The sequence below is a fragment of the Ruegeria sp. CDSA077 genome (assembly GCF_059612265.1).
In genome coordinates, this window is sequence record NZ_JBXWQG010000008.1 from 110,743 (window position 1) to 167,325 (window position 56,583).

Annotated in this window: 58 protein-coding genes and 2 tRNA genes (2 of these 60 cut by a window edge); 38 read left to right on the forward strand and 22 right to left on the reverse strand. The window is 53.4% G+C overall.

What is annotated here, in order from left to right:
- A protein-coding gene (locus AC2FLE_RS15410; RefSeq protein ID WP_496698101.1) for a FliM/FliN family flagellar motor C-terminal domain-containing protein crosses the window boundary here: on the forward strand, positions 1-406 show its end. 686 nt of this gene lie to the left of the window's left edge; the window shows 406 of its 1,092 coding nt (coding positions 687-1,092); the start codon falls outside the window, past its left edge; it ends in the stop codon at positions 404-406.
- 8 nt (positions 407-414) lie between these two features.
- On the opposite strand, the gene AC2FLE_RS15415 is transcribed toward AC2FLE_RS15410, so the two are convergent.
- The 4 genes from AC2FLE_RS15415 to AC2FLE_RS15430 are packed head-to-tail and all read right to left on the reverse strand — an operon-like array spanning position 415 to position 2,608.
- Positions 415-846 carry a protein tyrosine phosphatase family protein gene (locus AC2FLE_RS15415; protein WP_281973226.1) on the reverse strand — a complete coding sequence of 144 codons (432 nt, stop codon included), beginning with the start codon at positions 844-846 and terminating at the stop codon, positions 415-417.
- Positions 847-855: 9 nt separating this feature from the next.
- Positions 856-1,287, reverse strand: coding sequence for a DUF6691 family protein (locus AC2FLE_RS15420; protein WP_496698102.1), 432 nt, complete (start codon positions 1,285-1,287; stop codon positions 856-858).
- Complete coding sequence (locus AC2FLE_RS15425) at positions 1,287-1,709, reverse strand: YeeE/YedE family protein (RefSeq protein WP_142638151.1); 423 nt, start codon at positions 1,707-1,709, stop codon at positions 1,287-1,289. Before AC2FLE_RS15425 ends, AC2FLE_RS15420 begins: the two co-directional genes overlap by 1 nt.
- Before the next feature lie 35 nt (positions 1,710-1,744).
- Positions 1,745-2,608 (reverse strand): MBL fold metallo-hydrolase, encoded by an 864-nt coding sequence (locus tag AC2FLE_RS15430; protein WP_282022110.1) that lies wholly within the window; start codon positions 2,606-2,608, stop codon positions 1,745-1,747.
- 246 nt (positions 2,609-2,854) lie between these two features.
- Between AC2FLE_RS15430 and AC2FLE_RS15435 the strand changes: the two genes are divergently transcribed.
- Entirely contained in the window at positions 2,855-3,070 is a 216-nt protein-coding gene (locus AC2FLE_RS15435) for a hypothetical protein (RefSeq protein WP_142638155.1), read from the forward strand.
- A 9-nt stretch (positions 3,071-3,079) separates the two neighbouring features.
- Here the strand turns inward: AC2FLE_RS15435 and AC2FLE_RS15440 are convergent, their stop codons facing one another.
- The gene (locus tag AC2FLE_RS15440; protein ID WP_142638212.1) at positions 3,080-3,298 is read right to left on the reverse strand and encodes a carboxymuconolactone decarboxylase family protein; all 219 of its coding nucleotides are present in this window, start codon (positions 3,296-3,298) and stop codon (positions 3,080-3,082) included.
- A gap of 162 nt (positions 3,299-3,460) precedes the next feature.
- Between AC2FLE_RS15440 and AC2FLE_RS15445 the strand changes: the two genes are divergently transcribed.
- The gene (locus AC2FLE_RS15445) at positions 3,461-3,727 is read left to right on the forward strand and encodes a DUF2312 domain-containing protein (protein WP_142638157.1); all 267 of its coding nucleotides are present in this window, start codon (positions 3,461-3,463) and stop codon (positions 3,725-3,727) included.
- 22 nt (positions 3,728-3,749) lie between these two features.
- Here the strand turns inward: AC2FLE_RS15445 and AC2FLE_RS15450 are convergent, their stop codons facing one another.
- Entirely contained in the window at positions 3,750-4,307 is a 558-nt protein-coding gene (locus AC2FLE_RS15450) for a hypothetical protein (RefSeq protein WP_282022109.1), read from the reverse strand.
- A gap of 499 nt (positions 4,308-4,806) precedes the next feature.
- On the opposite strand from AC2FLE_RS15450, the gene AC2FLE_RS15455 reads away from it, so the two are divergent.
- The 12 genes from AC2FLE_RS15455 to AC2FLE_RS15510 all read left to right on the forward strand — a co-directional run bounded on the left by AC2FLE_RS15455 (position 4,807) and on the right by AC2FLE_RS15510 (position 16,651).
- Positions 4,807-4,882, forward strand: a tRNA-Thr gene (locus tag AC2FLE_RS15455).
- 441 nt (positions 4,883-5,323) lie between these two features.
- On the forward strand, positions 5,324-6,037 hold the full coding sequence (locus AC2FLE_RS15460; protein WP_496698105.1) for a hypothetical protein: 714 nt from the start codon (positions 5,324-5,326) through the stop codon (positions 6,035-6,037).
- 237 nt (positions 6,038-6,274) lie between these two features.
- A complete protein-coding gene (locus tag AC2FLE_RS15465; RefSeq protein WP_496698107.1) occupies positions 6,275-6,799 on the forward strand; it encodes a hypothetical protein in 525 nt (174 codons plus the stop codon).
- On the forward strand, positions 6,799-7,296 hold the full coding sequence (locus AC2FLE_RS15470) for a hypothetical protein (RefSeq protein ID WP_496698108.1): 498 nt from the start codon (positions 6,799-6,801) through the stop codon (positions 7,294-7,296). The genes AC2FLE_RS15465 and AC2FLE_RS15470 overlap by 1 nt, the downstream gene beginning before the upstream one ends.
- 174 nt (positions 7,297-7,470) lie before the next feature.
- Complete coding sequence (locus tag AC2FLE_RS15475) at positions 7,471-7,665, forward strand: hypothetical protein (RefSeq protein ID WP_496698109.1); 195 nt, start codon at positions 7,471-7,473, stop codon at positions 7,663-7,665.
- Between the two features lie 266 nt (positions 7,666-7,931).
- Positions 7,932-8,306 (forward strand): hypothetical protein, encoded by a 375-nt coding sequence (locus tag AC2FLE_RS15480; protein ID WP_496698110.1) that lies wholly within the window; start codon positions 7,932-7,934, stop codon positions 8,304-8,306.
- Positions 8,307-8,606: 300 nt separating this feature from the next.
- The gene (locus tag AC2FLE_RS15485; protein WP_496698111.1) at positions 8,607-8,750 is read left to right on the forward strand and encodes a hypothetical protein; all 144 of its coding nucleotides are present in this window, start codon (positions 8,607-8,609) and stop codon (positions 8,748-8,750) included.
- 63 nt (positions 8,751-8,813) lie between these two features.
- On the forward strand, positions 8,814-12,029 hold the full coding sequence (locus AC2FLE_RS15490) for a bifunctional DNA primase/polymerase (protein ID WP_496698112.1): 3,216 nt from the start codon (positions 8,814-8,816) through the stop codon (positions 12,027-12,029).
- Between the two features lie 499 nt (positions 12,030-12,528).
- Complete coding sequence (locus AC2FLE_RS15495; RefSeq protein WP_496698114.1) at positions 12,529-13,029, forward strand: DUF488 domain-containing protein; 501 nt, start codon at positions 12,529-12,531, stop codon at positions 13,027-13,029.
- 3 nt (positions 13,030-13,032) lie between these two features.
- Positions 13,033-13,806, forward strand: a complete 774-nt coding sequence (locus tag AC2FLE_RS15500; protein WP_496698115.1) for a DUF8758 domain-containing protein — start codon at positions 13,033-13,035, stop codon at positions 13,804-13,806.
- A gap of 278 nt (positions 13,807-14,084) precedes the next feature.
- The gene (locus tag AC2FLE_RS15505) at positions 14,085-14,765 is read left to right on the forward strand and encodes a recombinase family protein (protein ID WP_496698117.1); all 681 of its coding nucleotides are present in this window, start codon (positions 14,085-14,087) and stop codon (positions 14,763-14,765) included.
- Positions 14,766-15,550: 785 nt separating this feature from the next.
- Positions 15,551-16,651, forward strand: coding sequence for a hypothetical protein (locus AC2FLE_RS15510; RefSeq protein WP_496698118.1), 1,101 nt, complete (start codon positions 15,551-15,553; stop codon positions 16,649-16,651).
- Between the two features lie 53 nt (positions 16,652-16,704).
- On the opposite strand, the gene AC2FLE_RS15515 is transcribed toward AC2FLE_RS15510, so the two are convergent.
- From AC2FLE_RS15515 to AC2FLE_RS15525, 3 genes are all read right to left on the reverse strand, one after another.
- A complete protein-coding gene (locus tag AC2FLE_RS15515) occupies positions 16,705-17,232 on the reverse strand; it encodes a hypothetical protein (RefSeq protein ID WP_496698120.1) in 528 nt (175 codons plus the stop codon).
- A 2-nt stretch (positions 17,233-17,234) separates the two neighbouring features.
- Positions 17,235-18,131: a hypothetical protein gene (locus tag AC2FLE_RS15520; protein WP_496698122.1), complete on the reverse strand. Its 897-nt coding sequence runs from the start codon at positions 18,129-18,131 to the stop codon at positions 17,235-17,237.
- Positions 18,132-18,735: 604 nt separating this feature from the next.
- On the reverse strand, positions 18,736-20,085 hold the full coding sequence (locus AC2FLE_RS15525) for a tyrosine-type recombinase/integrase (protein ID WP_496698123.1): 1,350 nt from the start codon (positions 20,083-20,085) through the stop codon (positions 18,736-18,738).
- 360 nt (positions 20,086-20,445) lie between these two features.
- Between AC2FLE_RS15525 and AC2FLE_RS15530 the strand changes: the two genes are divergently transcribed.
- The 12 genes from AC2FLE_RS15530 (at position 20,446) to AC2FLE_RS15585 (ending at position 29,794) form a co-directional block, all read left to right on the forward strand.
- Positions 20,446-20,531, forward strand: a tRNA-Leu gene (locus AC2FLE_RS15530).
- Positions 20,532-20,672: 141 nt separating this feature from the next.
- Positions 20,673-21,164, forward strand: coding sequence for a site-specific integrase (locus tag AC2FLE_RS15535; RefSeq protein WP_496698125.1), 492 nt, complete (start codon positions 20,673-20,675; stop codon positions 21,162-21,164).
- Positions 21,113-21,640 carry a hypothetical protein gene (locus AC2FLE_RS15540; protein ID WP_496698127.1) on the forward strand — a complete coding sequence of 176 codons (528 nt, stop codon included), beginning with the start codon at positions 21,113-21,115 and terminating at the stop codon, positions 21,638-21,640. The genes AC2FLE_RS15535 and AC2FLE_RS15540 overlap by 52 nt, the downstream gene beginning before the upstream one ends.
- Positions 21,615-22,175: a hypothetical protein gene (locus tag AC2FLE_RS15545; RefSeq protein WP_496698128.1), complete on the forward strand. Its 561-nt coding sequence runs from the start codon at positions 21,615-21,617 to the stop codon at positions 22,173-22,175. The genes AC2FLE_RS15540 and AC2FLE_RS15545 overlap by 26 nt, the downstream gene beginning before the upstream one ends.
- A gap of 11 nt (positions 22,176-22,186) precedes the next feature.
- Positions 22,187-22,393, forward strand: coding sequence for a hypothetical protein (locus tag AC2FLE_RS15550; RefSeq protein ID WP_496698129.1), 207 nt, complete (start codon positions 22,187-22,189; stop codon positions 22,391-22,393).
- A 190-nt stretch (positions 22,394-22,583) separates the two neighbouring features.
- Positions 22,584-22,916, forward strand: a complete 333-nt coding sequence (locus tag AC2FLE_RS15555; RefSeq protein ID WP_496698130.1) for a hypothetical protein — start codon at positions 22,584-22,586, stop codon at positions 22,914-22,916.
- A gap of 271 nt (positions 22,917-23,187) precedes the next feature.
- Positions 23,188-23,421 carry a hypothetical protein gene (locus AC2FLE_RS15560; protein WP_496698131.1) on the forward strand — a complete coding sequence of 78 codons (234 nt, stop codon included), beginning with the start codon at positions 23,188-23,190 and terminating at the stop codon, positions 23,419-23,421.
- 785 nt (positions 23,422-24,206) lie between these two features.
- Positions 24,207-24,635, forward strand: coding sequence for an EF-hand domain-containing protein (locus AC2FLE_RS15565; RefSeq protein ID WP_496698133.1), 429 nt, complete (start codon positions 24,207-24,209; stop codon positions 24,633-24,635).
- A gap of 217 nt (positions 24,636-24,852) precedes the next feature.
- On the forward strand, positions 24,853-25,917 hold the full coding sequence (locus AC2FLE_RS15570) for a hypothetical protein (protein WP_496698135.1): 1,065 nt from the start codon (positions 24,853-24,855) through the stop codon (positions 25,915-25,917).
- A complete protein-coding gene (locus AC2FLE_RS15575; RefSeq protein ID WP_496698137.1) occupies positions 25,914-27,443 on the forward strand; it encodes an ABC transporter transmembrane domain-containing protein in 1,530 nt (509 codons plus the stop codon). Before AC2FLE_RS15570 ends, AC2FLE_RS15575 begins: the two co-directional genes overlap by 4 nt.
- Before the next feature lies 1 nt (position 27,444).
- Entirely contained in the window at positions 27,445-29,028 is a 1,584-nt protein-coding gene (locus AC2FLE_RS15580; protein ID WP_496698139.1) for a sensor histidine kinase, read from the forward strand.
- Between the two features lie 94 nt (positions 29,029-29,122).
- Positions 29,123-29,794, forward strand: a complete 672-nt coding sequence (locus AC2FLE_RS15585; protein WP_496692155.1) for a response regulator transcription factor — start codon at positions 29,123-29,125, stop codon at positions 29,792-29,794.
- A 221-nt stretch (positions 29,795-30,015) separates the two neighbouring features.
- Here AC2FLE_RS15585 and AC2FLE_RS15590 read toward each other — a convergent pair whose 3' ends face one another.
- The 5 genes from AC2FLE_RS15590 to AC2FLE_RS15610 all read right to left on the reverse strand — a co-directional run bounded on the left by AC2FLE_RS15590 (position 30,016) and on the right by AC2FLE_RS15610 (position 35,008).
- Positions 30,016-31,380 carry a HAMP domain-containing sensor histidine kinase gene (locus AC2FLE_RS15590; RefSeq protein WP_496698140.1) on the reverse strand — a complete coding sequence of 455 codons (1,365 nt, stop codon included), beginning with the start codon at positions 31,378-31,380 and terminating at the stop codon, positions 30,016-30,018.
- 538 nt (positions 31,381-31,918) lie between these two features.
- Positions 31,919-32,242, reverse strand: coding sequence for a hypothetical protein (locus AC2FLE_RS15595; RefSeq protein ID WP_496698141.1), 324 nt, complete (start codon positions 32,240-32,242; stop codon positions 31,919-31,921).
- A gap of 92 nt (positions 32,243-32,334) precedes the next feature.
- Positions 32,335-33,705, reverse strand: a complete 1,371-nt coding sequence (locus AC2FLE_RS15600; RefSeq protein ID WP_496698143.1) for a sensor histidine kinase — start codon at positions 33,703-33,705, stop codon at positions 32,335-32,337.
- Entirely contained in the window at positions 33,692-34,369 is a 678-nt protein-coding gene (locus tag AC2FLE_RS15605; RefSeq protein WP_496698145.1) for a response regulator, read from the reverse strand. The genes AC2FLE_RS15600 and AC2FLE_RS15605 overlap by 14 nt, the downstream gene beginning before the upstream one ends.
- Before the next feature lie 111 nt (positions 34,370-34,480).
- A complete protein-coding gene (locus tag AC2FLE_RS15610; protein WP_496698147.1) occupies positions 34,481-35,008 on the reverse strand; it encodes a roadblock/LC7 domain-containing protein in 528 nt (175 codons plus the stop codon).
- A 1,069-nt stretch (positions 35,009-36,077) separates the two neighbouring features.
- Here AC2FLE_RS15610 and AC2FLE_RS15615 point away from each other — a divergent pair.
- The 3 genes from AC2FLE_RS15615 (at position 36,078) to AC2FLE_RS15625 (ending at position 38,332) form a co-directional block, all read left to right on the forward strand.
- Complete coding sequence (locus AC2FLE_RS15615) at positions 36,078-36,527, forward strand: GNAT family N-acetyltransferase (protein ID WP_496698149.1); 450 nt, start codon at positions 36,078-36,080, stop codon at positions 36,525-36,527.
- A gap of 286 nt (positions 36,528-36,813) precedes the next feature.
- Positions 36,814-37,890: a ribosome small subunit-dependent GTPase A gene (gene rsgA / locus AC2FLE_RS15620; protein WP_496698151.1), complete on the forward strand. Its 1,077-nt coding sequence runs from the start codon at positions 36,814-36,816 to the stop codon at positions 37,888-37,890.
- A 4-nt stretch (positions 37,891-37,894) separates the two neighbouring features.
- Positions 37,895-38,332, forward strand: coding sequence for a GNAT family N-acetyltransferase (locus AC2FLE_RS15625; protein ID WP_496698152.1), 438 nt, complete (start codon positions 37,895-37,897; stop codon positions 38,330-38,332).
- Between the two features lie 511 nt (positions 38,333-38,843).
- On the opposite strand, the gene AC2FLE_RS15630 is transcribed toward AC2FLE_RS15625, so the two are convergent.
- Complete coding sequence (locus AC2FLE_RS15630; protein ID WP_496698153.1) at positions 38,844-39,767, reverse strand: LysR family transcriptional regulator; 924 nt, start codon at positions 39,765-39,767, stop codon at positions 38,844-38,846.
- 101 nt (positions 39,768-39,868) lie between these two features.
- Here AC2FLE_RS15630 and AC2FLE_RS15635 point away from each other — a divergent pair, with 101 nt between their 5' ends.
- Together AC2FLE_RS15635 and AC2FLE_RS15640 are read left to right on the forward strand one after the other, a co-directional pair.
- Positions 39,869-40,855 carry a sterol desaturase family protein gene (locus AC2FLE_RS15635; protein WP_496698155.1) on the forward strand — a complete coding sequence of 329 codons (987 nt, stop codon included), beginning with the start codon at positions 39,869-39,871 and terminating at the stop codon, positions 40,853-40,855.
- Positions 40,856-40,865: 10 nt separating this feature from the next.
- Positions 40,866-41,636, forward strand: a complete 771-nt coding sequence (locus AC2FLE_RS15640; RefSeq protein ID WP_496698157.1) for a 3-methyl-2-oxobutanoate hydroxymethyltransferase — start codon at positions 40,866-40,868, stop codon at positions 41,634-41,636.
- A gap of 369 nt (positions 41,637-42,005) precedes the next feature.
- On the opposite strand, the gene AC2FLE_RS15645 is transcribed toward AC2FLE_RS15640, so the two are convergent.
- From AC2FLE_RS15645 to AC2FLE_RS15675, 7 genes are all read right to left on the reverse strand, one after another.
- Entirely contained in the window at positions 42,006-43,436 is a 1,431-nt protein-coding gene (locus AC2FLE_RS15645; RefSeq protein WP_496698159.1) for an NAD-dependent succinate-semialdehyde dehydrogenase, read from the reverse strand.
- A 16-nt stretch (positions 43,437-43,452) separates the two neighbouring features.
- Entirely contained in the window at positions 43,453-44,469 is a 1,017-nt protein-coding gene (locus tag AC2FLE_RS15650; protein WP_496698161.1) for a biotin/lipoyl-containing protein, read from the reverse strand.
- Positions 44,459-45,454: an alpha-ketoacid dehydrogenase subunit beta gene (locus AC2FLE_RS15655; RefSeq protein WP_496698163.1), complete on the reverse strand. Its 996-nt coding sequence runs from the start codon at positions 45,452-45,454 to the stop codon at positions 44,459-44,461. The genes AC2FLE_RS15650 and AC2FLE_RS15655 overlap by 11 nt, the downstream gene beginning before the upstream one ends.
- Before the next feature lie 10 nt (positions 45,455-45,464).
- Positions 45,465-46,460, reverse strand: coding sequence for a thiamine pyrophosphate-dependent dehydrogenase E1 component subunit alpha (locus AC2FLE_RS15660; protein WP_496698165.1), 996 nt, complete (start codon positions 46,458-46,460; stop codon positions 45,465-45,467).
- A gap of 55 nt (positions 46,461-46,515) precedes the next feature.
- Positions 46,516-47,814 carry a M24 family metallopeptidase gene (locus AC2FLE_RS15665; RefSeq protein ID WP_377191444.1) on the reverse strand — a complete coding sequence of 433 codons (1,299 nt, stop codon included), beginning with the start codon at positions 47,812-47,814 and terminating at the stop codon, positions 46,516-46,518.
- Between the two features lie 63 nt (positions 47,815-47,877).
- A complete protein-coding gene (locus AC2FLE_RS15670) occupies positions 47,878-48,687 on the reverse strand; it encodes an SDR family NAD(P)-dependent oxidoreductase (RefSeq protein ID WP_496698167.1) in 810 nt (269 codons plus the stop codon).
- An 18-nt stretch (positions 48,688-48,705) separates the two neighbouring features.
- Entirely contained in the window at positions 48,706-50,448 is a 1,743-nt protein-coding gene (locus tag AC2FLE_RS15675; protein ID WP_496698197.1) for an extracellular solute-binding protein, read from the reverse strand.
- Between the two features lie 303 nt (positions 50,449-50,751).
- On the opposite strand from AC2FLE_RS15675, the gene AC2FLE_RS15680 reads away from it, so the two are divergent.
- From AC2FLE_RS15680 to AC2FLE_RS15705, 6 genes are all read left to right on the forward strand, one after another.
- Positions 50,752-51,708: a sugar ABC transporter substrate-binding protein gene (locus AC2FLE_RS15680; RefSeq protein ID WP_496698169.1), complete on the forward strand. Its 957-nt coding sequence runs from the start codon at positions 50,752-50,754 to the stop codon at positions 51,706-51,708.
- 75 nt (positions 51,709-51,783) lie between these two features.
- Entirely contained in the window at positions 51,784-52,581 is a 798-nt protein-coding gene (locus tag AC2FLE_RS15685; RefSeq protein ID WP_496698171.1) for an SDR family NAD(P)-dependent oxidoreductase, read from the forward strand.
- Positions 52,582-52,642: 61 nt separating this feature from the next.
- Positions 52,643-53,617 carry an ABC transporter permease gene (locus AC2FLE_RS15690; RefSeq protein ID WP_496698173.1) on the forward strand — a complete coding sequence of 325 codons (975 nt, stop codon included), beginning with the start codon at positions 52,643-52,645 and terminating at the stop codon, positions 53,615-53,617.
- Between the two features lie 13 nt (positions 53,618-53,630).
- Complete coding sequence (locus tag AC2FLE_RS15695) at positions 53,631-54,632, forward strand: ABC transporter permease (RefSeq protein WP_377191439.1); 1,002 nt, start codon at positions 53,631-53,633, stop codon at positions 54,630-54,632.
- The gene (locus AC2FLE_RS15700) at positions 54,629-56,149 is read left to right on the forward strand and encodes a sugar ABC transporter ATP-binding protein (protein ID WP_496698175.1); all 1,521 of its coding nucleotides are present in this window, start codon (positions 54,629-54,631) and stop codon (positions 56,147-56,149) included. The genes AC2FLE_RS15695 and AC2FLE_RS15700 overlap by 4 nt, the downstream gene beginning before the upstream one ends.
- Positions 56,149-56,583: the 5' portion of an NAD(P)-dependent oxidoreductase gene (locus tag AC2FLE_RS15705; protein WP_496698177.1), read on the forward strand. The gene runs 438 nt beyond the window's last position; the window shows 435 of its 873 coding nt (coding positions 1-435); it begins with the start codon at positions 56,149-56,151; its stop codon lies off the right edge, out of view. The genes AC2FLE_RS15700 and AC2FLE_RS15705 overlap by 1 nt, the downstream gene beginning before the upstream one ends.

Sequence of the window (56,583 nt, forward strand, 5' to 3'; positions counted from 1 at the left end):
CCGGATGCCCTTGTCCCTGGCGACGCTGACAGAACTGGCGGTGGGGGATGTGTTGCCATTGATCGGGGCGCGGCTGGATCGTACCGAGATTGTGGCGATCGACCGCAGCCGGGCCGCGATCGGACGGCTCGGCCAATGCGGAGGGCTGCGTGCGGTGCGCCTGAACGAAACCTACCAAACACAGACACTTTCCCAGCCCGAAGCGAATGAGTTCCTTGAGGCGAGTTCAGCCAGTATACACGAAGAGGGGCCAACCGAACACGGGCAGGAAATAATGCCATTTTCCCCCGGCGCGCTGGGCCAAGAGGGGACAGAATTGAACCTCGAGAATTCGGAACACATGGTTGCCGAGATATCTCAACTGGCTGGTTTATCTGGGGATGAAAGCGCGCTGAAAGGCAGTTAGCAGACGGCTCAAGTCACTGATCTGCGTATTTCTTCCAAGGTTGGACGCAGGTTGTCCAACGCATAGCCTGCCTTGGTCGTCGCCTGAAGGATGTCTTCGGTGCTCATGCTTTCGCACTGCCCCAATGCCCAGATCACAGAACAACGCGTGCCCGATGCACAATATGCGAGAACCGGACCGGCACAGGATTCTGCCAGGTCACGTTGCAAGGAGACGTTTTCGGGCGTCATGGTCTGATGCGTCAGCTCTAACACTTCGTATTCCAACCCGGCAGCACGCACGGCCTGTCCGATAGCATCTGACTGGAGATCCTTGGGAACTTCGCTGTTCGGCCGGTTGCAGATCACTTTGACAAAGCCTGCCTCGACAATAGTGGGAACATCCTCGACCGAAATTTGCGGCGAGACGGCATAGCGGGGGGTTATCGGTCGAATCTCCATGGCTACTGCTTAGGTCGCGTTTACGGTTCTGTCCAGTTTTGCACCTACGGCAGGAGCGGCATACATCCCTGCGAGCATGGAAACCAGAAACACAACGCCTCCGGTTCCGCCATACGTAAGAGACGCGATGGCTGGACCGGGACACAGTCCCGCTAATCCCCATCCCATGCCAAACATGACCGATCCGATGATAAGGCGGCGATCCAGTTCATGCTGAACCATCGTCGGGAATTTCCCACCCGACAGCGGTTTGCGATCTGGAACCAGCCTCCATGCGATCATCATGGGCACAATGGCTCCCCCCATCACAAATGCGAGTGTCGGATCCCAGTTGCCGAAAATATCCAGCCACCCCTGAACCTTGGTTGTGTCAGTCATGCCGGAAATCAATAGGCCTGCTCCGAACAAGGAGCCCGAAAGAAGCGATATCAGATTGCGCATCAGATCAACCCCCAGACATGGCGAAATAAGGCCAGCGTCACTGCCCCGGCCGCAATGTAAAGGATCGTTGCCACGATCCCGCGCACCGAAAACCGGGAAATGCCGCACACCCCATGTCCAGAGGTGCACCCGTTGGCAATTCGTGTCCCGATACCGACAAGCAGCCCAGCCCCGATCACAACCGTCAAATTCGAGGTCAGGTTTGTCTGCGGCCCCGGCGACAAAAACAGGCTTAGCATCAACGGCGTCCCAATCATCCCAGCGAGGAAATACAGCCGCTCGGCCGAGCGGTCAGAGCGATCGACAAGCCCTCCCAGGATACCACTCGCCCCCATTACACGACCGTTTCCAAGCAGGTAAACTGCTGCGCCAAGACCAATCAACAAGCCGCCTACCAGTCCCCATATCCATTCTGAATACACTGATTTGTTCCCCCAAGAAGTTCGGCACTAGCCGTCTAAAGTTTGTTCACTGGTAGTTTCAGGAATACGTCGCCATTCTCATCCTCAGGCGGCATCTGACCCGCCCGCATATTGACTTGTAAAGAGGGCAGGATCAGCCGCGGCATGGCCAAAGTGGCATCGCGGGCGTCGCGCATTTCAACGAATTCCTCGATAGGTCGACCTTGCCCGATATGCACGTTCAAGGCTTTTTGCTCTTCAACAGTTGTTTCCCACGCAAACTCGTCCCGCCCAGGAGCTTTGTAGTCATGCCCGACAAAGATGCGTGTCGCATCCGGCAGTGAAAGGATCCTCTGGATCGAGTTGTACAAATCTCCGGACGATCCGCCGGGAAAGTCGCATCGCGCGGTGCCAAAATCCGGCATGAACAGCGTGTCTCCGACAAATGCCGCGTCGCCGATGACATAGGTCATGCAGGCGGGCGTATGCCCGGGGGTGTGCAAGACGTCCCCTCTCATTTGGCCGACATGAAATCCGTCGCCGTCGCGGAACAAGGCGTCGAACTGGCTACCATCGCGCTGAAACTCGGTACCCTCGTTGAAAATTTTCCCGAAAGTTTCCTGGATGGCGACGATTTGATCACCGATGCCAATCTTGCCTCCGAGTTTCTGCTGCAAATAGGGGGCTGCTGAAAGGTGGTCGGCATGGACATGGCTTTCCAGAATCCATTCGGTTCGCAACGAATTGGATTGGACATATCCGATGATCTCATCCGCAGATCGCGTATTGGTCCGGCCGGATGCGTGATCGAAATCCAGAACACTATCTATGATCGCGCAGGCATCGCCTTCAGGATCCTGAACCAGATAAGACACCGTGAATGTCTCGGCGTCAAAAAATGCTTTCACTTTGGGCGTCATGGTTTCCTCCGCCGGTTAGGTCTTAGTCATATATTAATAACGGAATGTGAAGCAATCAACATTTGGTGATTTGATGCCGGTCAAGGCAGAAGCGGCAAAGTTGGGCTAAAATTCTGGCATCCTGCGAAAGCGCGCCGATATTAGGGGGCGGTCGGGCGAATATTCGCGCGATAGAATAACAGAGTGATGTAAGTCTTAAAACCGTTACTAAATTATAGGTAACTGATGACATTTGGGAGGATGGATATGCCGAGAATCGATTTGTATTCCGAAGCCGAACAACTTGAGAAAAAACTGAAGGGCGCCAGTGTTGATACCCGCCTTGCCCTTCAGCCGAGTGTCACAAAGGTCATCGAGAAGATGCGTCTGCAGGGTGTTGAGGTTCCTGCGCGCCTGCGCCGTCTGGATGCGGCCCTGTGCGAGGACGTTATGGAAGCGCGTTTCGACAATCTGCCGGTTTGATAGCCGCAGTCAACCGAACGAGATTCCAAGTATAACCAGCATAAGACCTATCACCGACAAAAAGAGCGCGCCCATGTTCCAGGGCAGCACCCGTTGAACAACGGCGCGCAGTTCATCGTCAGACAGGCCGGATTTGCGCGCTTTCATTACGTGCAGAATGCACCAAACCAGCCCAGCCAGGCCGATAAGTGACAGGGCGGCACCGCCCCAGGTGATGAATTCGAACATCGTTTTCCATTTTTCAGCGTCTGACCTGAGCGCTTAACTGATCGCGCTGGCCCGCACAAGCGAGACTGGTTTTTTGCATGCTTGCGGCTTGGCTCGCACCGATGTATCCCGCTTGTTGCCCACCTTTTCAGCATGACAAACCAGCCTCTGGGAGAGACTTAGATGGAAGAGAATACCGAAGATCAGGCCGCCGCGAATTACCGTGTAACCGCGGGTGAGTTGCGCCAGTTCATCGAACGGATCGAGCGTCTGGATGCGGAAAAGAAAGATTTGGCGGAGCAACAAAAAGAAGTGATGGCCGAGGCAAAAGCGCGGGGCTACGACACCAAGGTCATGCGGAAAGTGATCGCATTGCGCAAACGTGACAAAGACGACATCGCCGAGGAAGAGGCGGTGTTGGAAATGTACAAGGAAGCGTTGGGAATGTAACGGCTGCTTTCCCGCTATAGACTCAAGGTTTTAGAACCTGCACTCCGGGCATGGACTCAAGTCGGTCCATGTCCTGCGCATATAATTCTGCAAACGCGTCGACGATTTCCATGCTCCAATCTGGCAGATCAAGCTCTTCTGTTGTGAGCTCGGTTTTGGCGTGTTCCTCCAAAACCGTGGCAAGGTCATCACGCAAATGTTCGTCCTGTTCCAGGCTTTGATCAATCAATGCCAGACCTTTGGATTTGCCTGAATCGTCTAGAAGTGACAGCAGTAAATCAAACTCATCAACCAGCGTGTTGTCCGAGGGAAGGGCCGCGATTGCACGGATTATATCTCCCCAGATCAGTGGTGCGTCCTCGTTGCTCCAGAGTGTGATTTTGACATTGGGTGCAAGATCTCTGATGTCCTCGACCATGCTGATCCAGCTGAGGCAGCTGATATCGGTACTTCGCATTTTGTCGAGGCGACTCTGTTCAGGTAGCGACATCAAAGCTTTGGGAATAAATCTGCCAGGGCTTAAAAAACCCATACAAAGCTCAATTTCGTGGTCAGGAAAGGACTTTTCAAGCAACTCCATTCGGCGTCCCGCATTTGGGTATAGCTGCCCGTCGTCCAGTGCATTTCCAACATCACCTGCAAAGCTGGCGCATGAGTAAATCAAACGATCGACCTTCGGAGCTGATCGCAACCCATCCCGGAGCATTTCCATTGCGGCACCGATTTCATCCTGGTTTTCAATGGCAGCAAAGGCGGGTTCGAAAATTTGTCGATATCGGCGCGGGCCAAATACGGATGCACCATTTTGATGCAACGCGCCGGTGTTGCGTTGAAGGGACCGCAATACGAGACCTTCATCGGTGAACGCAGCACCTGCGTGGATTGCAACCTGCATATTCGGTTTTTACCCTCGCGTTCGTGCACATTATCTGCTGGGTTACAGGCTGTACTCCGTACAGTCAAACTAGGCGGAGTAAAATCTCTGGGCCAGACCCAGTGCCATGAATACAGAAAATCGTTAAGCGGCGGCAAAATTCTGTCTTGAAGTCCGTAACGAGAGGCATTAATCGACACCAAGTGCCCCTATAGCTCAGCTGGTAGAGCAACTGATTTGTAATCAGTAGGTCCGCGGTTCGAGTCCGTGTGGGGGCACCACTATCATCATGTATATCTTTATATATCAATGAATTAGATGGAATCGTCGCTTTTCCTATGGACGTTTCTATGGACAGTTATCCCCCCGTGCCTCTTGTAAAGATATACTTGGCGTTCGATTGAGCATGTGACCAACGATTCCGTTGATGGCAGCTATGGCGAGGTTGCGGGCATACAGTACCTGTTTGACAGCTTGAAGCAGGTTGACCCTCTCGCGCCTTAAGTCGACTGCCAGCACCGCGCTCAGCGCAGCGATGACGTTATCCGAGGCATCACAGGGAATGTGTCTGGGCAGGGGCATCTGAGGAACTACAAGACGCGCCAGAGGGGTTGACTATCCTTAGGGAAGCGTTGGGCGCCATAGTGTATTGGTGAAAATGAATATCGGATTATACTGATTTAGCATTTTGAATTCCAACTTGTTTGATTGTGGAGACCGATATGACAGCAGATATTCCCAATGAAGTGATTGAAAAACTTCGGAAAGACATTCGAGCGGAGATGTCTAAGAAAGTTGCTGGATGGGCGATAGCGGGGGGCGCTGGTGTTGTTGTTCTAGCTGCACTTGGTGCTTGGACAGTCCTGAAACCGAGAATTGCTACTCAATTGGAAGTTGTTCCCAGATCAGAATTGACGACGCTGATACCCACTCACGATCAGATTAAGGAACTTGTGAACGCTGAACTGGAATCTCAAGTTCTTGCGGTAGAGTTTCCAGAGGGCGTGGTGGTGGCTTTCGACGGCGGAAGCTATGAGAAATCGTCGTCGAATCGCCTGAGTAGCGGATGCCCAGAAGGCTGGGTAAGGTTTGTTCAAGCCGATGGTCGGTTTATCTTAGGCTCGGATGCTTATCCCTCCGCAGGCGAGGACGGAACCTATGCTCTTCGTGTTGAAGGTGGGGAAGAAAGTGTTCGATTAACGGACGCCAAACAAATTCCCAGCCACACGCATTCAGCCAGCATCGCTTCGGGTAACAATGTTCTGCAGGCGAAGAACTTCAGCGGTGATAAAGCCACGGTGAATATACATGGGAGTGATCGGTCGATTGAGTTCTCGGGGCAACCAATCACCGTTTCAGTTGGCAATGTCGGCGGAGACATGCCGCACAACAACATGCCGCCATACGTAGCCCTATATTACTGCAAGAAAGGGTGAGCCTAATTGCTCGTCAAATGTGCCTAGGGGCGTGGTTACGCTGATCGCCCTTACAATCAATGCATGGTGCCTCAAGGTCCGCGTCAGCGAACCTTTCATTTTTCTTCCTACCAGTCATTTCCTCTTTTCCACCACGAATCACTTTGACCCGTTTTCGACGGAGGATTCGCGCTGTCAAGCATTTTCTGTTATTAAGGTGGGGGCAGTACCACTTTCCCCCAGAAAAATGAGGAAGCAGTGACCATCACGATTACACAAGAGGGCTACGCGCGCGCATGTGGCGTTGTCCGCAACACCGCGTGTGCGCGCCTCAAGAACGTTGCCCACGTTGGAAACGAGAGGCCGTTCCACTATGCCCTTCCGGCTGTGCTTCCGACCCTGACAGCGCGTGAACGCGCTGGTGGCGCTGTGCAACGACTGTTGGACGTCGCCACCGCGGACACCACTCTGTTCGTCGGCGATGACGTTATTTCCGTCTGTCGTGATTTCGAGAATTGGCTTGACCAAGACCAGAAGCAAAGGCTGGCGGGTTGCCAGGGGGCGTTCACTGCTGGCCTCTACAATTCTACAGCCAGCAGTGAGATTTGGCAGTTCATCGATGCGCTGCATCTGAAACTCTGCCTTCATCCGGGAATATGTCGCTTCATCGCGACTGGTGACGATGCGGATTTGCCAGACTTCACCCAGTTTGCTTTCGCGTTTTCGTTGGTGAACGCAAGACACTTCGAGCCAATCATGAGCAGTAATAGGGAGGCCGCGTAATGAGCGACCCAAACGACCAAAATATGGAAAATTTCAAAGCGATGATTGCCGCAGACGGCAATAGCCGGGACCGTTGGCTGGCCATCCGTGATCAAGCGACCACGGCTGCCCAGCAACTTGGTGTGGCCATCGAGTCTGATGATGACCTCATTGGCTTGCCGAGCGTGCGCCTTGCCGTGCTTGCATCGCACTACGATATGGATCAGATGCTTTCTGAGTTGAAGGCGCTTGAATCGATCAAGCAGCAACTTCATCAGCAAGAGCTTAGGGCAGCCATCGAGAACGGGCAGGAGTCCGCGATTGAAGCAATCAATAGGCTTAGCCCCGCAGAACGAATCTCAAAGGCGCGAGAACTCAAACTTGATACCAATCCGCCTACTAAGGCGGACGCAGCGCCCACGTCAGTGGCTGAAGAGGCGACACTGATCCGGCAGATTATGTCGCTCAACCCGGCTACCCGTATTTCACGTGCACGATCTCTTGGACTTCTGAAATGACCGAGCTTGAAAGCACCATAAGCGCCATTCGACAAGCCGGTGGACCAGTTACACAGCACTTCGTGAGGGTAGGTGGAAACTACTTTTGCCGCCTGAATAGCATCTCCATCAGCGCCGCTCAGTATGCAGTATTGGTGTCGCGCGTTCTGAGGCGCGCGAAGAGCGGAGGCACTAATGGGCTTCTTTGACGATTTCACTGCGGGTGCACCTCGCCTGTCGAAAGCTCAGAAGGAGCGCAAAAGAGACCGGGACGCTAAAATCCGGGTCGCTTTGGAAAAGCGCGAGAACTGGACGCGTGATCAATTCAAAGAAGAGGAAGCGCGTCTTGCCGAAGAAATTGCGAACTGGTCTCACAGCCGCGCAGCGTGACGCCATGGGCAGGCGTGCCATGAAAATCACGCTTACCCGTGCTCTGCTTTGGCATGCTGAGCGCATGCGGCTGGGTGAGAAGCGGTTCAAGGCCTCACTTCATGAAATAGAGTGCCGGGTATCGGAAATCTTGGCCGTAAAATTCTCCAAAATATAGAGTCACAGCTTGCACGCGTTTCCCCGAGCGGCGTGCAAGTGATCGCGCCCCGGCGTCATCGGGAGGCCGGGGCGCACAGACAACCTCCAAACAAAACGAGATACAGAAAATGAACTATGCAGAGCGTACAAAGCTCCGGCGCGAAGTGGTACGCCTCATCCGTAGCAATACCTTCGCTCAAGATGCCGACACAGGACGTGGTGCGTATAGAGTGCCGCAAAACGTCGCCAAGAAGATTGAAGATATTGTAGACGGCGATTCCGCACGGCTCATCGACAGTGATTTCGCTGAAATCATGCAAGATTCCGGGTTCCATCGTGACGTCACCGGAGACCCCCGGCGGAAGCCCGGTCAGTGGGTTACTGGTGGGCGAACGATTCACGGCAGTGAAGAGATTACGGACTGGGTTCCAAACGCGAGATTCTGGAGTCTGCTGCGCGCCATCGTGACGACTTATAGACCGGCAATGACACTTGATTGCTAAGGTCGCATCTCCATGCGCGGTTAAATTAGTCGATTACAGAAAAAGACTGTTTCATAATTGAGGTCAATCCCTGCGCCTGAACACTTGAGTGTTGTGCGGTTGCATCGATTCTTGCTCCACTGCTCGCCTAAAAGTTTACTTCAAGTGAAGTTTGATTGTGCATGCATGTCTAAATCTAACTTCAAGTAAACTATTGATATTAAACAGTAAAAATAGCAGCATCATTGCGTCTAACTGTAGATCGTAGTATTCAGTCGTCGTGTCCTGACGATGCAAATAACAATCATAGGAAGAGTTGGTATGAACGAGAACGGAAAGAAACTGGTGCAAGTGACTGACCAAATTGCGCAGGCGGGACTGATGCCGCTGACGCGGGACAACACCGCGAGGCTGACCCGGTTGAGGGATGAGCTGACCGTCATTCTGGAGCAGGCGACTCAATAAATTTGGCAGGCCCCGTTAGGGGCCACCAAGCAACTGCAACTAAAAAATGGAGATATCGAGCAAATGAAAGAAAACCTGTCTGCAACAATTGAGATGGAGGACGACAACCCATTCACGCTGGGTGGTCAAAATGTACCTGAACCCGAACTGGAAGACGCTATTGCCCGCGAAGATAATGTTGTACCGATGCCGGTTCGGATGGCTCCCCGCGACAGGTTGCCCCGCAAGCACTTTTTCGGCGGTCCGCACAAGTTCAGCCCGTATCACACCAAGAGGGCTGAGACCGCGCGCCAGCGGGCTGAACAACTGGTCTTTGATGGATTGGTGGAAGCACGCCAGACGCTTATTGCCGCTGGGCTGAGGCGTGTTCACGAATACTACGCGGATGTTGCTGACCATAATGCAATGACGCTGGCATATGCGCTTTGGTATGCGGAACTGGGATGGCCTGTTGTTGATGCATACGGCTTCTACGCCACCGGAGAGTCCGCCGGAAAGAGGCAGCAGGACGGCAAGGTACCTCTTGGTGCTGGATGGCAGAACCGCGCGACTACGTCACATGCCGCCATCGTTGCCGCATGGTCTGGTGACGGGGAGTATCCGCCGAACGACAAGGGGGAGGTATTCGATTTCAAAAGGCCGAAATTTCCCCGGAACGTCTCATTTGTAATCCCACAAGGGTACTGGGTTCTGGACGTGGACGACAAAGGCGAACTGGCTCGGTTGGAAGAGGAATTGGGGCCGTTGCCGGTGACTGTCCGGTCAATCAGCGGGTCGGGCGGCGATCACATCGTATTCAAGACCGATCTTGATATTCGCAATACAGCTTCCATTGTTGCCAACAAGATTGATGTCCGTGGCTTCGGTGGCCAGATCATTGTTGAACCCTCATTGCATAAGACGGGCGGATTCTATCGCTGGGCCGACGGCTGCGCACCGTGGGAACGCGAAGTGGTACATGCACCGGAGGCTTGGGAACAAGAGGCGTTCAATGCGACCAAGTCACGGCAGGATGAGACAAAGCGCAATGCCTCCACCAAGACCAAAGACAAGACAGGGCAAGATAGTAAGTCAAACGCATCCCGCGTCAGCGGGGGGAGTGGTGTCAGTGGATTTGAGAACATCCTTTCCACCATCGGCGACCACGAGGACGGCAGCGGTTTCGATGGTCCGATTCTGAGCGCGGCGAATTCGTGGTTCTCCTCTCATGGTCCGGACGCTGACGCGTCAGCGTTGTTGGACACCTTGACGGAAACCATCCTTGCCGCCCATTGCGCTGATGACCGGGCGGGTACCCGGTACGCCACGGATGATTACCTTGAAGGCCGGATTGAACAGGCCCGCCAATTCATCGCCGAGCAGAAGGTTGTCGATGAGGACGCGGGCCAGGACTTCGAATCCCGCGCAGAAGAATTCGATACATCCTCGTCAGAGGAAGACATTCGGGAATACTTCAAGGAGATGCACAAAGCAGGCGTGGACCTCGCTGTGCGGGGCAACGTCAACGCGGTGATCGTCAAGAACACCAATTTTGGAAAACGTAATCTGAATAAGTTCTGGGCCGATCTGGACAAGGAACAGAAGAAAGAAAAGCGAACCGAAAGAGGACCGAGTATCGATCTGGGTGAGACCGGTTATCGCGACCAATGCAATACCGCTGCGGACATCATGGCGGATCAAGGTGACGCGCCGTCTCTGTTTCACAGTAACGGACGCATCGCAGAAATCCGGGAAGACGAACAGGGCGTTGATAAGATCGAAGAAGTGAAAAAGGACAGGTTCAAGGCTCGGATGGAAGACCGGATCGACTTCTACGGGGAAGATAAGTCAGTGGAGGCTCCCAACGGCGTCGTAAACAACGTGTTCCACCGGGATAAAACAGTGTACCCGCCGCTTCACAATATCATTCGTGCGCCTGCGTTCGATCCTGACATGCGGCTGATTACGGAACCGGGATACCATCCTAGTGGCGTGGTTTATCGGCCAATTGCAGGAGTGGATGTCCCGCGCGTTAGCGCGTGCCCGACCGAGGAAGAAGTTAAGGCGGCGGTGGACGGTCTGGTGGATGTGCTGGGCGATTTCATGCTTGATGCCATGTCCCGCGAAGAACTGGAGTCAGCCATAAAAAATGGCGAACCCGTACCGTCCTTCTGTCATGCGCTTTCAGCGGGTCTGACGCCGCTGTGCCGTGCGTTTATTGCAGGGGCGACGCCGGGGCATCTTGGCCGCAAGATGAAGCCGCGCACGGGCGCTACCAAGCTCCTTAGCAGCGTGTCCTACATGGCGACCCTGTCATACGCTATGCCGCAGTCCTTGCCGGACAATAAGGCGGAAGTGCAAAAGACTGTCGTTGCTTCACTGGATTCGGGCCAGCAGTTTACGTTTTTCGACAATTTGAGCGATGACGGGAAGGTGGATTTCGGTGAACTGGCATCGGCAATGACGGCATGGCCCCGCTACACCGGGCGGCGGCTGGGCGTTACTGGGTTGGTGGATGCAAAGGTAAATACGACTTGGCTCTTCACCGGCAACAAGACCGTTCTTTCCCCCGAACTGGCGGCTCGTGTATTGTTGATTGTTCTGGACCCTCAGGTGGAAAATCCAGAGGACCGGACGGGCTTTAAATACGATCACGATACACACGTCGCAGCAAATGCCGGGACGTATCTGCATTGCTTTCTTACCATCGTTCAGAACTGGATCGCGAAGGGGGGTAAGGAATGGAGTGGCAAGCCGCTTGGGGGCTTTGAGCGTCATTCGGCGATCATTGGCGGTATTCTTGAGTCTGCGGGCATCATGGGTTTCCTTGAAAACCGGGATGTGCTTCGCAGCACCGTTAATACTGCGGCACCGGAAGACGAGTTGATGGACGCATTGATCGAATTGCTTCATGGCACCCCCGAGACCATGGACGGAACCCTGTTCCGGGTCTGGGGCACAGAAGCGCCGCCGCAGTTTGAAGGCACGGGAACAGAGCGAAAGGACCACCCTTTCGCGAAACACCGTGTCATTTCGATCAAGGATACCTTGAAAGCGGAATCCATCGCCCTCAAGGGAACGGGTTATGCCCATACAGAGGATGGCGGGGTGATCTACCCTGACAAAGCTAAGTCAGCGCTGCGCCAATTCATTGCGTCAATGGTCGGCAGCGTCCGCGAACTGGGAGCGGATCGCGAAGAAGATAAGCGGAAACAGGGGCGCTACATCCTCGAAAAGGCCGATACTGATCGCAACAGCATTCTGTACCGGATCAAACGGAAGGATTTGTTGTCGGGTTGAGGCGCGTCAGCGCTTTGTTGTCGGGCTGTGGTAAGTATGTGGCAGGTTCCGATTTCCCGTCTCCGCTCTCATTGCGAGAAATGTGTGGTGACGGGTGGCTCAGCCCTACCACATACTTACCACACACCTTACCGCAGACATTTACCTCATGTTTTAAAGGGGTTTTAGGCCCTTTACAGATGACTCTGTGGTAGGTGGTAGGTTTTCTTGATAGATTTTCATGAGATATTTTATTTTTCGGGAATTAAGACGGTTTCGACCCTCTACACCTACCTTCGCGGTGGAATCGAAAAAAATAGTGCTCTGGGCGATGAGACACCAGAAAACCTACCACCTACCACACACCCCCGCGTTAGCGGTTCCGTTGATCGCGGCTCTTTTTTCACGGAGCATATTAGAGAGCGCCATAGGTACCAGCGCAACGTCGCCCGTAACATTCCTGCCCAACTCCACATCTTATTGACGCACCTCCATCGATGAGATGGACAAGAGTCACATCTTGGCTACTATCGCTGTAAAAATGGAGGTGCCAAAAATGGCTGAGAGCATACAGACAGAAGAACAAATATTTACAATAGGCTACGAGAAATCCACCATTGACGATTTCGTCAGCCGCTTGGCCGATGCAGAAATTGAGGTACTAGTAGATGTGAGGGAACTACCTTTGTCGCGCAAGAAGGGTTTCTCGAAGAAAGGACTCAACGCTGCTGTCAAAGAAGCCGGTATAGACTACCTTCATGTCAAGGCCTTAGGCGACCCCAAGCCCGGAAGAGAGGCTGCGCGTGCTGGCAACCACGCCCTGTTCGTAGAGATTTTCACGCAACACATGGAAGGCGAAGGCGCACAGGCGGCCCTGACCGAACTTGCTGATGCCGTGAAGGGCAAGCGGGTCTGCCTGACCTGCTTTGAGCGCCACCATGAAGGCTGTCACCGCAAAATTGTCGCGGAGCGTTTGTCTGCGATTGTCGGTGCGCCCATCGAACATATCGCCGTGAATTGATCCTTGAGCGACTGGCAAGACCCTGTAGAAGTCTGCGTAATCGTGAAAGCTGCCCCGGAAACGGGGCAGACTCACGGCGAAACCGTCTGTGTTGCCGGTATCGACATCTACGGGAATTGGCATCGGCTCTACCCGATGCCATTCAAGCTTCTGAACAATGCTCAGCGCTTCAACCGCTGGGACATCATCCGCACACGTTGGCGCAGCGCAGCTCCCAAAGATACGCGCTCCGAAAGCAAGCGCGTAGATCACGAGTCCCTCGTGAAGGTCCGTGAGGTCAAGAAATCGGAGCGGCATGAATTCGCGCGGCGCGCAATCGTTGAAAGCCTCGCGGAAGAGAAGGCCAAAGGCAGATCATTTGCCCTCATTCGCCCCGAAAACCCAGAATTCATCATTCGCCCGCTGAGCGATGCAGCAAAGACAAAGAACCAAAGACGCCGCGACACGCTTCTGAGTCAGACAGATATGTTCTCAGGCGATAGCACTGTCCTGACACCCGATGTTGCCCCGTATTCGTTTCACTATCGCTTCCAACATGAAGGCAAAACCCTGACCCATACGTGTATCGACTGGGAAACAGAGCGCACATTCTTCAAGTGGCGCGACCAGTATGGCGAAGGCGATACCTTGCGCATGATGCGCGAAAAGTGGGGGCAGGATATGCCCGAACGCGGTGTCGCCTTTGCTATGGGAACGCACCGCGTGACCAAATTCAACAAGTGGCTTCTGTCTGGCGTGATCCGGGTGGACCGTTCAGCGCAGGCCAGCCTGATCTGACGTCATTCCGGACATTTTGATGATCGGTTTCCCTTGTTGTATTCGGGCTGAGTCTCAACACCTTTGAAAACCCCTTCCGGTCGCCCTCGACATCTCTGGTGCAAACCCATTTAGGGGCATCGCTGTTGCTCGAAAATTAACCGTCCAAGCGGTCGAAAACATCCACCCGAAAACAATCAACTTCCATCTAATATATTGAAAAGACTCGCGAATCATGCTCTACGCTGATACAAAATGGCGTGTCATTTGATAGGCCATTTTGGAAAGGGAGCGCGCCGATGAAGGTTGTTAGCTATATCCGGGTATCGACAGTGAGACAGGGGGCATCTGGACTGGGCCTTGCAGGGCAGACCACTGCGATTGAAGCCTATGCCACTGCTAACGCGGCTCATATCGTCGGTGCGTTTACCGAAGTGGAGTCTGGGCGCAGGAATGACCGTCCTGAGCTTGCCAAGGCAATGAAATTGGCGCGCGTGACAGGGGCGACATTGGTCATTGCACGCCTTGACCGTCTGTCCCGTTCGGCTGCTTTTCTCCTTAGTTTACAAGAGTCCGGCGTTGATTTTGTCTGCTGTGACAACCCTCACGCAACGCCGCTGACCATAGGTGTTCTTGCACTGGTTGCTCAGACCGAAGCTGAGGCGATCAGCGCGCGCATTAAGGCTGCATTGCAGGCGACAAAGGCCAAGGGAACCAAACTTGGCAATCCCAATGGAGCAGCCGCTCTGCGCCGTGCTGGTAAGGGAAACACGGCATCTGTACAGGTCATGAAAAACCGCGCTACTGTACGCGCCAACGACCTAGCAGAAGTTCTGGAAGACCTAGAAGCCAACGGTTTCAGAACCCTGAATCAACAGGCAATTGAACTGAACAAACGAGGCATCAGGACCGCACGTGGTGGACGGTGGCACCCGTCCAGTGTTTCCAATCTACGCAAGCGATTGGCCAAAGGGGCTTAACACCACGTAGGACTGCTGCACCGCCGCGTTAGCGGCTTGAAATCGGTGACAAATTCCGTTGACCGCGCAACACCGCAACGCATCCTAACATATTGTAAATAAAAGAAAAATGGGGACCCGCCTCGGGGGTACCTGTATACCCCATGACTCGGACCAGCGACCACGCACATACCCTAGGAGTCCTCGCCAAAAATTGTTTACAACAACGGATTGCACCCCGGTTCACAAATAGGGGTCCCACGGCTTCCGGCTCATGCGTCGTTCGCATCGCGATATGGCCTCAATAATTTTCAATTTTTCCCGAAATTTAGTTCACATGTTAAGTTGACCCGTTTTGGCCCACTTTTTAGGGATTTGCGACCCATTGTGTTAAATTGAGGCATTCGAAACGGGGTTCTCCTCCCTTCGATGTTGCCAACTTCGGCTGGGTGTTTCTTCACGTGTGTGGGCGAGAAGAACACCCAGCCCACTTTTCCACACAAAATGGATGTTGAGGCCAGATGGCGGATATCGACTGGACGATATTCTGGTGCGTTGCCGTCTGAAACCTTCATTCACGCCAAAGAAAGAAGCGGCACATTTTCACTTGCCCGCGACTGTGACGACAAGGCCTTGATGCAGGTGGCTATACGCTCATTGGACCGGAGAACAGCTTCCCGCATTCGTCGCAAGAACGGCCCTTGACGCCAGCATTCCTATGGACCTTTCGGCGCTCGCCCTACTGGCTGGAACCCGTCCCTTGATATAAGCTTGATTCAATTAGATTACTTTAGTTGGAGAATTAGTTGAATCAGGTTATTGAACTTCCGCGCCAAACGGACGGATCAGGTTTTTACCTACATTTTTCGGGCGGTTTCCGTGCTGCCAACGTCGCCGAAGATGTTTGGAGAATTGAACCAGTCTTTATCAACGGAAAAGCCTGTGCAACAGGCCCTTTGACGATGGCGCAACTTCAAACACTCACAACACAGAATGGGTTCCGTGCAATCGCGTTCCAGCGTATGAGTTGGATGGATGGCGTATACCATTCGGCGTGGGCACCGATTATTCCTGAAAAGGCCAACCACTCAGAAGGTCCCGCAGAGCTTTGGAGCCACATTGCGGGCAATATTGCCCGCCCCCGTACAAAAGAGTTTTTCGCGTCCGTTGAACGGCCCGCGGAAGAAGAAATTACGAAAACTATGGACGATCAAGAGCCGGTGGAAGCTCTCGCGAGGTATATCAGTCTGAGTTTGCGGAGTATGGATATCAGCGTGGAGCAGATTGCGGAGCACTACCACGAGCAACTTGTAAACCATATGACCGCTGGAAACGTCGATGGTCAAAGGTCTGCCAACACTCTGTCGCAGACGCTATATGCTCACGTTCACTCGTTCTACCTGCATCTTGGAGCTACACGTGATTACCTTGGTGCGTTAATCGCCCAGCGGATCGGCTTCGATCATACCAAAATTGACTCGATGGCACGCCTCGTCGGGAAACTCCAACAGGCAAATATGCCGAACGACTCCTTGTTGGACCTCTTGATTACAAGTGGTGATATTGCTGTGCATCCTGAGAAACCCGGCAAGTTCGCAGTTTCTGGCTGGATGAAGGAAGTGACCTCCATCAGAAACGAATTAGTGCACAAACGCCCTTACGGGTCCAAATCCAACGAAAGATGGGGTTGGGTGACTCCTACGCAGAAAGAAGCCGGATTGTACCGCTACTTCCGCCCGCTGGATGTGAACGGCAATGCGAAGCAGGATTTGTTTGACGTGCTGCACCATCACTATGCCCGATGCACTGACCTACTACACAAGGCTGCAAAGGCGTCTGGGAACGATACCGCAATGATGCACATCACGGACGAAGATGTGATTTCCCTTGAGATTATAGATCCGTAGGGGATTCTCCACCGTAATTCCTCGACATATCGACCACGGTTTAAGAAGTTGGATCACCCGTCGGAATATTTACTTGCAAAGGCTATATGGGTACGCTTCACCAACATGATCAAAGTTAGAAAAAAATGCGATACAACCCATGCAATAACAGCGCCCTCAACTTCCATCGATGCATTGACAATCATCAATGTCAGAAATGCAACCAAGGACGCGCACGACAATAAGATTAAGTAGGAAACATTGAAGTTCACATCTGAGAAAAATTTCTTTTCTCGTGTAAATCTAGCCTCTTCTAATGCATCGCTTGTCTCGTCGCCGGTGATTTTTGGGTTTTTCGGGGACAGTCCGTAGAGCGCAATCTGCGCACTGAAAAGGAGTGCCCCAAATACAGAGAAAATCGCAATTAGAGCGGTTTCAATGCCATCTGGAAGACGAAATGGGTGCAAGAAATATAGTGCGGAAAGAGCAATAGGCAGAACGTAGAAAAGTGCGAAGTCAAACCAAGAAAACTTACCAGTTCTGTCATCATACAATGTTGAAAGGTGATCTTTCAAAATTATGAAGACGTTGATTTTAAGCATTCTTACCCCGCAACAATATCATTGAAGATATTCTTCACTTCCAAGCCGATTGAATTAAGTATTGGAATGCCGTTCACACATTGAACATCATCGGTAAGATCAAATTTGCCAGTATTCTGACTCATTCCGATAAGGACCACTTTGCGGCGCTTCCCTCCAATCATTACCTCTGCTGTAGCTTCGTCAAAATTCGTATTTTTGTAGCTCAGTACATCTTTTTCACCACTGGATTTTATTCGATCTGTGAAGCTCCCCAATATGCCGAGATTAGAACGGCGTTTAGCGCTGAACGCTACGTTTAGGTCAATCAATTCGTCGGTTGTTCCCAATTGATTTTCGGCAGCATCACTTGAGTAGTCATGCTTAATCAAGTTTAGCCGCTTAACTTCTGCTGTCTTATATGAAGCTAGCTGAACTGGGGCCACAGGAGTAAATATCACGCGAAAGCCATCGTTGGTTTGGCGAAACGTAGATTCAAGAGCCGATTGAAAACGCCCGACGCACGACCGCTGTCCAAAAGTCTGCAAACCGAGCAGCGCATAATCCCCTTTTTGAGGAACCCACAGCCGATAGTAGAGAGGAATGACCTCCATATCGGTAACTTTTCGCGTATATTGCGTAACCCGACTATTCCGATCCACAATATCAGCAGTGTATCCAGTATTTCCATACATTATCCTGCCATCAAAAGTTTGGCCATTCGAGGGCGATGAATCAAGGTACCAAGCGCGAGCAATGCCAGAAGTGGGGTCGATAGGCGTTTGGTGATGGGTGATAAAATTTGGGCTGAATTTCGCGAGCCTTGCGCCATCCCCAGAAGTGTCCAGCCGGATTTTCTTTGGCACGCGTTTCTTATGCAAAGTAATCGCGTAGACGTGAAGGCCTATGCTGTTGTCCAATGTCGTTTCCTCGAAATAAATACATTGAACACTTGCTCCAACAATACGGGAACGTCAACCTAAACGGGTTGACCTCAAGAAATCATCTGGCTCTTCGCGATCTCCGTTCACTTTTCCCTTACGGTAGTAGCAGGGTGCGACTTTGCATACTTGCTTGACACAAACTTTCCGCTCTTCGCGCTTCTAGCACTGCCCGTAGACCCACCTCCGCGCGCTTCGCCCAACGTGGTCGCGGGTCGCGATTTCGCTTGTTTGGGCGTTACAAACTGCCCGGTTTTAGCGCTTCTATAGTTCTTGCCTGACATGACATTCCTCCATGATGAACCTGCCTGATGAGATTACAGCGCAGACCACACCCGCAGTCAAGAACAAATACGGAACATTAGGGCTTTCTATTAGGGCGATTCTTTGCACAAACCTTGCACACGCTTTGCACAAAATCGAAATGCCGAATTTTCGAGTGACCATAACCCAATGAAACTGTTAGTAGAAAATTTGTTCGGTGGAATAATTCGAGTTTCGAGTCTTCTCGATGGGACTACCCCCGAGCTAACGCAGTCCCTACCAAGTCACTGGGAGTCTGTTTTTCTTTCAATGAGCTTAGCTAGGTCACATCGTCAAAGGTATCAGCCTTTTCCAAGCCTTCCCGGAACCAGCTTTCATGCAATCCTTCTGGGCCAAGAAATTCCAAGCTCGCCGCGTCAGCGGCGGCGGATACCTCAACCGCGCGCAGATATTGCTGAGTTTCGCGTACATGTTGGAGATTGATGAGCGTAATACGCTCTTCTTGGCAGATATGGTCAGCCCAAACCTGCATAACAGCCCGCCGCTTCTTTAGCATGTCGCTGCGAAAGTATGCTGCCGTAACCGCCTTCTTGGTCTGGTGCGCCAATGCCATTTCGGCGAGTTGAATGTCGCATATTTCAGTCTCGACAAGGAAGTCAGTGCAGGCTGACCTGATCCCGTGACCCGTGGCGAGGATGCCCTTTTTCTTGAAATACTGCGTGAATGCATTCTCAGATGGGACACCCGACTTAGTTTTGGGCGAAGAGAAGACATATCCCGTCTTGTCCCGCCACATTAGCGCCTGTTTGAGCAATGGTACCGCCTGCACCGGTAGCGGAACCCTGAAAGGTTGCTCGGTCTTCGTGCTCTCTTCCGGTAGCGTCCAAAGCGCCTCTTTGAAGTCAATGTCTTCCCAGCGCATGAAGCGAATCTGACCTGTCCTAACGACTGTTAACAGCATCAGCTTCAAAGCCGTGTGCGTCTTTGAATCCGTCAAGTTCGTGTAGACACCCGGCCAATCCGCCCACGGCAGCGTCCGCGCAGAAACGCGTTTTTGCTTACCCTGTGGTCCTAACTTCGCAAGCGCGTCCGCGACAATCTGTAAATCGAATGGTTCATCTGCTTTTGCGTATTCCATTGCCATCCGAAACCGGTTGAACGCCTTTCGGGCGGTGTCTTTCTTCTCTGTCCAGATAGGCTTGAAGTTCGCAACGATCTTTTCTTGCGTCAGAGTCTCCACCGTCTCGTTTCCTAGTTTGGGGAGCACATACAGATTAACGGGCGAGAACCATCGCCCCGCTTCACCACCACTTTTGAGTCGGCGTTTATACCCTTCGAAGAATTCATCGAAGATCACGCGGACGGTGCGATAGCTCTTCTTCACCTGTCCGGCTCTCTCCGCGTCTCTGACGTCGATTGGGTCACGTCCGGTGGCCTTCACACGCTGCCAGTATTTGTGCGCCTCTCTGGCGTCTGCCAGCGCTAAAGCAGGATATGGCCCAAGGCCCATCTTTCTCTTTACGCCCGCGATCTGATACCGATAATGGAATGACGCTGCGCCGCCGGTTGTGGTTTGGAAGTATAGTCCGCCGCCATCGGAAAGGACCTTATTCTTGCCGAACGAAGCGCGGAGTTCGCTGTCCTTCAGGCGGTGAATGGCTTTGTTCATAATAGCGAATCCTATGGACACTTTTATGGACAGTTTTGCCACCGTGCCTCAGGGATATCAACCATAAACCTTTATGAAATATAGGGATTTTTTGTAGGTTCGACGCCGTGTGGGGGCACCATTTCACTCTAAGATTCCTTCTGTTCCTTGATTTTGCTAAAGTCACAATGTTTGGGACAGCGCAGGTGCTTTGCGCAACGAAGAGTTTCTCCGAGGACTTTTTCTGATGGCCTGCGTAAATGGGGTGGTGGTCAAAGGCGGCGATTGAATTTCCGCAGGTTGCATCGGCGAAACGCATTGTGTTCATAGCCTTATGGCCTTACTGGTGCTTTCAGCCTAAAAACTGGCCCAACGCGCTGTGCGGGCGTGATGGAATGGTAGACATATCAGACTTAAAATCTGAAGGGCGTATGCCCGTGTGGGTTCGAGTCCCACCGCCCGCACCAGCGATTATCCCAATATACATCTGGATGCATTCAAGTAGTTGCAAAATAAGGGTTTTGCGAGTTGGTGCGCTAAGTAGTGCTTGCCATTGTGCGTAATTTTGCGCGATGTATTACGCATATTTTCAGCATGGTGCGTAATCAATGGCCTCAATTCGAAAGCTGAAATCAGGATACAGAGTCGAGATCGCGCGTAAAGGTGTGCGTAAATCGAAGGTTTGGCCAACTCGGCAAGAAGCCAAGGATTGGGCTGCACGGCAGGAATACTTGATTTTGAATAGCGAAAAAGTAGCGGCCAAGATGACGGTTGGCGAACTGTTCGACCGCTATGCACGTGAGGAATCACCCAAGAAGCGAGGCGCGCGATGGGAAACAATACGATTGGAGAAGCTGAAGCGCGACAAGATCGCAAAAGTTACTCTCGGAAACGTTGCGCCGAAGGACTTTGCTGACTGGCGTGATCGTCGTCTGCGTGAAGTTGCGCCCGCCAGTGTAATTCGGGAAATGCAGCTCATGTCCACCGTGATGAATACGGCGCGCAAAGAGTGGGGTCTTATAGCGCAAAACCCGTTGGCCAAGAGGCCATGCTTCGCACGGCAGGGGCAGAGAGGGTGCTGCAATACCCGCGCGACCTAACTGCGTTGATCAATATGGCTGGGATGGCTCTTCGACCGGAAGACACTTTGCTGATGGTGCAACCATCGTTGCTGAAGGCTATGGAGTACAAAGAGCTTTACGAAGCATGCGACGGCAAACTGCTATTTCAGGTTGTCGGACATGATCCGTTTCCGCTTAATTCCAAGCGCCACTTTGGCGAGTTCCGCAAGATCAAGGCGCGTGGCGTAGAGACCGAGGCCGTACAGCTTACTGGCAGGCCGCGCACGGTGGCCACTTATACCGAGGAACAGGCGGACGCGATCATTCGGTTGTGGCATGAAAAGCCGAAACGCAAACCCTCTGAGATTGTCGAGCTGGCCAAAAAAATTCTGGGCTTGCCTGATGATCACGACATGAAAACGTCATGGGTGCGTGACCTTGTGATAAAATATGTCGGAACTGGCCAGCGGGACAAGCCGGACCACTGGAATGGCATCTCTGGAAGTGGTGAATAGGAGATTTGGATTGCTCACGATTGAACGCACGTTGCCGAGAGACTTAATCTACAAAGTTGGGTGCTACGCGCAACTATGTGCGCACATAGAGCTCACTCTATGGCATTACTACATTGGTGGGCAGCAGGTTTCAGAGAACGATGCGGATCAACAAAGACATCTCATGGACTTGCGTTTGAATACCTCCGAACTTCTCAAGGCGCTTGAAAAGTACATCGGAAAGCGCAGAGGAGACCTACCGGACGCGGAATTAGCGTTGTTGTCTGAGGTGGTTCATGAAGTGGAAGTTGGCCTGCCAATTCGTCATCGAATTATCCATGGGGCATTGGCGTATGATCAAAGCGAAGGCGACCTTTGGTTGCTTACGCATTGGAAAAAGTATCCGAAACAGGGCCAATTTGTTGAGTACAAGGAACCATTTCAATGTGACGCAATAGATGAGCCATTGAGAATAGCCAACGAAATCCACGAAAGCGCTTTGAGACTTCTGGATATGGCGGATGAACGACGGGCGAAAACTGTAGACGACGAATAGGAGGCTGCGCCATGGCCACGTTGGTCGAAGTCGACAAAGACGAGTTGCTTGAATTGCTCGATCACGTGAACGACGCGATTTGCTGGTGTTCGGTTTCGATGCCAGACGTTGATCGCTACCATCGCGCGGGTAACGCAATGTGGGCCGTGGTGCACAGATTGGCGGGCGATGATGCAGCAGCGGATAGGTGCATCAAGAATTTGGAACTTCACAAATAGGAGCCCGGCTTGAGGACCTTTATCCAGTACTTAACGGGGTACGACTACGCAAAGCCCGACGAAAGACGGGAAGTAAACAAGTTGTTCCGGTCTCTTGGATTAGCTGTTCTGTGCCTGATCATATTGATCGTTTTCAAAGATCAGTTTCTGTACCTTGCGAGATTTGAGTATTAACAAATAGGAGGCAGACATGGGGCAAGTTCACGCAAATGCTTGGTTGATCGCCAGCGTTGACCGGATGGTGAAGGCCGATCTGCAAGCGATGGTCCTTTCACTGCCTGGGGAATTTGCGCCATACCCGCGAGATGCCCTGAAGACATGCGATGCCATGCGAGCCTATATCACTTTGGCTCGCCGCTACTACTATCAGGACCGGGTGCTGAAGGGAAAAATCTCGGACCTCTTGGAGAAAGCAAGGCCGGTCCACCAGCGGTCTGCAAAGCTTAAACGCGATCCAGTAGAGTCGCTGTGCGAAATCACTGCTGCAGAGGTTAATGAGTACCTGAGGCAGAGTTCACAATGAGGAGCCAAGGCCGAATGACGTATGAAGAGTGCCTTCAATCCACGTTCTTTGATTGGCAAGGCTGGACGATAGCATTCGCTGGCTTGCTCGGGTCTCTAGCCTTGGCGAAATACGGACAAAGGCGTCTCGCATTCGCAGCTGTTTGTACTGGCCTAATAGCAGGTGTTGTGTGTGGGTATTTGTACTACGAGATGAACTGCGTTGAAAAGATCCGCCCGTATGGTTTGAGTTTCGCAGCAATTTTTTGAGAGTCCACAAATAGGAGCTGGATATGTCCGGAAGAAAATTCAAGAGGCCAAAAGGGATTGATCAAGTCCGCAATGACCCAGAAGAGCAGTATCGCGCGGGTTACCAGCACGGCGCACGAGATGTATTGAAAGGATTGTTGGATGTATTGCCGCCTGCCAACGAAGACATCAGAGAGTGGATAGAGGTTGAGCTTCAAAAATGGCGTCATGATGCCGAAGCAAGCCCGCAACCGCCCGCCCTCAAACGTTCACAATAGGGAGCGCCTGATGTCGGCTCTGCGGACGAAGCCGCCTTTTGCAGGTGCGGCTATTGCTTATGCAGCATTTCCTCGCTTGCGCAGCGGTCTTTTCGCCGCGGTGCAGCCCCTGTCGCCAGTGCGGTCGTTGAAATCCCTCGCCAGGCGCCGATCCGAAACTGATCTTTCGCCGCGAGCCGCCGAAACTGGAAAGGAGCGGGACAAACATGCCCCTGGTATTTTCCGCTCGAATGACCGCTTTGTACGCTTTGTGATCGCGGCGAAAAACATCTCTGGCGGGAAGTAGGCCTTCGGTGGTGATGTAAAACTGAACGGTTGTTGGATAAGATCAAACCTTCAATCTGACAGAAACAGTGGATTTCTTTCTGTGGAGAAAGCCTCTGATTGAGTTATGTAAATTGCAAGATTATCGAAGTCCTTTTGATCTGTTTGAAACGAACCCACGTTGTTGGCTTCGAGTACTGATTGATGGACCAAACCAAGATTAAGAGGCCAAGAAGGTTATTCCGTGAGGACCAAAGGCGGCAATAGCCCAGCACCTGCACTCCGATTTTCTCTGGTAGGAGACTGAAAACACCGCATTTTCAGTTCCTGAGTCTCTAGTATCCGGACCTGATACCGAGAGGCTTCCAAACAATAAAGCCAAGCCATCTTTTCGCATGGAAACACCGTTCATCCAATGTTCACATTCTATATATGCCATTTTCATCTCTGCGAGCCATATTGTCCTACTGAAATTAAATACCGTTGGTTCACAGAAACAACCGACGAGCAGGGGATCGTCTGTGACAAAGACTGGAAGTAGGTCAGCCCAACGCAAGTTGAGAATTTTTTGCTACCTAACCTGCGCCGTTTTATTGGCTTTCACTTTTCTGGTTGGCGACAGTCAATTCAATAAAGCAGCGGCGCAGACTGCTAGTTTCAGGTCTGTTGATACGAATACTGACGGTGTCTTGAGCTTGAATGAGCTGTCCGCCGCCTTTGGAGAAGTTGGTGCGCGGCGGCTTCTTGAAGACATTGATCGCAACCGAGACAATCGCATCACGATCCTTGAGTTACGGTGGGGAACAAAAAACAAGATAGGTAGCACTGGTGACCGCGGCGGTCGTGGAGATCGAACTAAAGGTCAAGATGATCGCGGATCTAACAACGAAGGGGCTAGTGAGCGGGATGGAGACGATGACCGTGGCGACGATCGGAACGATGATGACTGACCGAAAACCGTTCGTTTGCGCACTCTAAGTGACTGTCCGCAAGGACAAACCGGAGATCGAACTAGCATCAGATTGCTTTGAGACAGAAACGAGGACCCTGAAAAGTGTTCATTTGCCGTTCATTCGTTTGCATGCCAATCCTTCATTCCACTTTGCAAATGTTCTCACATCACTTTGGCAAAACGATTTCACTGAACAGCCAGTTACGGAGCAATGCATGACACAGTTTCCCCAAACCTCGCATATTGCCTGCGAAATCGCAAAATGGGCGTTTACAACCCGCAGAGTTGACCGGTCTGATGTACATGGACTTTCCGCGCAGTTGGATACTGCAAAGGCAGGGGATCTTATCCTCTGTGAGATCGCCGAGATTGGTCATCACAAGAAAATCCAATTAGCGGAACGTCGCGCCTCTGTCAGTTACCCAGGCGATTACGTTGTTCTATGCTTGGGTGACCGATACGCACCAGACCAATTTCTTGCCAGCGCGGTGATTGATGATGATCTTATCGATCTCGTTGCCGGTGGCGGCGTCGCAGGTCGCGTAGACGCCGCGCATGATTGCATGGATGATCCAACACGGTTAAAGCCAATCGGCCTTTTGACCAATGCCAAGGGTCAGGTGATCAACTTGGCAGATTATGCGTTACCATCGATGCCGACCAACGAGCGCGTAACGGTCATTGGTGTTTTTGGAGCCTCAATGAATTCAGGAAAAACTACAGCCGCATCAAGCCTTGGCCATGGGTTGATGCGCTCTGGATATACCGTCGCCGGTGTCAAAGCCACCGGAACCGGGGCCTTTGGTGACTTCAACAGTTTCGAAGATGGGGGCGCGCCAGCTCTTGATTTCACTGACGTCGGAATGGCGACCACGTATCGAATGCCATTTGAAGCGATCGAATCCGGATTTGATACACTGGTTGCAACTGCAGCGTCGCGCGGTGCCGAAGTCGTGGTTGTCGAGATCGCTGATGGCGTCTTCCAGCAGGAAACACGGGCAATCTTACAATCCTCACGCATTCGGGATCGATTGGACGGCATTTTATTCGCTGCGCCGGACGCGCTGAGTGCGTTGGGCGGTGTAACCGTTCTAAATAATGTGGGTCTCAGCCCATTTGCGGTATCCGGAAAGGTCAGTTGTTCCCCGTTGGCTGCTGCTGAAGCTGCAGAAGTAACCTGCCGCCCAATTTTAACACGCGAAGATCTTTGGTCGCCAGCGATTATCGCCCAACATGTTGCACCGTTGATGCGACGCGACCGCGAAGATGTGGCCGCATGAACCCCCTCCCAAGACTGGCCACAAGGGACCGCATCATTGATGCGGTCCTCGTGGTATCCTGTGGAATCGTGCAGGCTATTGCGCTTGCTCTCGCAGCGTTTGCTACACGAGATGCTTTTGCGGCACTTCACGCCGGGGATGTACTTGCAACAAATACTGTCTTGCAACTGGGGGTCTCCGGTACCGTTGCAGCAGCATGTCTCTTCTTTTCACGATATCGGGCAGAAGCGCTTGGCCAGAGTTACACAATTTCACTGCGCCGGACGCTTTATCGACAGATTGCGCGACTTCCAAAGTCCCGACATGAAAAACGCCGAGTTGGAGCGTTGTCCCTAAGGTTTGTCGGTGACTTATCTGCAGCGCGACTTTGGTTCGGTCGCGGACTACCGGATGCATGGTCTGCAATGATTGTGATCCCTGGCGCGGTATCCATTCTCTATTTTCTCGACCCTATGCTTGCGATCAATGGTATCGCCTCGCTGAGTGTTGCACTGGTCGCAATGGGGTTGCTGGCCTGGCATCTCGTTCGGCGCCATCAAAAACTTCGTCGAAATCGAGCCAACATTGCTATTTCCATGATTGAACGCATTTCTATCGCACCTGAATTAGACCTGATGGGGCGAACCGACCGTGAACTGCGCAAGCTTGACAAACAGGGCGCATGTTTGCGCAGTGATGCGCTGGCACGTCGCGGTAGAACAACCAGCCTGCAGGCGGTCTTGCAGCTGGGTGTGGCGTTAACCGCTCTGCTGATGCTTTGGCAGGCCAGTCGGTACGCCATTGCTCCGTCGACAGTTGCAGCTTGCCTGTCGGTATTGGCATTGATTGCCCTTCCGTTACAAAATCTGGCTGAGGCGTGGGACCAATATTGCGCGTGGAGGGTCGCCCGTGAAAAAGCCGAGAAGCTGCTTTCGGAACCAGAAGTGACCAGATCTGCAACAAACCAAAACGATCCGATTACCATCAAGGTGGCCGGAGAGCTCGATCAGGAGCCTATCTTATTTGTGGCCCCGCCGGGATCAGTTTCCAAATTAACAGATATACATGCAAACAGCCTCGCGCGTATCATCGCCGGGCTAGACGCAAACGATGGCATTGATGTCTGTTATGGTGGGGGAGTTAGTATCCCGAAAATCGCCTTTATCGGAGACAACCATGTTGGGCTTCAGGGAAGTTTGCGCCGATCCGCAACGCTGAGCTGTCGGAGACGACCGAGCGATCTGAGGATAGCAACGGTTATGCGGGTTTTTGGGCTATCCAATCTCCTCGCGGCGCCCCGCGGCCTAGATCAACGGTTGGCGGAGAACGGTAAAGGTCTTTTGCCGCTCCAGACCCTGCAATTGGATCTCGTGCGCGCTGTTCTCGGCAAAGCTGACGTCGTCATCATCGCGTCAGTCAGGTGGATGTCATGCTGGCATCACAGGGTCGAATTGCTCGAAACTCTGCAGGAGTTTTCGTCGGCCACCATCATTTTGGCCGAAGACGCCATCCCGCTTAGTTTAGAACAAAATGCAAGGGTTATTTGATATGCGTTCATCTACTCTATTTGGGATTTATGCCGCTGTACTGATCGGTTTTTTGGGTGGGTTGGCGGGCCTGACCCTATACAGCCTCGAAAAAACCCGATGGTGGGATGCCCGAATTTCCCTGGCCCATGAGTCATATGGCCTGCATCTGAGGCTTGAGGCGGACCTATACCGTCTGTTCAAGCAACACGGTGACGCACTTCTTATCGGCGATCGGGATGATGGGATCAGCGAGACAGAGTTGCAGGAGAAAATCGCCCAGACATTGGATGCAATCCGAAAGACCATTGCCCGAGAAATTCAGATGGTAGGCGAAGAGGAGTTCGAAGAACTGGAGCTTCTCGATGAGATTGAAGACGATATAGAAGCTGTCAATGCAGCCATCGCGAACCTTTCAGAGGCTGGTAGCCCGATTGAGACATTTGTGCGGATTGAGCGTCTGGCCGCCCTGCTGGACGGGGACATTGATGACGAACTGGATCAAAAAATTCAGGCCGCGCTTGATGAGGAAGTGGAAGAGGTTGAAGAAGTTTTGGCCGAAGCAGCAGCCTTTCGTGAATGGAATGAACGATTGGTTTACGTGATCGTTCTTGCGGCCATAGGTGTGTTGCTGGTGGCCCTTGTATCGTTCAACCGCCAAATCAGAAAACCACTTACGTTGCTTGCAGACGGCGTTGGGCGCCTGCGAAGAGCCGATTATTCGAAGCCCGTAGATCTTGGTGGTAGCCGTGAATTCAGGGAATTAGGCACTGTTCTGAATAGCATGGCGGAAGGCTTGGCTGCCCGAGAAGCAAGTCGCGCCGAGCAAAAGAGGCAACTTGAAGAAACGGTTGCTGCCAGAACGTTCGAGCTTCAACAACTTATCGACAAACTTGAAATGGGGGAAGAGAACCGCAAACGATTGATGGCCGATATTAGTCACGAGTTGCGAACGCCACTGGCAATTATCCTTGGAGAGGCCGACGTTACTTTAAGGACATCAGACACATTGTCAGAGGATACTTCCGACTCACTCGCCCGTATTCGGGATTCCGCAAAGCACACCAATCAAATCGTTGATGACATGCTAACCGTCGCTCGGTTCGAGGCGGGTCAACTTAGGCTGGATCGCAAGAAAACGGATCTACGAAAAGTGGTGCGAGATGCCGTGGCGATGTTCCCTGATCCGGTGCAGGTCGAAAGCCCAGAATGTATGGTGAAGGCTTCAGTCGATGAGGTTCGGCTTCGCCAGTCAGTACTCGCGTTGTTGCAAAATGCACGACGATATGGAGGCCCAACAATCAGCGCAATACTGGAAGAAGGGCTCGCGTCTTGCTCGATCACAATCGAAGACGACGGTCCCGGCCTGAGCGCAGCGGAAAAATCCCAGGCATTCGACCGGTTTTTTCGGGGCTCAAACGCCTCGGGGCAGGGGATCGAGGGAAGCGGTCTGGGGCTTCCAGTCGTTAAATCGATTGTCGAAGCCCATGGTGGGACCGTTGACCTTCAAGATCGCCAGGAGGGCGGGTTGAAGATCATTATAACGCTGCCCAAAGAACCCCTAATGAAAATTGTACAAACCGATGTTCGACGAGAAACGGACTAATGCCTGTCTGTTTCAGAAGCAAATTGCAAAACCATAAAACCTCACGCAGCTTTGCCATACATGGTTTCAGACACAGAGAAAACTGAGGCACACTATGAATATTCTACTTGTCGAGGACGAAACACGCGTTGCTGACTTCATACGCCGCGGATTGTCTGCTGAAGGTTGGTCCATAGATCATGCACCAAGCGGGGAAGATGCCTTGGAGCACGTAGCATCCGGCAATTATGATATTATCTTGTTGGATCTGATGTTGCCGGGAATTCAGGGACAAGATGTTTGTCGCAAGCTACGTGCCCGAAAGTCAAAGATCCCTATCCTGATGTTGACCGCCTTGGATAGCCCTGAGGAACGGGTAGAAGGATTGAAGATTGGTGCAGACGACTATCTTCCTAAACCCTTTGATTTCGACGAACTCATCGCTCGGATAGAAGCGTTGCACCGCCGCGCCAACAGCTATGCAAATAATCTCAGCAACACAGTGATTACATGCGGAGCACTTACATTTGACAAGCAATCCCTTCAGGTCGCTGTCGAAGGTCAAGAAATCCAGCTGTCGAAAAAAGAGCGCGACCTTCTCCTTTTGTTTTTGACCAATGTTGGGCGCGTATTATCAAGAGAGCGGATTCTGAATTCAGTTTGGGGAATGAATGAAGATCCATTGACCAATGTTGTAGATGTCTATGTCGGGCGCCTCAGACGCAAGATCGGTGCAGATGGTCAGAGGATCGTAACCCTCAGAAACGTCGGTTACCGCATGAGCTGAATACTTCGTTTGTGGATCAGTCGAAGATGTACCTCCATTAAAGAGGCCTAGATATTGCGCAAGGTTGAATAGCTATGCTCCGGCTCTTGAGCGATCTCAGGGTTTGAGAAGAAAACACTCAAGAAACTTTCTTGCCCACTTTGTGTAAGAGAATTCAGCATGCCGACCAATGCCAACAAGACGCTTTACAACTGTGTGAGCCAAGGTCTCAATTAAAGCCGCTAAGCGATTTCGAATTTAATTGAAACAGTCAACCCAGGTGAGTTGTTTGTCGCCGCTAAGAGCGCCGAATGATGATCTGCTATAGCCTTCACCAGCGCCAAACCCAATCCATTCCCAACACTGGTTCGTTCACTTTCTAGCTTATAGAAAGGAACAAATAGCTTGCCCAGTGTGTTTTCGGGAACACCAGGGCCATCGTCAATAACCGAGAGCGTAATGGTGCTTTCTTCTTGTTCAACAGTCAGGAGAATCCTGGAATGATCCGGACAATGATCAATTGAGTTCTGCAGAAGGTTTGCACAGAGCTGTTTCAACATACCTTCATCACCTTCGATTAGTGTACGCCCTGATTGGTTATCCACAAAAATAAGACTTTGGTCCTTAACTTCCGCAAGTGGAATCATGTTTTCAACTGTTTCTCTACCCAATCTATTTAAATCCAGATAGCTGAACGCTTTGGGGCCGCCTCCTTCTTCAATACGGTTGATCCTCAAAACTGTTTCGAAGGTCCATTTGAGACGATCGAGTTCAGATTGAATTTGGTCAATCGGTTCTAAGGATCGACCTTCCGATTGTAGAGAATCCTTCGCTTTCTGAAGTGCTATATAAGCATGAGTGAGCGGGTTTTTCAGATCATGCGCAATGGCTGCAGCGGCTGATCGGGTCGTTGACATCAAAGCCGTCAGTTTGTCGAGATGGCCGTTCATTAGCCGTGCAACCCGGTCTATCTGATCGTTGTTTTTACCGACCGAAAGTCTCGCTTTGATTTCCCCTCTTGAGACTTTGTTAAGCGTCTTCGCCATTTGATCGAGTTTGCGATATGTTCTTATGCTTGTGATGTAGCCAACCAACAGAGTGCACAGTGTTGCTCCTAATCCGATTGCGACCAAGGACCAGGCCAACGAACGCAGTGTACTTTTTACAAATGCAAGATCGCGGCCAACCACAATTACAAATCCACGGTAAGTTTGCACATTAACCCGATGGATACGTTTTTCACCGCCCAGATTTATTCCATCGTCTTCGATTTCTCCCCAACCTCTAAAGGAGGGGTATTCGTCGATGTTACCCGCTAGACGCTTCCCCTGACTATCGAACAGGCCAATCAAACTGGTGTCGAACGGCAACCATAGAGTTGCGTCATCGATCGCTTGTACAACATCAGAATCGTTGTCGTTATCGTCCAGAATTTCCTGAATGAAACGCATCTCATCGATCAATAACGAATCCATTTCACGCTGCAAGTCGCCACGAATTCTTTCGAATGTCAAAAAGGCCAATGCTGTAACTGAAAGGAGTATTACTACTGCTGCATACAAGGCAGTGGTAAAGGCTGCTCCAGATACAATGTTTGAGCGTTTCATTAGTCTTTCATCCGATTTATATGGCGACCCCATTGGTTTGGCTAACAGCAAACCTTTTTCGGCCGGTCAAGTGTGTGATCCGAGGGTTTTAGCTGCAATATTGACGCAAGAATGGGGAATTTGACTGAAGTGGCTGCACCACTGGTGATTCAGACCCGGTAAAGTGAAAAAAGGTCAATCCCTAACCTCTGTGCAAAATGCACTTGATTGAGCACATCCGGTCACCTTCAACCCATAACACACAAAGATTTCTTTGTCTGAAACAGAAAGCAAAAGAACGCAGGTTTCGATGAACATACAGCGCGCCCCTCCGAGGGGGAGGAAGGGCGCGCTGTTGTGACTGAGGGAAGCTTGCTTGCGAGTGAGTGGCCCGTGTCCTCACGGTACCGGTGACACCCTTTAGGAGGGTTCGAGTGCTTCCTCAGTTGAGTAATCGGTTTCAGTTCCAAACCTGATGACATCTTCTGCAACGTGACCTTGCCAACAGGTTTTCATGAACTTTACATTTTTGATAGGTTGTCACGATCTGTCCCTTTGATCACCCACCCTTTGTGCAATGTCCGTGATCTTCGAACGGTGTAGCGCCATGCGTGGACAACTCATAAGTCATGTTTGAAAAATGGAGCGCCAAGGTCCAGACTTCGTCAGTCTTTATGTGGATGAATGTCACACCGTCCAAGCCATGTGCGACAGATGCCATACCTTCTGTATCCTGCACTATCAGGCGCGCTTCTGAGAGATTGGTATCATGAAAAATTTGAATTATTTCTCCGTTTGTTTCTGACGTGCATTGGAATTCTGTTTCGTCCGCCAACGCCACAGTCGCAGGCAAGAGTGCCATTAGGAATATTGAATTCTTCATCATTGATTTCCTGATCAAAGGGTTGTGCTTTTAGAGTTGAGTGTTCCGGGTGGCAGTGAGAACTCTGAGAAATGCCGTTCTTAAGTTTGTGTTCAGGCCGCAATGGGAGGCTTCCCAAAACTTACACACACCCGCAGGCCCGGTTCATTGCTTTCTGCGGTGATTATTGCGCCGTGTCGCATCGCTACGGCCTTCACAAGCGATAACCCAAGCCCATTTCTAGCTTCGTTTCTTGGGTGATCACCTCGGAAGAACGCGTCAAAAATTTGGCTGATTTGAGGTTCCGGAACCCCAGGCCCATTGTCTGCCACAACCAGTTCAATAGCATCAGACTTGGCTGTTAGAGAAATCTTGATCCAAGATCCCGAAGGGCAATACCGGAGTGAGTTGTTCACAAGATTGACGAGCAGCTGCTTCAGCATGCATTCGTCACCTCGTAACAAAATCGTATCGGCATTGTAATCTGCCGTGATGTGCTTGCCTGCGTCGACCGCAACCGGATAAAACGCTTCGGCAACATTCTCAACGAGCGCACTAAGATTGACTGTTTTAAACCCGTTTTGATGCCCGCCTGCTTCGATCTGTGACACTTTGAGTATTATGTCGAAGACAGTTCTGATGTTCTTAAGGCTGCACTCCAACTCGTCGAGGCTGGGTCGCGGGTCGCTACCATACTCAATTTGGCTGTGTACCTGCTGCAAAGCCATGAACCCGTTCGTTAAGGGCTCCCTCAAATCGCGAGCGATAGTGGCTGCAGTTGATTGAGTGCTGTTGAGTAAACTGGAATTCCAGTCGAGACGTCGATTGATAATTTGGAAAACCCGATCGAAATGGTCGCCTGTATCCGTCACGGGAAGACGAATAGCTGTGTTTTCTTCAATGGCATGATCCAGAGTACGCTCAATCCACTCGAGTTTTCGAAAGCTCTGAGAACTGAAATAGTAACCAAGGCCCAAAACAGTGGCGGTTGTAGCGAGCGTCAATAGCAACAAGCCCTCCCATAGCGTTGTCAAAGCTTGATTAAGCGATGTCAGGCTGCGGGCGACCACCGTGCGATACCCGAGATAATTAGAACTGTGAAGCACATAGACAGGGGATGCTCCACCGATCTGGACAAAATCCGGATCAACCTCGTTCCAACCAATCTCGCCGGGCGCTTTCGTGATTGATCCAACGAGGGCTGAACCGTGCTGGTCGAACAGTGCGATTATGTGAAGCCCGGTTCGATTGGGGCTATTCAAATGTTCAATTGCTCGCTGAACTGCGTCTGCCCCACCGTCCAGCAATATCTCGTGAAACAGAAGCTCCTCGTCGAGGATTTGTTGTTCAAGGTCAGAGCGGAGCCGGTCTTCTAGCGCTAGGTAGGCAGCGTATCCGAAGACTGCAGTTATGATCCAGACAATCAATGCGGCGAAACAAGCTGTCCGGAACGGAACGCCCGCGAGAATGCTAGCGCGGCCCATGAAGGCTGTATCCAACGTTCCGAGACGTGTGCAAAAGCGGCGTCTCAAAGGGTTTGTCGATCTTCGACCTCAAACGACTGATATACGTTTCGATCACGGTCGAATTTGGATCAAAGTTGTAGTCCCAGACTTGCTCTAAAAGCATGGTGCGTGTCACGATCCGCCCTGTATTTCGCATCAGAACTTCCAACAGCGCAAATTCACGGGGCAACAAGTCAATTGTAATATCTTGCCGTTTCACTACCCGGCTGAGCAGATCCATTGAAAGATCGTGAACTTGCAGCTCAGTTGCAGCAATGCCGGATGGTTGTCGTCTGATGATGCTGTTTAAGCGCGCAAGGAGTTCTGAAAAATGAAAAGGTTTAACCAAGTAGTCGTCGGCACCTTCGGTCAAGCCTTCGACTCTGTCCTGAACGTCTCCGATTGATGTAAGGAACAGAACCGGGGTCTGTTTTTTCGCAGCCCTCAGAGCTTTGAGAACGGAAAGACCATCCATTCCTGGCAACATACGATCTAAGATTATTGCGTCACATTCATTGTATAAACAATATGATAGAGCGTCCCGACCATCATCGTACCACTCCACGCTGAAACCGTTTGACCTTAGCCCCGAATTGACAAAGTCGGCGGTCTTTTTGTCGTCTTCTGCGACGAGTATTTTCATTTCAAGGCCTCCGACTATGCCGCTGGACTCGCTTGTCGCAGTTCCTAATGCAGCGTTTAGTGAACTCAGCCATGACGAGATGGCTGAGTCCATTTGGCATATCGTTGCAGACTAGAGGCTCAGCGTTCCCTCAACAGCCTTCACTTGTAACCGGGCGAGACCCAGATTGGCGGCCTTCTTGTCCAACGCGACATACACAAAAATGTTTGGGTTTTTGTCCAGTGGGCGAACCAGATGAAACTGTTTGCCAAGCGTGATCAGAATGTCTTCGATGGTATCGTTGAGCTTCAAAGCTTCGATTGCCTGCAGCTTAGCGCGGACAACTTCAACATTCGCGGCGCCTGCGGTATCAAGATCAAACTTGGAACCGCCCTCTGTGCCTAAAACAAGACCGGTATCGCTGTCGACGAGGCACGCCCCCAGAAGACCTTTGATTTCACTTAGTTTAGAAATGTCCAATGACATGTTTGGCTCCTTTTTGGCCTTGGAATAGTTGGTCTGACCTGCACCAAACGCTCGATTGTCCGGACGGGCTTTGTTGTTTGCGGGCGGAATGGTGATGACGTGTCTTTGAATCAGGCCAAATCTTTCGTTAAATCTGGCCAGCACAGAGGTGGCGTCACCTTTGGGTTTCGACATTTTCTATCCAATTCTCGCTGTGATTGTGGAGGTACAATGTCGACCTGTATGTCTGTCACTTCGAACTGCTTGGGCATGAAGAAACAGCTGATCAATTAATCTGTCATCCAAACCAGGGAGGGCGTTGGTTCTCCGATGGGTGTGACACTTGGGATCAGATGTCACTTTCAGAACTGATGTACTTAGGTTGCGAGAGTGATTGCGGCCTCTGTGCAAAAAATCCAGTGCTGCAATGCAGGTAAGGACTAAGTATTGGGCAGTGTTGGTTGAAAAGGCCAAAACACTTTCGGGGCCCAGAAAGAATGCCGGCCACAGATGTCCCATTTCAAAAAGAATGCCAGCCAAAACGGGTAAAACAGAACTCAGCATAAGACCCTCGCCTCGTTACTAATCAACTAAGCTGTCCGTAGAATACCGGGAGTTTTAACTGACCTTTCAGACAGCTTAAAAATTTGTAAGGATTTGTTTTTCGTTGGTGTGAAGTGAAGTCTAGGGCGCAAATGACTCGTTAACTGACCCTGCGTGTATTCAGACGCCGACGTGGTTCAGAACGAGATGAACAACAGTTCCTAATTGGCAACTGTGTGCGCATTACCGACCTTCGTGCAGAGCGCAGCATCTGTTTCTCGGGGCTCGCAGTCAGATTTCGCCACTTGCGGCACGAGCATCGGCTCCTGAAGAGCGAACGGCCGCGCATAGAACAAGATAACACAAGATCAAAGATTTGGGTTATCGCTTCGATGACCGGTTCGGTTCCGCCCGCTGCAAAAGCGATGCTGCGCAGGCATTAGACCGGTGTGAGCCCATTGAGGCCCTTCGCCACCAATTGATTTCTCGCAAGTGCTGCAAGAACGCGACGACGCTAGTTAGCCTCAAGCTAATTTAGCACCAGGCTGGCGTTGTGTCGCTAGGTATTGACATGCTCCAGTGCTGAGCCTATCTGCCCGCTGAAATCGAAGAAGGAGCTTTATGCGCAGAGGTTGAGAATTCCCGTTCCGACACTTCATCCAGCATCATGTTGGGTGAGCAATCTCTGCTGCGCAAAAAAGCGCCTGATTTAGACTGAATCATGAAAAATCTACAACTCGAAATCCGCCCCTACCAGGCGGAAGACAACGCTGTGTTGACCGAAATCTGGTACACAGCCTCACGCATCGCGCACAGCTTTCTTGGTGAAGAAAAGCTGCTGGAGCATCGCGCACTTGTTTCTGAGATCTACTTGCCTCAAGGGGAGACGTGGGTCGCCTGCCTGGACGGGAAACCAGTCGGGTTCCTCGGGCTGATGGACACCTACATCGGCGGGCTCTTCGTGTCACCCGGCGCACAGGGGATGGGTATCGGTCAAGCCTTGATCGCACACGGTTTGGACCTGAAGGGGGTCTTGGAACTGGACGTCTATGCCCTCAACCACCGCACGCACGGCTTTTACAAAAAGCAGGGATTTGCAGAGGTAGACCGCAGACCGGTGGACAAGGAAGGTCTTCCCTTCGAAGAAATATCCATGCGTCTCACGAGGTAAGGCACGTCAGGGCGGGCATTTTTTCCCTCCCTGATCACCACGGCACAGCCCCCGCGATGGCAGTAATGGCAGCCCATCTTGCAAAGCGCCCGGCAAATTGCTATCTGCGCTGCACGGCAATGGAGATTTTATGTCCCGATAATGTGGGGAGGCAGAGCGTCCTCCCGGTGCAAAACTGAACAGACTCCAGCATCCGTTTGAAGCGGGTGAATGATGTTTTGCAATCCCTAAACACACATTAATGCCCGGGCAACTGCCCGTGGCCGGAACATGAGAGTTCACAACAATGACACGGGACTATTCCCAATTCCTGCCGCCCTCTGGCGGCGGCAACCCTGCTGCACGCACGCGATCCAAACTGGAAACACTCGGGTGGCAGCCGTTTTTTGCACAACAGGTCAGTATAGACGGCTTGGCTGCAACGCCGCCTGTGCGCGTGGCCGAAGTTCACCGCAACGGGTTGCACGTCCTTGGCTATGGCCTTGACAGGCTGATCCCGCCGGGACCAGAGGCCACCGTTGGCGACTGGCTGCTGCTCAATCAGGAGCACCCGGCACAAAGCACAGTGCTGCACCGCAAGAGCCTGTTCAAACGGCGCGCGCCCGGAACGGACCGCAGGTTGCAGCTGATTGCTGCCAACGTGGATACGGTCTTCATCGTCACGTCCTGCAATCAGGACTTCAACGTGGCGAGGCTTGAACGCTATGTGGCGCTGGCCTTTGAGGCGGATGCCGCGCCGGTGATCCTTCTGACCAAAGCCGATCTCTGCGACGATAGCGATCCTTACGTGCAAGCGGCCTCGGCGATTTCCCAGCAGGTGATTGCGCTTGCGGTAAATGCGCTTGGGCAGGAGCCGCAAGAGAAGCTGAAAGACTGGTGCAAAGCGGGCCAGACCATCGCGTTTCTGGGCTCATCCGGGGTTGGGAAGTCCACGTTGGTCAACGCCTTGATGAAAACAAAGGCCGTGGAAACCGGTGCGATCCGGGAAGATGACGCAAAGGGCCGCCACACTACCACCCGGCGGCAACTTCACATTCTGCCAAACGGCTGTGCGGTGCTCGACACGCCGGGGATGCGCGAACTGCAGCTGACAGATGCCCAGGACGGCATCGCAGGGCTGTTCGATGATATTTCAGCATTGGCCAGCCAGTGCCGGTTCAGTGACTGCACGCACCAATCCGAACCCGGCTGCGCGATCAAAAGCGCCGTGGAGCGGGGCAAAATCACACCGGACCGCCTGGCCCGGTGGAACAAACTGGTGGCGGAAGAGCGGTGCAACTCGGCCTCGCTGGCCGAGCGCAAATCCGATGACAAGGCTCTGAGCAAATTGATCCGGGCCGTCAAACAAAACAACAGAAAGTAAGACAATGATCAGAGAATACACAGCAAACGACACCGACGCGCTGATTGCCATCTGGGAAAAGGCCAACACGCTGGCGCATCCATTCCTGACCCAAGGCTTCGTGGCCTTCGTCAAAGATGCGATGCGCAACATGTTTCTGCCCAATGCGGAGACATGGGTGATTGAAAAGGACGGCACCCCCATCGGGTTCATTGCCATGATGGGCAACGAAATCGGCGGGCTGTTCCTTGATCCGGACCATCACGGGCATGGCTACGGCCGGGCCATGGTTGATCACGTGGTCGGTCTCAAGGGTCCGCTGCGGGTTGAGGTCTTCAAGGACAACAAAGTCGGGCGACCATTTTACGAACGCTACGGCTTTGAATTCGTGGAGGAGTATCTGCACGAACAATCCGGTGCCATAACTGTCAAAATGTCCATGCCTGGTGCCGCGACCGCCTAACCGGCAACGCTAGTAGACTTGGCATTGACAATCCCCGCCTGCATCCCGTGGCAAAGGTTCTGCCGCACGGGGTGCAGGCACTCACTATAAAGTTGCAGCTAAAAGACGGTTTGAGATTTGGGCAACGTCGTGGCTTTGAATGAACGGTCTGGCGACATCGGCTGCAACCCAGCAATGAGCGTGCCATGCCTGCGAACGGATGCTGCGTCGGCAAAACCCGAAAGGGCAACGGCAGCAATGTCCGCGACTTGATCCTTGCCATCAACGCCGTTGCTGCGCCACATTCAAATGACGGGTGTCTCTGCCGCCGCGCAGAGTTAGGAACCGAGCAAGTGCAGCGATTTTCCCGCTGCGTGCACATGCAGCACAAATTCGCAGATTCCGGTGTGGGCTCAGACCGGTCATCCGACATTTTCAGTAGGACATTGAGCCGGTTCTGAGGGCTTCAAGGTCTGCTATGCGGACATAGCACCATTTCGCTGCATGCGCCCCAATGGCCGCTTATCTCGGACTAGCTCGAAATAACACATCGAGTTGGCCCAGATGCAGTGAAGTGATCGCGGCAGGCTTGCGCGAATTCTTTAACGATCCGCCTTGGGCGCGCGCGGTCGTAACCGAGGGCCAGCGTCAATGGTGGCAAGGTATCTGAAATCGGACGGGCGACGACGGGCGAGCCTCCGTAGGTTTCGGATGTCAGCGGCAGCATGTTCAGGATGGCGCACCCCCTGCCTGCGGCGACAAGGCAGCGTACCATTTCGGTCGAGTTCGCATAGGCCGAGACGGGCGCTTGCCGTGTTCCAGATTGAAACAGACCTTCGTAATAGGAGGCGGCCACGGGACGGTTCAGCACGATCAAGGGTTCCTTTGCAATCTGAGCCATCGTGACTGCATCCTGGCCTGCCAATGGATGGGACTCTGGCAGCAAGCAATACGGGGGTGCCGCAATCAAAGTGTCAAATTCGATGGAAGGCCGAACACCTTCAGCCACAAACAAAATGGCATCATATCTCCCCTTGAGCAGCCCATCCTGTGCCTCATCATTGTTACATTCTTCCAGCTCAAGGGTGATATCAGCTCGGTTTGGCAAGAGCGCATCAAAAACTTGCGGGAGGAACGCGGGCGCGATGGGAGCATAGTAACCAATCTTCAACGTTCCGCTTTGCGACTGTTTCAGCTCCGTTCCTTCAATCAGAAGAGACCGATAGTCCTCCAATAGGTGTTCGCATTTTCGCGCCACATCTCGCCCAGCCGCATTCGCCTGGATTCCTCGCGCGCGCTGGCGGATCACAAGGGTCAGATCGAATTCCGCTTCGACCTGATCAATCGCGCTGGAAACTGCGGAGGCCGCGATGTTCAGCTCCGCCGCCGCTTTTACGATGCTCCCATGACGCAGGGCAGTCGTGAAATACTCCATTGCTTTAAGGGTCAGTGGCATTTCTATCTCTGAATTTGTGATAATGATGATCTTTTAATACTATTTTTCCGTCGAAACAAATCGTGCAAAAATATACGTGCTGTTAATATCGGAGGCGACTGATGTCTGACGCACCACTCAAAGGCTGGAACCACACGCCAAACGTGCCGCTTCAAGTGTCACCCTTTTTCAGTTGGCCGCAGCGCCCAATGGCGATGGTGAAGTGGTTCTGGAACTCTTGGTTCTTCATCACCGAACGATTGATCGTGGTCGCGATCGCCTGCATATCGTTCTATTGGTTTCAGCCACCGTTAGAAGAAACGCAAACGCTTGCCTTCGGGTGGGTTGCACAGATGTTCATCCGCAATGTTGCGTTGATGACTCTCGTGGCCGGAGGATTGCATCTTTATTTCTACACCTTCACCAAACAGGGGCAGAAGCTGAAGTACGACCCGCGCCCCCTGATGAAAAATGGGCGGCAGTTCACGCTAGGCGGGCAAATCCGCGACAACATGTTCTGGACCATCGCCAGTGGCGTGACAATTTGGACATTCTATGAGGTGCTGATGTTTTGGGCGATGGCCAATGGCTATGCCCCTATGCTGACATGGGCCGCGCACCCGATCTGGTTCATTGCCCTGTTCCTGCTGATACCGGTCTGGGAAAGCTTTTATTTCTACTGGATTCACCGGTTTCTGCACATCCCGTTCTTGTACAAGCACGTGCACGCGTTGCACCACCGTAACATCAACGTCGGCCCATGGTCAGGCATGGCGATGCATCCCGTCGAACACCTGATTTTCCTTGGGTCAGTGTTGATCCATTTTGTGGTTGCCGCACACCCGCTCCACATCCTGTTTCACCTGCAATACTACGCGCTGACGGCTGCGACAACACATACGGGCTTTGAAGGCATGCTGGTAAAGGACAAGAACCGCCTGAAGTTGGGGACGTTCCATCACCAGATGCACCACCGTTATTTTGAATGTAACTACGGATCGCTCGAACTGCCGTGGGACAAGTGGTTTGGCTCGTTCCATGATGGCACTGTCGAATCTGACGCGAAAATCCGCGAACGCCGCAAGAAATTTACAAACGGGGCCAAATGATACGGGTGGCATGACGGTTAAGGACCTACTGGACGCTAAAGGCAAACGCACAATTGCATATGTGCAAGTTGCCCGTGAGGAAGAAGCGATTGCGGCGGCGCAGGCAAGCATGGACATGATTGGCACAGCCTTTGTGTCAGAGCGGTCCCAATTCGCCAAAGCTGTGCCTGAAACGCATTTCCAATTTGGCCTGCCATGGGGCAAACATGCAGATGCGACAGAGGCTTTGCGCGATGCTATGGACGCAATGATGGCAGGTGCGCAGTCGGTCTATTGCGGCTACAGCCCGCGGATAGTCGAGGCACTTGTTCGCGAAGGTATTCCCGTCATTTGCCACGTCGGACTTGTGCCACCCAAAGCCACATGGACAGGCGGCTTAAAAGCTGTCGGCAAGACACTGGAACAAGTCAAGATGATCTGGACGCAAGTTCAGGAGTTCGAGAACGCCGGTGCGTTCGCCGTAGAAATGGAGATCGTGGCCGCAGGTCTTGCAACCGAGATCACCAAACGCACATCAATGCTCACGATGTCGCTGGGTTCGGGCGGTGGATGTGATGTGCAATATCTGTTCTCGGCTGATCTGTTGGGCGAAAACCGTGGCCATATCCCGCGCCATGCCAAAACCTACCGTAACTTCGCCGCGGAGAGGGACAGGCTGCAAGATGAACGTGTCGCCGCCTACCGTGAATATATCGCAGACGTCACGAACGGAGGGTTTCCTAACGCCAACCAAATCGTGAACATTGACGATGAGACACTCGCGAAAGTCTTGGAGACGTAAACTCGAATGCTTCAAAGCGGCCATTCATTTGCCGCGCATCATTTTGAAGTTTGGGCTCCTTGCGGCCATTCGAGGGGCAACGATGAGGAGCGTTAGTTCGGGCCACATAGCTGCCGTTAGCTGCATACGCGAAAAACCCGCTGCAAACGCGAAGCGACCCGCCGGGAGGGCGGGAAGAAGACATTCGCTGCAGGTGCGACAAACCAACTTCCCACACGTCAGAGCGGACATTGATTTATCGAAGGCGAATGTGATGTTTCTATAGCCGTAGTCGTCTGAGCTCTGCATCTCCCCATAGTCTATTATTCCAAGGATGAGTCCCGATCAGTGGTCTCAGTTTCCGGTCTTTACTCGGTTTGAACACCAAAATCACCAGCTGGCCGAGATATACTGAGTTTCCATAAACTCTAGCATACCTTCATGGCCGCCCTCTCGCCCTAGGCCGGATTGTTTAACACCGCCAAATGGCGCCGCCGGGTCGCTTACTAACCCGCGATTGAGGCCGACCATGCCGTATTCCAATCGCTCGCAAACCTGTAGCGCGCGCTTGAAATCATCTGAGAAGACGTAAGCCACAAGACCGTATTCGGTGGCGTTGGCTCGGCGGAGGACATTTTCTTGGTCGGTGAAGGTCTGAATGGCAGCGACGGGTCCGAAAATCTCATCATTCACACACTCGGCACTTTCCGGAACATTAGAAAGAACGGTTGGAGGATAAAAGAATCCAGGCGCATCAGGCGTGGTACCCCCGCACTCGATACGAGCCCCTTTCGCAACTGCGTCAGCAACAAACCCGGCCACTTTGTTGCGGGTATCGGCATTGACCAGTGGACCAACGTCGACGGAGGGATCGGTGCCGTCCCCGACCTTCAACGCGGACATTTCTTTCGATAGGCGCCTCGTAAACTCCTCGGCGAGGTTTGCATGCACGTATATCCGGTTGGCCGCCGTACAGGCTTCGCCCAGATTGCGCATCTTGGCCAGCATGGTGCCCTCGATTGCCGTTTCCATGTTGGCATCTTCCAGAACAATAACGGGCGCATTTCCCCCGAGCTCCATCGCTGGTTTCAACACCTGATCAGCGGCGCCCTTCAGAAGTTTCCGTCCAACACCCGTTGATCCGGTAAAGCTGACCACGCGCACGCGCGGGTCGTGCATCATGTGATCAACCAAGGCACCCGTGCGCCGCGATGGTAGAACATTAACCAATCCCGGTGGCACACCAGCCTCTTCCAGAAGGGGCATCAAGGCCAGCATGGTCAGAGGGGTCTCGGACGCGGGCTTGATGATTACCGCGCAACCTGCGGCCAGGGCCGGCGCGATCTTGCGGGTGCCCATGGCAGCGGGATAATTCCAAGGGGTCACCAGCACGGCCAGACCCGCGGGCTTATGTTGCACTATGATCCGGGCACCGGAGCTGGGGGCATGAGTTATCATACCATCCGCCCGCACGGCTTCTTCAGCGAACCAACGGAAGAATTCTGCGGCGTAGGTGGCCTCGCCAATCGCATCTGCCCTGGCTTTGCCATTCTCCAGCGTGATCAGATGCGCAAACTCTTCCAACCGGTCTGACATCAGCTCCCAGGCTTTGCGCAAGACCTCGGACCGCGCCCGGGGTGTGCGGGCAGACCAATCGGCCATGGCAGTCTCTGCAGCATCCAGCGCGCTGTCTGCATCCGCGATTTCGGCGGAGGCGACCGAGGCCAGGACCTGTTCTGTAGCCGGGTTGATCACATCAAATCGCTGACCCTCGGATCCTGGGTGCCATTGGCCGTTGATGTATAGATCGGTGTTTTTCATGTGGGGTCCATTTCGGTCAAAGCAGGTGGAGCAAAGGATTGGCCAGCCGTTCGGAAAAACCTGAGATAAGGGTTATCGCGGTGGCGTCGTCCATCTGGTCAGCGGTGAATTCAAGGCTGAGGCGCAAGGTATCGTTGTCGCTTGCGATACTCAGGATTGGAGCCTCAACCGGGCCAAGCCGCAGCCCGGTTATCGGGCTGTCAGTCAAGTCCCTCAAAACCAAATCCGCCTTCTCGTCGGGGCTTTCCAACTGATGAAGAAGGCGGGTTTTGTCAGGGTTCTTGTAAGTGGTCGTGGTACCGATCAGGTCCGAAACGGCAATCGCCAAATCCAAGCTTTCGGGCAAGGCGGAGCGCAGTGCCCCGGCGGCAATGCTGACCCAAAGCGCCGATGGAGCAATGGTTATTCTGCCGTCTTCCAGCATCCAGCTTAGGAAATCATCCGTGCCGGACCGGGGAACGCTGGCGGTGATCTGCATCAGATGGCTTGTGGGCGGCGAATTGCGGTTGCTCTCGGGCAGGTTTCGAAGGATTTCAATATCGGCAACATGATAGGGTTGCGGATGTCCGGCCGATACCAGCCGGTTCAAATCCAACCCTTCAGCAAAGGCAACGCGGCGCGCCTTGGGCGAGGCCAGAATGCGCCCGCTCTCTGTCATCGTCGTTTGATTTGGTTCAGCGGATCGCTTGTCATCGAACGGTGAAGGAATTGCCGAGACGGTCTCTTTGGCGACAGTAGGCTGCACGGGGGTATCAACCGGATCGCTGGACGCTGGTGGCGGGCCGCTGCCTTCGGCCGTGTCCGATATATATGCCATGACCTGCCCTACCGGCACCTCTGCTCCGGCTTCGGCGGTAATGTTGGTCAGATAGCCATCGACGGGCGCTTCGACCTCCATGGTCGATTTATCAGTCTCCACCTCGAACAGCGGATCACCGGCGCTGACCGCATCGCCCGGCGCTTTCAGCCAATTCACCAAAAGACCGGTGTCCTGCGCCATGCCTAAGGCTGGCATGATCACCTCATGTGGCATGGAACATTTCCCCTGACATGAGTTTACGCGCGCTTTCGGCGACGCCTTCCGGGGTCGGAACGGTTATGTCTTCCAAGGCGGGCGAGAACGGCACAGGCACATCCATGGCCCCCATCCTTAGCACTGGCGCATCCAAGTGGTAGAATGCTTTTTCGTTGATACGGCTGGCGATTTCGCCCGTGACGCCATAGCTTTGATGCCCCTCATCAACTACGATTACACGGCTGGTCTTGCGAGCAGATGCCAACAGTGTTTCTTCATCCAACGGGACGATTGTGCGCGGGTCGATCACCTCGGCTGAAATCCCTTCGGATGACAATATGTCGGCGGCGTTTTCGCAGACCTGGACCATCGAAGACGTCCCAATCAGGGTTATGTCGGTGCCCGAACGTTTCACGTTGGCTTCACCGAAAGGGATAAGGAATTCCTCTTCCGGTACTGGCGCCTTGTCGTTGTACATCAGCTTGTCTTCGAAGATCACAACCGGGTTGTTGTCGCGAATGGCGGTTTTCAGCAGCCCTTTGGCCTCGTAGGCCGAAGACGGTAAAGCCACTTTCAAGCCCGGTATATGGGCCACAAGGGCGTGCAGGGATTGCGAATGTTGGGCAGCAGAGCGTCGGGTCGCCCCCAGATTGGTACGCAGGACCAAAGGCGCGTTCATCTTGCCGCCAGACATATAGTGGGTCTTTGCGGCCTGATTACACAGCTGATCCATCACCAGAAAGAGAAAGTCGCCGAACATCAAATCGACAATGGGGCGGGTTCCGGTCATTGCGGCACCGACAGCCAGCCCCATGAAACCCGGCTCTGCGATTGGTGTGTCCACCACACGATCTGTTCCAAATTCCTCAACCAGACCAGACAGGATCTTGAACGGTGTTCCCGCCTCGGCCACATCTTCACCAATTATGAAGGTCGTGGGGTCGCGACGCATTTCTTCGGCCAACGCTTCGTTTACGGCCTGAGACAGGGTTATCTCTCGCATAGTCTTCTCCTCAGGCCAGTGCATGTTCGACGTTAGTAAAGACATGCATGTCGACCTCGGATACGTCCGGGTAGTCTGCGTTCAATGCATAGTCGACGGCCGCTGCAGCTTCGGATTTGATTTCGGCATTCATCGCCTCAATTTCGTCTTCCGAGGTGATACCCTCGGCGACCAGCCAGGACCGGAACCGCGTGATCGGATCACGGTTTTCCTTCCAGTCCTTTTCTTCTTCTTTGGAACGGTAGTACTCGCGGCTGATATCGCCCACATGGTGGCCGTGATACCGATAGGTCATCAGTTCGATAAAGAACGGCCCTTCGCCCCGACGCGTGCGCTCTACCAGTTTCTGCGTCAGCTCATTCACCGCCAAGACATCCTGCCCATCGACCTGATGGGCCTCGATCCCAAAGGCTTCGGCCCGCGCCGTGATCGAACCTGCAGCGATTTCCTCCGTGCGTGTGTATTCTGAATACCCGTTGTTTTCGCAGGCATAAATGACCGGCAATTTCCACAGCGCGGCCATATTCATGACCTCGTACATCAAGCCCTGCGCCGTAGCACCATCGCCAAAGAAACAGACGGTGACATCATCCTTGCCCAGCAGTTTGGCGGAAAAGGCGGCCCCGGTAGCGATGCCCATAGACCCGCCGACAATCGCGTTTGCACCAAGGTTCCCATTGGATTGATCCGCGATATGCATGGACCCGCCCTTGCCACGGCAATAGCCTTCCTCTTTGCCCAACAACTCGCAGAACATCTCTTTGAAATTTGCGCCCTTGGCGACGCAATGGCCGTGACCACGGTGGGTCGAGGTGATCTTGTCGGTTACCCGCAACGCCTCGCAAATTCCAACCGCTACGGCCTCTTCGCCGGAATACATATGGGTTAGCCCCGGCATTTTGGCCGACAGATACAGTTGGTTGGCATTGTCTTCGAATGTCCGGATGCGAACCATCTGGGCGTACATGCGCAGGTAGTCCTCGGTGTTGGTTCTTGCGACGCTCATGGCGAATTTTCCTAATGGGTAAGACCAGCCCTTGTCGGGGCCGTATCGATCCGCGTCAGTAGCGGTTGGCGATTGGCAATTCCTCAGCCGGGAACAGGCTGATCACCTCGCAACCGGTTTCTGTCACCACGACCTCTTCTTCGATCCGCGCGGCAGAGTACCCGTCGGCGGCCGGGCAATAGGTCTCAAGCGCAAACACCATCCCGGTCTTGATCTCCATCGGGTGATCAAGGCTGACCGCGCGACTGATGATGGGCCGCTCATGCAGCGCCAGCCCAAGCCCGTGACCGAATTGCAGGCCAAACGCAGACGCTTCATCCGGGAATCCGAACTCTTCCGCCTTGGGCCAGACGGCAGCAACCTTGTCGGTACTGACACCCGGCTTGATCATCGAGATCGACGCGTCGATCCATTCGCGCGCTTTCACATAGGCGTCGTTTTGGGCGGGCGTTGAGCGACCAATGTTGAACGTTCGATAATAGCAAGTGCGATATCCCTGATAAGATTGCAGAATATCAAAAAACGCCTGATCGCCGGGACGGAACAACCGGTCCGTGAAATTATGAGGATGCGGGTTGCAGCGTTCGCCGGAAATGGCGTTGATCGCCTCGACGTCGTCGCTGCCCATCTCATAGAGCATCTTGTTGGACAGGGCGACGATGTCGTTTTCGCGCACGCCGGGCTTCAGCTCTTCATAGATCATGTGATAGACGCCATCGACCATCGATGCCGCCTGCGTCAAAAGCTGGATTTCATCCCAGTTCTTGATCTCACGAGCGGCCAGCATGATCTGTTGGCCGTCAACCACGTTGATGCCTTCAGCTTTGAGCGCCTCGAACATCGCCGTTTCCGCGTAGTCCACCCCGACAGGCATATCGGCCATCCCGGCATCCCGGATCAAACCCGCGATCTCTTTGGCGTATTTGCGCATCAATCCGAACTCTGGCGGGATGGTCCCACGCATGCCCACGACGCCGGCACGGCAATGATCCGGCACCAGCCAATCCGAGTATTTCTTGTGATGCATCGCGGCGGACCCGAAGTCCCAGACATATGGGGCGTCATCACCGGTCAGCAGGCAAAAGCGGCACATCTTGTCGCGTTCCCATTCACCTATCTTGGTGGATGACACGTAGCGGATGTTATTCACATCAAAGAGCAGAAGCGTACCGGCATTCGAAGCGATCAATGCCTCACGCGTACGAGCTAGGCGATAGCGACGCAGTCGATCATGATCGATCCTGCGCTCAAAATCGACCGATGTATGGCCCCAGGCTGGCAGTCGCCCTTCCCATTGCCAGTTGGGTTCAAGATCCTGCGGGGTCAGCAGGTTGGGCATTAATGCTCTGGACATATCGGCTCCTCAAGGCGGTCGAGCCACCTGTGTTTCATTTGGATTTTCTGCAAAATTGCGGCGTTACTGAATGCACCAGCCGCCGTCGATATGGATCATCTGACCGGTCATATAGTCGCTGTCATCGCTCGCCAGGAACGACGCGGTGCCGACAATGTCATCGGGGTATGACACGCGCTTAACCTGAAGGGCATCGCGGACGATGTCTTCATAGGCTTGCCCTTCACGTTCCTTGAACCCGATATCGACAAGGTCCTTGTCGAGCTGTTCCCACAGCGGAGTAACGACCACCCCTGGCGCATATCCGTTGACGGTGATGCTGTGCTCGGACAATGCGACGGCGCCGCAATGCGTCAGGGCCAGGCAGCCGTATTTCGACGTGCAATATACCGTCACATCCACAAGCGGTTTACGCGAGGCAATCGACCCCACGTTGATGATCTTGTAGGGATGGCCTTCCATCGGGCCTTGTTTGATCATTTGGCGCGCAGTTTCCTGCATGCCCAGCCACATCGCCTTGGTGTTGACGTTCATGATCATGTCCCAGTTGTCTTCATCAATATCCATGAAGAACCGAGGCTTGTTGAGACCTGCGTTAAACAGACCCACATTGATGCTGCCAAAGGCATCGACTGTCGCGGCAACGGCTGCGGCGTTGTCCTCGCGTTTGGTCACATCCATTTTTACCGCAATCGCCTTGCCTTTGCCGCTGGCATTGATGCCATCCGCGACTTTTGCCGCCTCAATCTGGTCAAGGTCCCCGATACAGACATTGGCACCCTGAGAGGCAAAGCTTTCGGCATTGGCCTGACCCATGCCGCGGGCGGCACCAGTAATCAGAATATTCTTACCTTTCAGGCGATTGGGGTCCATGATCTTCTCCTTGGAGTTCTAACTTCGTCGCTTGTTTTCAAGCGTTGCGTCGGCTCGGGTCTGCGCGCGATACAAGGCCTCTTTCGGGGGGACCATTCCACGCAGCATGTCGTGCAGTTCTTCGCCGCAGATGCGGATAACGTCGCTGATCTCGGGCACTGGTGGGCGTGGCCAAAACTGCAGTTCATCCCGCCAGGACATCGCGTCCACCGCCTCAAAGATTGGTGAGGATCGCCGCACCTCGGGGTCGGCCCCGACCGAGTAGCGCGGGTTGGTCCGGCTCCCGTTCTGGACGTAGAGTTTTTGTGCCTCGGGAGAGGTGAAGACCCGCAGCGCTTCTGCTGCCGCCGCGCGGCGTTCTGGTGGCAGGTTGGACGGGAGGCCCATCACATAGCCACCAACCGGGGCCACCTGTGTGGCGCCAAGACCGGCGGGATGCGGAAGCAGACCGGTTTGCCCGAACGCGGGCGAGGACGGGTCGCTTTCAAAATATGGCGCCAGCAGAGTGTAGCCATAGGCCATCGCCACCTTGCCCGCCGCATAGGGACGGATCCGTTCATACCACGACATCGACAGGATATCGGGCGGCGAGTATTTCAGAAGCTCCATCAGATACTCAGCGGCGTGCAGACCGGCAGCTGTGTCGATGGTGAATTTGTAGGTGTCGTGATGCAGGTTTTCAGTGTCAAAACCGCCGGCAATTTCGTCCAGATCGACGATCGGTTGCCCGAAATCCGAAAGCGTCGTTAAGAATGTATGCCCAAGAGCAGTTCCGCGTGCCGCGTTCCAGGCGATGCCATATCGCCCATGCTGCGGATCGTGCAGTGCCTGCGCGGCCGTCAGCAGTTCATCCGTGGTCGCAGGGGGTTCCAGCCCTGCTTCGGCGAACTGATCGCGTCGATAAAACAAAAGCTCTGGCGTGGTCTGGGCGGGGACACCATATGCTTTGCCAGCCCAATGCGCCGCTTTCCAGCCAGCAGTATGGAAGTCGGCCGGATCTAGTACCTCCAGATCCATCACCTCTTCCAACGGCAGCAAAACGCCCTTCTCGACGAACTCACCGATCCAGGGCAGATCAACGGCGATGATGTCATAGCGGCTGGTCGGGCGTTCTGCGTTCTTCAGGGCTTCTTCGCGCAGACGGTCGATCGAAAACGCACGTTGCTGAATGGGTGATCCAATCACCTGTTCAAACTGACGCTTAAGCGTTTCCATCACCATGAAAGTCGGGTCGCCATGGACAAGAACACGAACGCCACCGGCAAGTTTCAGGGGCTCTCCGAGCACCTGCAGCGGTGGGATCGACTTGGTCGCCATATAGGATCCACCGAAGTAGTAGTCGGTGGATTCGGGGCGTTTTTCACTCGCTCCGAATTCAAGCTCGGCCAGACGCCGAATGCGCGTCGAGAGCTGCATCCATCCATCAAGAAGATGCTCGCTGGGATGAAGAGAGAAGCTTTTGCCCGAGCTGGTGCGCGGGCGCTGTTCGATCAGACCCTTCTCGATCATCTCCTTAACTCTGCGCGACGCTGTGGCATAGGGAATATGAGAGGCCGAGATGAGTGACGTCGGCGTGACGGTTTTTCCCTCGAAATGGTTGCGGATCAGAAACAGGGACATCAGGAAGAACGGGTTCGGGGCAAACGCCTCGATCACGTCTTCCAACTCTTCGCAAAAACTCTCAAGGAACGAGACAACCTGAAGCATTTCAGTCTTGTCCTGATGAAAACCTTGCTGAAATGTCGAAGCTGAGCCGTCCATGGGTTTGTACCGCTTTGCACCCTTTTCAGGAGTTGGCGCCGGGCTCGACGCTGGATTGTTCGATTTGGACAAATTCGATTCGCTCATATTGCCCTCCCCCTCAAAATGTTCAGAATGATCGTGGTGCAGTATTGCTTAGATATCCGTTCTGGATACCACGATTCTCAATATGGATATTTTCGAGGGCTGTTAGCTTTGCGGATTTCGCCAACCTGTCGGGGCTAATCCGCTCAGAGGATAATGATTCCCGCAGAGGAAAGACGGGAGTTGGCAAGACAAAGAAGTTACCCGGGAGGAAACCGAATGAATATCCGCAAAACTCTTGTTGCGACCACCGCCCTGACCCTGACTGCCTTCGGCGGGGCCGCACTGGCCGAGACAAAGACCATTGGCATTACGCAGAACAATGTAGGCGTCGACAGCTACCAGACCACTTACGAAAAAGCCTTTATTGCCGCAGCCGAAGCAAACAGCGATGTTAATGTCGTTGTCCTGGACGCGGGCGGCGACGTTGCGCGTCAGATCGCCCAAATGGAAGACCTGATCCAACAGGAAGTCGACGCCATCATTATCTGGCCAACCAATGGCGAGGCCGTGATCCCTGCGGTGCGCAAGGCCCACAAAGCCGGTATTCCTGTCATCGTCACCAATTCAAACATCGCCGAAGCTGGCTTTCCGTTCGTCTCATCCTTCTCGGGGCCTGACAACATCACACAGGGTTCGCGTTCCGCAGAAATCATATGCGACAAGTTCAAGGATATGGGCATCGAGAATGAGGCGCGCGTCGTTCAGATCTCAGGTCAGCCCGGATACACAACGGCCATCGAGCGCCAAAAGGGCTTTGATGACCGCCTGCCGGAAGTCTGCCCCAATGTAACGCTGGTGGAAACGCAGCCGGGCGACTGGAATCGTGAGAAATCCCAGAAAGTCATGGAAGCCTTCCTTGTAAAGTACGATGATATTGATGGCGTCTATTCAGGTGATGACAACATGGGTGTTGGTGCACTGAACGCAGCAAATGCGGCAGGTCGCGAAGGCATTATCTTTGTCGGCGCGACCAACTTTGCCGTCGGGTATGAGGCAATGGGCCGTGGCGAATACTGGGGATCTATCTACCAGTCGCCTGTTGACGATGCCGAGGCCGCGTTAAAGACAGCAATAGAAACGCTTGATGGCAAGGAATTGCCATTCCTGAACTACTTCGACACGCCGAAGATCACTCAGGACAACATGGGCGATTATACCAAGCCCGTATTCTAAAGTCTCTCCCCAGATGCGTGGAGCCCCGGTGGGCTCTGCGCATTTTTGTCACTTTAAGAGAATAGGGAGGAACCCATGGGGCGGGTCTCTGGACGTTCCTGTATTGTCACAGGGGCAGCTCAAGGTATCGGACGCGCCATCGGTGAGGCGCTGTTGGAAGAAGGCGCAGATGTCTGCTTTGCCGACATAAACGCAGACAAGGTGGCCGAGGTCGCCGCCGAGAACCAGCATCGCGCCAAACGTCATGGTGGCCAGGTCACTCATGCTGCGGTCGACGTGACCGACCGCCAGCAGGTCCGCGCGATGATTGATCACACCGTGGGATTGTTTGGAAAACTGGATGTGAAATTCAACAACGCCGGTGTCAACAAGCCGATGAATTTCCTCGATGTGACAGATGAGAACTGGCAATTCATCATGGGAGTAAACGGGTTGGGATGCATGATCGGTATACAAGAGGCCGCGCGGCAAATGATTGCGCAGGGCACCGCTGGAAAGATCATCAACACCGCCTCCATTGCCAGTCGGCAAGGGTTTGACAATGTGGCACCCTATTGTGCCTCGAAATGGGCTGTTGTTTCGCTGACCCAGTCTGGTGCTCGGGATTTGGCAAAGCATGGTATCACGGTGACGGGATTTGCGCCGGGTGTGGTCGCGACGGAAATGTGGGAAGAGGTCGATCGCGACCTGATGGAGATCGGGGCAGCCGAACGGCCAGGGCAGGCAATGGAAGAGTTTTCGGCAGAGATATTGCGCGGACGTGTTGCGCAGCCCGAGGATATCACCGGAACGACGACCTTCCTTGCGTCATCAGACAGTGACTACATGACCGGCCAGATCGTGATGATCGATGGTGGAATGACGCTGGTTTGACAACCGCGTGCGCTGCAGGCGCAAGAATACGCTCCGGCATGACGGAGACAGGGAGAACGGGATGGTGCAACTAAGGAAATCCGACATCGGAGGCATATTGGCCCGGCAGGGCATTCTTGTGGCCTTCGCAGTGTTTATCATCGGATTTACGTTGGCGAACCCAAGGTTTCTGGACCCAGACAACATCATGGGCGTCATCCGTTCTTCTGCCATTCTGGGCGTGATGGCGCTGGGTGTGACCTTCGTTGTGATCAGCGGCAATCTTGATCTGTCGGTTGGCTCGATGATGTCTTTCTCGACCATTGTTGTGCTGGATCTTCACGACAAGATCGGGCCAGCCCTGGCGATCCCTTCAATGTTTGCCATGACGATGTGCCTAGGGGCGCTGATCGGGTTTCTTGTCGGTTACCTCAAGCTGAATTCTTTGATTGTGACGCTTGGTATGTTGTCCGCCATCCATGGGCTGACGCTCACGTATTCCGGCGGCAAAAACATGGATATCGCCGATAAGGAAGGGACCTGGTTCAGCGTGTTTGGTCAAGGCGATGCGCTGGGAATTCCTGTGCCAATTCTGCTATTCGTATTGCTTGCTTCCTTCTTGGGAATTGTCCTGGCCAAAACGCCCTTTGGCCGCAAGGTCTATGCTGTGGGCGGCAATGGCGTTGCCGCGACCTTTTCAGGCATCCGTCGGGCGCGGGTCGTGTTCGCCTGCTACCTCGCTTCGTCATTTTGTGTGGCGACAGCTGGCCTTATTCAGGCAAGCCGTTCAATGGGCAGCCAGAACACTGTTGGGCAAGGGCTAGAGCTTGAGGTGCTGGCGGCAGTGATCCTTGGCGGGGCATCTTTGTTGGGCGGGTCCGGAACAATCTTCAAGACCGTCATCGGAGTCCTGATGCTTGGGTTTATCCAGAACGGGCTGTTGCTCGTCGGTCTTCAATTCTACGTCCAATACGTCGTGACCTGGGTGATCATCATTCTGGCAGTCTGGCTCGATATTGCGGCCAAACGCGGCAAGCTTTGGTCACCGATCGCGTAAGGGAAACGGATACATGCAAGCTGGTACTCTGAGCACTTTCCTGAAGCGCGGCGCCATATGGGGTTTTATCCTGTTCGAGCTGATCTTTTTCAGCATCGCGGGTGAATTCATGTCGCTCAGCGACAAGGCCTTCATGGATCTCGACAACATGCTGTTGCTGTTCAAACAATCCGCCCCAATTGGGATCATTGCGATGGGTATGACCATCGTCATGATTAACGGCAATATTGACCTCAGCGTCGGGGCAACCTTTGCACTATGTGCCATCGTCCTGCTGGACAGTCTGACCTGGCCGGTATTCGCAGGTTTAGGCGATTGGGTTATCCCAATCTCGTGGTGTCTAGCCTTGCTTACCGGGATTGTTCTGGGCGCCATCAACGGTGTGATCGTCTGGAAGACCGGGGTAGATGCATTCATCGTGACCTTGGGTTCGATGCTTGGCTATCGCGGCTTGGTTTTCATGTACAACGGCGAGCAACCGACAAGTCAGCTGAACTGGACATTGGTCGATTTTGCCGAGGCCCAGTTTCTTGGCCTGCACACCGCCACGTGGTTCCTGCTGGCCGTGACCTTGGTGATCTGGTTCATCATGACCCGCACCATCCACGGGCGCAACGCTTATGCCATCGGCGACAACCGAGAAGCGGCGGTGAATGCGGGTATCCGGGTCGGAGCCCATATGATGATCAATTTCATGATCATCGGGTTTTTGGCGGCCCTGTCAGCTGTTGTGTTCTATTCCGAAAGCGGGTCGGTCAATCCAAATGACGGCGAGCTGTACGAGCTGTGGATCATCACGGCTGTTGTCCTGGGTGGCACCAAGCTAACGGGCGGAGCGGGGTCTGTTGTGTCGACCTTTGGCGGCGTGTTGGCAATCCAGCTGTTGCGCAAAGGACTTGGCCATATCGGGGCCGATACGTCGACCGTCAATTTGGTGATCGGCCTCATCCTGATTGCGGTGCTGTATCTGGATAAGCAGCTAAACCGCAAAGGTGCCGAGGAGTTGAAGATATGACCGAACACACACCGGCCCTGCGTCTTGAGGGGATCGTGAAAACCTTCCCCGGGGTTCGTGCGCTTGATGGGGTCTCATTTGCGGTCATGCCGGGCGAGGTCCATGCGCTGATGGGTGAAAACGGCGCTGGAAAGTCAACGCTGATGAAAGTTCTGGGGGGCATTTATCAACCAGACGACGGCCAGATCCTGATTGCGGAAACACCTACGATCATGGCGTCCCCATTGGAGGCTAAGGCCATGGGTGTTGTATTCATTCATCAAGAACTCAGCCTCGCAGATGAACTGTCCGTGGCCGAGAATGTGTATCTGGGAGAGCTGCCTCGCAAATCTTACGGGCGGGTCGATTGGGAGGCGCTCTATGCCAATACCGCGAAAATTCTGGATCGGCTAAAGGTCGGGTTCACGCCGAAAACCCTTGTCGGCGAGCTGTCGATTGCGAACAAGCAAATGGTCGAAATTGCCCGCGCCCTGACGGTTGATGCAAAGGTTGTGATATTCGACGAACCCACCGCGTCACTGACCGACACCGAAAAAGACGTGCTGTTCGAGGTGATCGCGGACCTCAAAGCACGGAATGTGGGCATCATATATATCTCCCATCGGATGGAGGAAATTTTCCGGATCACAGACCGGGTCAGCGTTCTGCGCGATGGGCAACATACCGGTACCGCGATCACTGCTGACACAGATGAAGAAGCCGTCACCCAAATGATGATCGGGCGTAAGCTGGACCTGTCCCGCAACGTTTCGCACCACGAACTTGGGGACGTGGCCCTGGAAGTGCGCGATCTGAGTTGCGGCGACCTTTATCGAAATGTGAGTTTTCAGATCCGACGCGGGGAAGTTGTCGGGTTTTATGGCCTCGTCGGAGCGGGCCGCACCGAGATCGCCGAAACCCTGTTTGGTCTGCGCGATCCGTCTGCTGGGCAAATCTTGATTGATGGTCAGGAGATACGCATTCAAACGCCTTCGGATGCGATTGAGAAGGGCATTTCACTGGTTCCCGAAGATCGTAAAGGTCAGGGATTGGTGCTGGGCATGAACTGCCGGGATAACATGTCTCTGCCGCAAGTGGATGATTTGAAGGCGGGGCCATTTGTGGCCGAAGGGGCCGAAATCGCGATATTTGACCAATACCGTGATCGTCTGGATATCAGAACCCCGGGGTGGAAGCAGCTTGTAGGCAATTTATCAGGGGGCAATCAGCAAAAGATCGTAATTGGCAAATGGCTGTCCATGCATCCCAATGTCCTAATCGTTGACGAGCCGACACGCGGCATTGACGTCGGTAGCAAAGCCGAGATTCACAACCTGATCCGCGACCTTGCCGCGCAGGGTTATGCGGTGATTGTGATCAGTTCAGAAATGCCGGAAGTCCTTCATGTTTCGGATCGGATCTACGCCATGTTCCAGGGGCAAATCACGCAAGAATTCACTTCTGAGGCAGTAACCGAAGACAGTCTGGTGCGCGCGATCTCGGGCCTTGCTGATACCGGCTCGCCGCAGGTCGCGTGATGAAGGTTGGTTTTGCAGGACTGGGACGCATGGGGCGGAGGATGGCGGCAAATTGCGCCCAAGCGGGTCATGACCTGACTGTCTGGAACCGCAGCAAGGGTCCAGCACAAGCCTTTGTCCAAACCGTTGGCGGTCGCATTGCGGCCACTCCGGCAGAGTTGTCGGGCCTTTCTGGGGTCGTAATATCCATGCTGGCCGACGATACAGCCGCCCGGGCCGTATACTTTGGGGATGACGGGCTGATCACCGCTTCGGGCGCACCGGTCCTGGTCGAGATGGGCACCATGAGCCCTGCCTTGGTCGCAGAGATCGCCGAGGCCGCCGAGGCGGCAGGAAAACGCTTTATTGACGCGCCGGTTTCCGGGGCCACCAACGCCGCCGAAGAGGCCTCACTTTTGATCATGGCTGGCGCTGACGCTTCTGCCGGCGCGCTG

What these genes read in the sequence shown, in the direction of transcription:
- AC2FLE_RS15485 (WP_496698111.1), top strand. Translation starts at nt 8,607, where the DNA reads ATGAACGAGAACGGAAAGAAACTGGTGCAAGTGACTGACCAAATTGCG.
- AC2FLE_RS15575 (WP_496698137.1), top strand. Translation starts at nt 25,914, where the DNA reads ATGAACCCCCTCCCAAGACTGGCCACAAGGGACCGCATCATTGATGCG.
- AC2FLE_RS15645 (WP_496698159.1), bottom strand. Translation starts at nt 43,436, where the DNA reads ATGAAAAACACCGATCTATACATCAACGGCCAATGGCACCCAGGATCC.
- AC2FLE_RS15630 (WP_496698153.1), bottom strand. Translation starts at nt 39,767, where the DNA reads ATGCCACTGACCCTTAAAGCAATGGAGTATTTCACGACTGCCCTGCGT.
- AC2FLE_RS15605 (WP_496698145.1), bottom strand. Translation starts at nt 34,369, where the DNA reads ATGAAAATACTCGTCGCAGAAGACGACAAAAAGACCGCCGACTTTGTC.
- AC2FLE_RS15545 (WP_496698128.1), top strand. Translation starts at nt 21,615, where the DNA reads ATGGCATCTCTGGAAGTGGTGAATAGGAGATTTGGATTGCTCACGATT.
- AC2FLE_RS15595 (WP_496698141.1), bottom strand. Translation starts at nt 32,242, where the DNA reads ATGAAGAATTCAATATTCCTAATGGCACTCTTGCCTGCGACTGTGGCG.
- AC2FLE_RS15460 (WP_496698105.1), top strand. Translation starts at nt 5,324, where the DNA reads ATGACAGCAGATATTCCCAATGAAGTGATTGAAAAACTTCGGAAAGAC.
- AC2FLE_RS15550 (WP_496698129.1), top strand. Translation starts at nt 22,187, where the DNA reads ATGGCCACGTTGGTCGAAGTCGACAAAGACGAGTTGCTTGAATTGCTC.
- AC2FLE_RS15415 (WP_281973226.1), bottom strand. Translation starts at nt 846, where the DNA reads ATGGAGATTCGACCGATAACCCCCCGCTATGCCGTCTCGCCGCAAATT.
- AC2FLE_RS15440 (WP_142638212.1), bottom strand. Translation starts at nt 3,298, where the DNA reads ATGTTCGAATTCATCACCTGGGGCGGTGCCGCCCTGTCACTTATCGGC.
- AC2FLE_RS15480 (WP_496698110.1), top strand. Translation starts at nt 7,932, where the DNA reads ATGAACTATGCAGAGCGTACAAAGCTCCGGCGCGAAGTGGTACGCCTC.
- AC2FLE_RS15470 (WP_496698108.1), top strand. Translation starts at nt 6,799, where the DNA reads ATGAGCGACCCAAACGACCAAAATATGGAAAATTTCAAAGCGATGATT.
- AC2FLE_RS15590 (WP_496698140.1), bottom strand. Translation starts at nt 31,380, where the DNA reads ATGAAACGCTCAAACATTGTATCTGGAGCAGCCTTTACCACTGCCTTG.
- AC2FLE_RS15535 (WP_496698125.1), top strand. Translation starts at nt 20,673, where the DNA reads ATGGCCTCAATTCGAAAGCTGAAATCAGGATACAGAGTCGAGATCGCG.
- AC2FLE_RS15670 (WP_496698167.1), bottom strand. Translation starts at nt 48,687, where the DNA reads ATGGACCCCAATCGCCTGAAAGGTAAGAATATTCTGATTACTGGTGCC.
- AC2FLE_RS15560 (WP_496698131.1), top strand. Translation starts at nt 23,188, where the DNA reads ATGTCCGGAAGAAAATTCAAGAGGCCAAAAGGGATTGATCAAGTCCGC.
- AC2FLE_RS15700 (WP_496698175.1), top strand. Translation starts at nt 54,629, where the DNA reads ATGACCGAACACACACCGGCCCTGCGTCTTGAGGGGATCGTGAAAACC.
- AC2FLE_RS15580 (WP_496698139.1), top strand. Translation starts at nt 27,445, where the DNA reads ATGCGTTCATCTACTCTATTTGGGATTTATGCCGCTGTACTGATCGGT.
- AC2FLE_RS15615 (WP_496698149.1), top strand. Translation starts at nt 36,078, where the DNA reads ATGAAAAATCTACAACTCGAAATCCGCCCCTACCAGGCGGAAGACAAC.
- AC2FLE_RS15430 (WP_282022110.1), bottom strand. Translation starts at nt 2,608, where the DNA reads ATGACGCCCAAAGTGAAAGCATTTTTTGACGCCGAGACATTCACGGTG.
- AC2FLE_RS15420 (WP_496698102.1), bottom strand. Translation starts at nt 1,287, where the DNA reads ATGCGCAATCTGATATCGCTTCTTTCGGGCTCCTTGTTCGGAGCAGGC.
- AC2FLE_RS15585 (WP_496692155.1), top strand. Translation starts at nt 29,123, where the DNA reads ATGAATATTCTACTTGTCGAGGACGAAACACGCGTTGCTGACTTCATA.
- AC2FLE_RS15680 (WP_496698169.1), top strand. Translation starts at nt 50,752, where the DNA reads ATGAATATCCGCAAAACTCTTGTTGCGACCACCGCCCTGACCCTGACT.
- AC2FLE_RS15540 (WP_496698127.1), top strand. Translation starts at nt 21,113, where the DNA reads ATGCTTCGCACGGCAGGGGCAGAGAGGGTGCTGCAATACCCGCGCGAC.
- AC2FLE_RS15435 (WP_142638155.1), top strand. Translation starts at nt 2,855, where the DNA reads ATGCCGAGAATCGATTTGTATTCCGAAGCCGAACAACTTGAGAAAAAA.
- AC2FLE_RS15660 (WP_496698165.1), bottom strand. Translation starts at nt 46,460, where the DNA reads ATGAGCGTCGCAAGAACCAACACCGAGGACTACCTGCGCATGTACGCC.
- AC2FLE_RS15600 (WP_496698143.1), bottom strand. Translation starts at nt 33,705, where the DNA reads ATGGGCCGCGCTAGCATTCTCGCGGGCGTTCCGTTCCGGACAGCTTGT.
- AC2FLE_RS15665 (WP_377191444.1), bottom strand. Translation starts at nt 47,814, where the DNA reads ATGTCCAGAGCATTAATGCCCAACCTGCTGACCCCGCAGGATCTTGAA.
- AC2FLE_RS15555 (WP_496698130.1), top strand. Translation starts at nt 22,584, where the DNA reads ATGGGGCAAGTTCACGCAAATGCTTGGTTGATCGCCAGCGTTGACCGG.
- AC2FLE_RS15690 (WP_496698173.1), top strand. Translation starts at nt 52,643, where the DNA reads ATGGTGCAACTAAGGAAATCCGACATCGGAGGCATATTGGCCCGGCAG.
- AC2FLE_RS15625 (WP_496698152.1), top strand. Translation starts at nt 37,895, where the DNA reads ATGATCAGAGAATACACAGCAAACGACACCGACGCGCTGATTGCCATC.
- AC2FLE_RS15445 (WP_142638157.1), top strand. Translation starts at nt 3,461, where the DNA reads ATGGAAGAGAATACCGAAGATCAGGCCGCCGCGAATTACCGTGTAACC.
- AC2FLE_RS15515 (WP_496698120.1), bottom strand. Translation starts at nt 17,232, where the DNA reads ATGCTTAAAATCAACGTCTTCATAATTTTGAAAGATCACCTTTCAACA.
- AC2FLE_RS15685 (WP_496698171.1), top strand. Translation starts at nt 51,784, where the DNA reads ATGGGGCGGGTCTCTGGACGTTCCTGTATTGTCACAGGGGCAGCTCAA.
- AC2FLE_RS15635 (WP_496698155.1), top strand. Translation starts at nt 39,869, where the DNA reads ATGTCTGACGCACCACTCAAAGGCTGGAACCACACGCCAAACGTGCCG.
- AC2FLE_RS15475 (WP_496698109.1), top strand. Translation starts at nt 7,471, where the DNA reads ATGGGCTTCTTTGACGATTTCACTGCGGGTGCACCTCGCCTGTCGAAA.
- AC2FLE_RS15640 (WP_496698157.1), top strand. Translation starts at nt 40,866, where the DNA reads ATGACGGTTAAGGACCTACTGGACGCTAAAGGCAAACGCACAATTGCA.
- AC2FLE_RS15610 (WP_496698147.1), bottom strand. Translation starts at nt 35,008, where the DNA reads ATGTCGAAACCCAAAGGTGACGCCACCTCTGTGCTGGCCAGATTTAAC.
- AC2FLE_RS15450 (WP_282022109.1), bottom strand. Translation starts at nt 4,307, where the DNA reads ATGGAGTTGCTTGAAAAGTCCTTTCCTGACCACGAAATTGAGCTTTGT.
- AC2FLE_RS15675 (WP_496698197.1), bottom strand. Translation starts at nt 50,448, where the DNA reads ATGGACGGCTCAGCTTCGACATTTCAGCAAGGTTTTCATCAGGACAAG.
- AC2FLE_RS15570 (WP_496698135.1), top strand. Translation starts at nt 24,853, where the DNA reads ATGACACAGTTTCCCCAAACCTCGCATATTGCCTGCGAAATCGCAAAA.
- AC2FLE_RS15525 (WP_496698123.1), bottom strand. Translation starts at nt 20,085, where the DNA reads ATGAACAAAGCCATTCACCGCCTGAAGGACAGCGAACTCCGCGCTTCG.
- AC2FLE_RS15490 (WP_496698112.1), top strand. Translation starts at nt 8,814, where the DNA reads ATGAAAGAAAACCTGTCTGCAACAATTGAGATGGAGGACGACAACCCA.
- AC2FLE_RS15695 (WP_377191439.1), top strand. Translation starts at nt 53,631, where the DNA reads ATGCAAGCTGGTACTCTGAGCACTTTCCTGAAGCGCGGCGCCATATGG.
- AC2FLE_RS15505 (WP_496698117.1), top strand. Translation starts at nt 14,085, where the DNA reads ATGAAGGTTGTTAGCTATATCCGGGTATCGACAGTGAGACAGGGGGCA.
- AC2FLE_RS15650 (WP_496698161.1), bottom strand. Translation starts at nt 44,469, where the DNA reads ATGCCACATGAGGTGATCATGCCAGCCTTAGGCATGGCGCAGGACACC.
- rsgA (WP_496698151.1), top strand. Translation starts at nt 36,814, where the DNA reads ATGACACGGGACTATTCCCAATTCCTGCCGCCCTCTGGCGGCGGCAAC.
- AC2FLE_RS15655 (WP_496698163.1), bottom strand. Translation starts at nt 45,454, where the DNA reads ATGCGAGAGATAACCCTGTCTCAGGCCGTAAACGAAGCGTTGGCCGAA.